We start from the raw sequence: 57,114 nt of genomic DNA on the forward strand, positions 1-57,114 counted from the left end.
CGGGCTCGATCCGCCCACGCTCGCGGCCTGGCAGCTGCGCGAGGTCGACCTCGAAGCGAGCGTCACGGTGATCGACGGGGCCTCGCTCGTGCTGCGCGGGCGCTCGCAGCTCACCAGCGGTGCGGCGTCGACGCTGCACGACGCGATCACCGACTGGCTCGCCGCCGAAGACGCGCTCGACGACGACGGCGCCGGCCAGGTCGACGAGGACGTGGAGGCCGCGTACCGCACGCTCGCGGCTTCGGTGAAGAACCTCGACGTGCTGACCGCCACGCTCGACGGCCTGCGCTCGCAGCTGCTCGGCCTGCCGGTCAGCGACGGCCTGCGCCGGCCTGCCGCGGCACAAGGGGTGAGCCAGCCGGCGCCCATCGCGGCGCCGCACACGGTGCTCGCCGGCGGTGTGACGCTCACGCGGGCGCGCCTGCTCGACGCCTTCGGCCGCACGCTCGACGTGGCGGTGGCGGACACCATCACGCCCACCCGCGAAACGCTGGAGGGCCACCCCGGCCTGCTGCAGCTGCGGCCACGCCTGCTGCGGCCCTCGCGCTGGCTGCTGCGGCTCGTGGACGCGGCGACACCGGTGGGCAGCGAGGGCACCGAGGCGCGGGTCGACCAGGTCGAGCCTTCGCTGCAGGTCAACCCGGTGGCCGGCTTCGTGATGCCCGACCACCTCGACGAAAGCCTGGAGGTGTTCGGCATCGACGGCGCGCCGATCGGCGAGCTGCTGCACGAGCCCGTGAGCGGCGGCGTGATGTGGGAGATCGCCGCCGGCCGCGAAGGCCCGGCGGATGCGGGCCCTCACCACGGCCTGCTGCCGGCGCAAAAGCCGTTGGCCGACCTGGCCGCCGCGCTGGTGGCGGCCGATGCGGCGGCGCGTGCCGGCGCGCCCCAGTCCAGCGAGGAAGCGCCGGCCGAGAGTGCACTGTCTGCGTTGCTGCGGGCGATCGACACCACCTTGTGGACGGTCGACAGCTTCGCCTCGCTCGGCAGCGAACACGTGGCCGGGCTCGTCGGCCGGCCGGTGGCGGTGGTGCGCGCGCAGCTGCGGCTCGAACTTCGACCGCCCACCGACATCGACCTCTCGGACCCCGCCCGCGCTGCCGAATGGGCGCAGGCCGAGCGTGATGCCGCCCGCCATGCGTTCCCGGTGCGCATCGGCGAGCTGACGCGCAGCGACGACGGCGTGCTCGGTTTCTTCGTCGACGACGACTACTCGCGCTTCCGCCTGGTCGACAAGGTGATCGCGGCCACCGCCGCCGAAGCCGGGCGCAGCCAGGGCCGGCTCGGCGTGTTCGAGCAGGCGCAGGCGCTGCCACCCGCGAGCCCGATCGCGCACCCGTACATCGCGGGCACCGACGACGCCGACACGCTCGCGCTGCACATCGGCCAGACGGTGACGCTGACGATCCTCATGTCGCCGGCCGGCAAGATGACGCTGAGCTCGGGGCTGCTGCCGCGCAAGCAGCTCGCGCTGGCGCGCGACTGGATCGGCACGGGGCTGCAGGCGATCGCGCCTTCGTTGCGCACGGGGCCGGTGCTGGTGGAAGTCGACCTCGCGAAGGAGGGCCAGGTGCGGCTGCCCAAGGTCTCGGTGTTCGGCAAGGACCAGAACTTCCTGTGGCGCGACACGCCCGCGAGCTGGCGCACCGATGCCATCCTCGCCGCGACCCAAAGCGCGCTGCTGCCGGACGAGCCGGCAGAGTTCCGCGAGGGCTGGATCCGCGTGGCGCCGGCCCGACCCGAAGACGAGGCACAGCCATGAGCCTCTACGACTGGCCGCCGGCACGATCCGGCGACGATGACGACGACGAACCCGGCGCGCGCGTCGCATTCTTCCGGCGCCAGCGCACCGAGCTCGACGGCGAGGTGGCGCGCCGCAGCACCGCGCGGCCAGCCCCGGGCGGGCTGCGCGCACCGGCGAACACCCGCACGAACCTGTGGCAATCGCTGGGGCCCGACACGGTGATCGACGGCCAAGTGATCGGCGCCTCGCGCGTCACCGGGCGCATCAACATGCTCGCGGTGCACCCTGACGGCGAGCGTGTCTATGCAGCCAGCGGCAATGGCGGCGTGTGGCATTCGGCCGATGGCGGCCGGCACTGGAAATCGCTGGGCGGCTTTGCCGCGACGCCGGCGCCTGCGAGCGTCAACCGGCCGGCGCAGCGCAATGCCTGCGGTTCGATCGCGGTCGACTGGAACGCCGCCGGCGGCGAAGTGGTCTACGTCGGCACCGGCGAGACCTCGCACACCGCCGATGCGCAGCCAGGGCACTCGCTCGGCGGCATCGGCATCCTGCGGGCCGTGAGGCCGGCGGCATCGGCCGCCGACGACCCGTGGACACGTGAGGCCGACAACCTGCTCGGCAACGGCATCTACCGCATCGCGTTGCAGCCGGGTGGCAGCGGCGCCATCGCGGCCACCACCGTCGGTCTGTTCGAGCGCCCGGCTGGAGCGGTTGCCGACACCGACTGGACCAAGGTCGCCGCCTCCCCGTTCGACTCCCTCGCCGTGCGCTGCACCGACGTGCTCTGGACCCGCGGCAGCGGCGCCCGGCCCGAGCGGCAGTGGGTGTGGGTGCAATCGGGCGACAAGGCGGGCCTGTGGGTACGCGCCGGGGCCGGGGCGTTCGAGCGCATCGTCGAGGCCAAGCCCACGTCTTCGGCCACGGCCACCGAAGCGCCGCGCGAACGAGCCGTGCTCGCGATGTCCGATCCGGCCCTGTCGCCCGACCAGCTCTACCTGTTCGTCGACCACGGCAAGCGCGACGGCACCGGCCTGCCGCGGCTCTTCCGCATCTCGTGCGCGACCGCCGCGACGCCGACCGCGACGCAGGTGACCGCCGTGCCCGACGTGCTCGGCAGCCAGGGCTTCTACGACATCGGTCTCGCCGTGCACCCGACGCTGAAGGACCGCGTCGTGATCGCGGGCTCGACCTTCGCGGCGCTCGCGCCGGACGGCCGGCTCCTCGTCAACAGCGGCCGCGCGAAGGACGGCGGCATCGTGTTCGCCGACGTGGCCCCTGGCCTCGGTGGCGCGCTGCTGTTCGGCCTGCCAGCGTCGCCATCGAAGATGATCGGCGCGGGTGTGCACGCCGATGTGCACGACGTCGTGTTCAGCAAGGCCGGCGCGCGGCTGTGGGCCGCCTGCGACGGCGGTGTCTACCGCAGCGACACGCCCACCGACCTCGCCGGCTTTGCCGCGATGAACGACGGCATCTCGGTGATCGAGTCGAACTACCTCACCCACCACCCCGTGTGCGACGGCCTCGTCGTCACCGGCCTGCAGGACAACGGCATCATCCGCCGCCGCTCCGGCGCCGTGTGGTTCCACGAGGGCGACGGCGACGGCGGCGGCGTGGCCTTCGATCCGACGCAGCCGCAGCGCTACGTGCGCCAGTTCACGCGCGCCGGCTGGGGCTCGTCCGACGGCAACTTCTCGCTGAAGGCGCCGGCCGCGGAGAACACAGCGGACCACTGCTCGTTCTACTCCACGCCCGCCGCGATCACCAAGTCGCGCCCCGGTGCGCCGGCGGGCCGGCAGACGATCACGCAAGTGATCGTCGGCACCTCGCGGCTTTGGTACACGGAAGACTTCGGCACCACCTGGGTCACGCTGCACAGCGCCACGCCGCCGCCCGCCGGCAACCTGACGCAGGACAAGTTCGGCGACAAGATCACCGTCTGCCGCTGGCAGACCGGCGAGGTCGCCTGGGCGCTCGGCGAAGGCCGCGTGCGCCGCTACGCACGCACCGCAGGCACCGACACGGCAGCAGGCCCCGGCACCTGGACCTCGGACACCATCCTGCAGAAGGGCGAGAAGAACAAGAAGGACACCACCTCGGCCGATGGCCCGGTGCGCGACGCCGCGGTGTGGACCGACATCGCCGTGAACCTCGATGCGCCCGGCATCGCGCGCGGCACACGTGGCGCGCTCTACCTCGGCACGAGCGGCAAGCACGACAAGGAAGACGTCGACACGCTGTACTGGTTCAACGGCACCGACAAGTGGTTCTCGACCCACTTGCGCCGCGACGGTGTGCCCGCGCCCGTGACCTCGATCGTCTGCGACCCGGCGTTTCCGGACGAGGTCTACGTCGGCACGACGATCGGCGTGTGGAAGGGCACGCGCAACCTCGCCACGCCGACGGCGCCGACATGGGCGTGGTCGTCGCGCGTCAACGGGTTGCCCGAGGCGGCGGTGGAAGACATCCAGATCCACACGCGTGGCGGCCTGCGTCTGTTGCGCGCCGCGATCGCGGCGCGCGGGGTGTGGGAGTTGCGCCTCGACACCGCAGACGTGACCGACCTTGCCTACCTGCGCGCGCATGAACACGACCTGCGCCACACACTGCCGTCGTCGCCGCTGTCGGACGACGGCGTCAACGCGCGCTCATGGCACGCGAGCCCCGACGTGCACGTGCGGCGCGCCCCGCTGAGCTGCCCGACGCCGGCCACGCTGCCGTGGACGCGCGGCGGCGGTGGCATCGAGGCCGAGAAATTGCGCCGCTACCAGAGCGCGCTGCGCGAGCGCCTCGGCGACCCGCGCATCCGCCCCACCGGGCTCTTCGACGACTGGTTCAACGAGGTGATGCGCAGCCTGGGTGCGCCACGTGTCGGCAACACCGTGCGGCTGGACGAGACCTTCTGGAAAGCGAGCATGCAGATGCCCTGGGCGGTGGCCGAGCCCTGGGGTGGCGCCGCGCCGACGCATGCAGACCTGCTCGAGTTCAGCGCCGCGCTGCCCGACCGGCCGGTGCTGACCCAAGCCTCGTGCGCGCTGCCGCGCGATCTGAGCAAGGTCGACGTGCTGGTGCAGGCGCGGTGCCTCGCGCCACTCGACGGCGCGAACGTGCGTGTCGCGCTGCTGCAGTGGACCGACCCACCGCCCGCGCGGCCGCCGGTGCGCTGGGACGACATCACCACCTGGCCGGGCGGCAATGTGCCGTGGCGCGCGGCCGTCAACGAGGTTCTCAACAGCGCGGGTGGCACGACGGCGCAAGCCTTCGGCGCGGGCTGGAAGCTCGTCGGCACCCGGCAGGGGCTGGACGGGCAGACGATCGATGCGACGCACCCCGGCATCGCGACCTTCGACCTCGACCTGTCCCTCGTGCCGGACGACCGGCTCGTGCTGCTCGTCGCGGTGATCCGCCACGGAGCCGACGTGGCGGTGCCCAGCGACACGCTCGAGAACCTGGTGCTCGGCCAGCCGAACATCGCGGTGCGCTCGCTGCGTGTCAACGGCCCGAGCGTGCAGGTCACGGCCGCGCGCAGCCCGTTCGCGACGGTGCCCTACGCACTCGAGCTGCGCAAGAGCGCCGCCCAGAACACCCGGCTCACCGCGGCGCTCACGGCGGCGCGTGCACCGCTCGACGCCGCGCAGGCCGACATGCTCGACAAGGCCGCGATCATCGTCGCCAGGATCACGCCGAACGGGCCGATGGACTACGCCGGCGTCAACGAAGACAAGATGTACTTCTCGGCGAGCCTGCTGAAGTCGGTGATGCTGTATGCGAGCTTCGAGCTGGTGGCGCAGGTCAACGCGCTCGCGCCGACGATCAGCGCACCGACCGCCCGCAAGTTCTTCGACGCCGTGGAGCGCGAGTTCAGCACCACCATCGAACGCTCGGTGCGCCGCATCAAGCCCGGCGTATGGCGCAGCACATCGTTCCCGCAGGCGCTCACCGCGCAAAGCGCCGGTGCCAACCAGTGGCGCGTGGTGATGAGCGAGGTGCACGACCGCGAGCTGCGCGAGATCTTCATCAACCAGCGGCAGAACATCACGCCGCGCAACACGATGCAGCGCCTGGGTTACTCGTTCGTCAACCGCGCGCTCGAGACCGCGGGCTTCCTGGACACCGACACCGACACCGGCCTCTGGATGGCCACCGACTACGGCGCCTGGTCCGACTTCAACGTGCCCGTGGTGACGATGAGCAAGGGCCGCAACCCGAAACCCGGCTCGTCGTCAGCGGCCATGACGGCCATCGCGATGGCGAGCCTGTGGGCACACATCCAGCGTGGCCAGCTGATCGATGCCACCGCGAGCCAGGCCATGGCAGGGGTCATCCAGCGCGGCGGCGCCTGGTTCTCCACGCTCGCCGCGGGCGTGCGGGCGACGTTCTCGTTCACCGACGTGGGCGCGAAGGTGGGCCACTCGGCGAGCGGATCGGCCAACGTGGGCTCGGTGCAGTCGGAGGCCGCCTTCCTGCAGCGCACCAGCGACAACGCGATGTTCATCGCGGTGTGGCAGAACGTGCCCGACGCGCTGGGCAGCCTGCCGATCTACCGTGCACTCGACCCCGTGATCCGTGACTGGCCCTGAAGGGCCGTGAAAGGAGGACGCCATGCGTCACATCTGCAAGATCTGTTCGCCCTTTGTTCCGGGCCTGACCAGCGAGGCGCACGCGGACGGCGACGAAGCGGCCTCTGCCGAACGCATCGACAACCTGCGCGTGCTGCCGATACGTGGCCACGGCCGCGCTCGTGCCGCGGTGGAGCGCATGAAGCTGTGGGAGAACGGCCGCACGCTCAACGTGAAGTTCCTCGACGGCAACGCCGCGGTGCAGGCCAAGGTGGCCACGATCGCCAAGGAGTGGGAACAGATCGCGAACCTCAGGCTCGAGTTCGTGACCTCGGGCAACGCGCAGATCCGCATCAGCTTTGCGGAAGAGGGCTTCTCGTGGTCCACGGTGGGCACCGACGCGCTGACCGTCGGCTCGGCGAAGGCGACGATGAACTACGGCTGGCTCGAAGCCGACACGCCGCTGCGCGAGTACCAGCGTGTGGTGCGCCACGAGTTCGGCCATGCGCTTGGCATGATCCACGAGCACCAGAACCCCGACGCGCTCGGCAAGATCCCCTGGGACAAGCCCAAGGTCTACGCCTACTACGCGCAACAGGGCTGGGACCACGACGACGTGGACTCGAACATCTTCGCGGTCTACGACGAGGACACCACCAACCACACCACCTTCGACCCGACCTCGATCATGGAGTACGCGGTGCCGGACGAACTGACCATCGGATCCTTCTCGATCGGCTGGAACACGGAGTTCTCGGCAGCCGATGTCACGTTCATGAAGCGGCAGTACCCGAAGGCCGCGCTGGCGATGACCGAGATCACGGTGGGCTCGCAGGTGAGCGCGGACATCGCGGCGGCGGGTGAGGTGGACAACTATCACCTGCCCATCACGACGGCGGCCACCTACATCATGACGACCGAAGGCGGCACCGACACCGTGCTCGCGCTGCACGGGCCGAATGACCCTGGGGCACTGCTCGCCTGGGACGACGACCGGGGCATAGGCGCCAACGCGCGCATCGTGCGCAAGCTGCAGCCAGGCGAGTACTGGATGACGGTGCGGCACAAGACGCCGGGCGGCACGGGCCGCTATTCGGTCGGTGTGAAGAAGCGGGCGTAAGCAACCCAAGGAGGCATCAACGATGCAAGCACAACAACGCAGGCTGCTCTACCGAGCGCAGATCGTGATCGCCATCGTGAGCGCGGGTCTGTTCGTGCTGACCTTGATCGATCCGATGTGGATCGAGACGCTGCTCGACGAATCGCCGGATGACGGGGACGGGAGCCTGGAGCGGTGGATCTTGCTGGGGTGTACGTCTGCGGCGACGGTGCTGGCGGGGGTGCTGGCGTGGAGGGGGCGCAGGAGGTTGGGGGCGGACGGGTAGGGGGCTGGCGGGAGAGGTTGAAAAGGCGCAGGTCTATGCGGCTGAAGGACTGCAAGAGACTGCGTGCTGCCGGTCGAGGACAAGGGATGAACGACTGCCAGGCGGGAAAGCGGTCCTACGCCACTCTGCCGGCCCGATGACCGCAGCACTCTAAGACCGGTCGCTGGTACCTCGAAGAGCGCGCGACAGTCTCACTGACTCCTTCCGGGTGGGACGAACACCCGATTCCGACCCGTTGCCGACACTCATATCGTGCAGCTGGCTGCCGCAAAGCGGACTGGTCGACGGGGAGCACCCGTGGCCACGACGCGCTCCCTGGAAATGGCGCGACCCGTCATCTTGCGAAGCGTCTTCGATACTCGACGAGACTCACACCCAAGCAACGGTTAAACGCTCGCCGAAATCCGTCCACGTTTGCGAAGCCCACCGCATTCGCCAATCGCTTGGCGGGGAGGTCTGACTCCTCGGCGAGGCGGCGGGCTGCATCGATCCTCGCCTTCTCGACGAATGCCGCAGGCGTGGTTCCCGTCTCGCTGCGGAAGACTCGCGCGAAGGTTCTCTCGCTCATGCCGGCTCGCCCGGCCAGGGCGGCCACGGACAGGTCGCTTTTCAGATGGTCGAGCACATGGTCTTGAACCTCGCGCACGTCGGTGCGCGCGGACGTCTGTGCAGCCAGGTGGGCGCTGAACTGGCTCTGGCCGCCAGGGCGCTTGAGAAACATCACTAGCTCGCGTGCCACCCGCAATGCGAGTTCGCGACCATGATCCTCTTCCACCATCGCCAGCGCGAGGTCCATGCCGGCGGTCACCCCCGCGGAAGTGAAGAGCTTGCCGTCCTTGACGTAGATCGCGTCCGCTTCCACATGCGCATGCGGGTAGGCCGATGCGAGCCGACCGGCGGAGTTCCAGTGTGTCGCCACCCGCTTTTCGTCGAGGAGCCCAGCCGCCGCCAGCACGAAGGCCCCCGTGCACACCGAGCCATAGCGCCTCACGGTGCCCGACTTGCGCCGCAGCCACTCCTGCAGCTTCACGTCGCTAGCCATGTCCTCGATGCGGGGGCTGCCCGCGACGAGCAAGGTGTCGATGGCTCCCCGGTGCGCCGCCACCGTCGCGTCGACAGCCAGACGCAGCCCGCTGCTGCTCTGGAGCATGCCTCCTTCGGCGCTGATCACCTGCACTTGATAGGCATCGGGTTGGCCGAGCTGACGCGCGGCCTCCGTGAAAACGTCTGCCGGCCCTGCGACGTCCAGCAACTGGAAGCGAGGGAAGGCGAGTATCGCGATGCGCATGGCCGTTGAAACCCGGTGATTGGCAGAAAACGTCGTACCGTGCAGCGCGTAAAAATCTGATGCTGGCAGAAAATAACCATACATGCAAATTCAGCCAAAGGGAACATGTCATGCATACGCTGCCCATCAACCCTTCGGCGCCGGAGTTCCTCGCGAAGGGAAAGGCATCCATACGCAACCTGCCGGTCAGCCTCTTCGCAGCGGTCATGGGCCTTTGCGGGCTCGCGCTCTGCTGGCGGCTTGCACACCGCAGCTTGGCGGCTCCAGCCTTTGTCGGCGAGGCCATCGGCGCGCTCGCGCTGTTCGTCTTCGTGCTGATGTCAGTGGGCTACGTGGCCAAGCTGACGAAGCACCCACGCGCGGTACAGGCGGAGTTTCTGCATCCCATGGCCAGCAGCTTCTTCAACACCATCGCGATCTCGCTTCTATTGCTGTCGACCATCGTGGCGCCTTACAGCGCGCCCGCGGCGCACGCCCTGTGGGTAGTGGGCGCGCTGGCGGCTGTCGTGCTGAGCTTCCTCGCGATCTCGCGCCTGCTGAAGGGCCAGGTCGATGCGTCGCATGCCGTGCCTGCGTGGCTCATTTCCGGTGTGGCGCCGCTCAACATCCCTGCGACCGGCGGACACATGCCCATGGCCTGGGCGGCAGAAGTTAGCCTGGTCGGCGGGGCCATAGGCCTTGTACTGGCCTTCGTGCTCTTCGCGATGATCTTCTCCCGGCTGGTGCACCGCGAGCCGTTCCCGCTCGCGATGACGCCGTCGCTGATGATCCTGGTCGCGCCCTTCGGCGTGGGCTTTCTCGCGTACATCCACATCGTGGGCAGCGTTGACCGCTGCGCTGCGCTGCTCTTCTACTTTGGCCTGTTCATGTTCGCCGTGGTCGCACCGAAGGTGTTTCGCCCGAGCGTGAGGTTCTCTCCCGGCTGGTGGGCGATCGGCTTTCCGATGGCAGCGTTGGTCAACGCTGCGCTGAGATACGCCGACTTTCTTGCCAGCGGGCCGCTTCTGTTCCTTGCGGGCGCGCTACTGAGTGCATTGAGCCTGGCGTTGGCGATCCTCACGGTGCGAACGGTGAAGGTCGCGCTGAGCGGAGAACTGTTCACCTGAACATCTCTGGAAGGCCAGCAGCGCACTCTGCCGACCTGGTTTGTCGTGGCTCCTCGAAGCGGACCTTTGCCGCTGTCCGCTGATGGCCCGTTAAAAGTCCCTCGGCTCGACGCCACACAGCAGACACTCGGCTACCACTGCGCAATGCGATCAATAAAGTACAGAACAGAGAGGCGCACCACACATGAACGGGAATCAAGCGGCAGGAGGCCGAACATCGCCGGCCATCGTTCGGTAGCGCTGGGTGTCAGTCCTTGGTCAACAACAGTTGCCCGGCTTTTTGCAGCCGGCCCTTGAAGGCGCTTGCGATTTGACCCAGCAGCCCAGGAAGTTCGACCTCGATGGCCACCGACGTCTCCAGCACACTGATTCGGCCGGGAACGGTCTGACCCATCGTAGCGAGGCTGAACGTCAGCCGGTCGCCCTCCCAGCGTTGCGTGCAGGTGCCCGTACCGCCAGGAAGCTGGCGGACGAGGTTCTCGAAGCCGCTCTCGATGCGGCGACGCGCTTCCGCACGGCCAAGTTGGTGGGGGATGTCGACCTTGAGTGGGTTGGCCATCCGTACAGGGTGACGCATCTCGAAAGACCCCTGCTACGGAGAGGCAGTAAATCAGGCGCGGCGCAGCCACCGTGTCGCTTGTGCAGCAATGAATCTAGACCAATGGGGCTGAGCCGAAATCGCCGAGAGCGCGCGTGCACAGAATGAACTGCCACTTGGGGCAGGCCGCGCCGAATCTGCGCGCGCCATGGAGGTCTCTTGCATCAGGGTCAGCGGYCACGCAGAGCCAAAAGTTATCTGTTGGCGATGTCTGGTTTGCGCCGCGGGCAGCGTTCAGTAAAGAAGGACCCGCGCGGGCAGTCGGCAGGCCAGCAGCGCGGCCGTCCCCCCGGTTCCGCCGTTGCCCGAAGTGGCGGCACCCAGTTTCCCCACCTAACGAAAGGAGCCCATGAACGCGACCCTTCAAGCCTTGAGCATCGTGGCCGTCCCGGGTCTCGCGCTCCTCCTGCCCACGCGTCTGATCATGCGGGCCAGGCAGAGCCGGTCCTGGCCCACGGTCGACGCCACCGTCGTCGACGCCCGAGTCGTCGGCACCAGCAAAGGCTTGCGACCGAAGATCCGGTACCGGTACCAAACCCCGGACGGTCCCCACGAGAGCGATCGCCTCGTCGTGGGATGGATGTGGGGCGTGTCGGGCGGAGGCCCGGAGCGCATCGTCGGGCAGTTCCCGAAGGGCGCGACGGTCCGCGTGGCCGTCGACCCTGCCGATCCGCGCTACAGCGTCTTGTTGCCCGGCCTCAGCGGCCACCAACTGCTGACCGCGATCGGCAGCGGGTTCTTCGCGACGGCGATGACCTTGCTGGCGGGCGTGACCCTGAGCGGCGACGCCCTACCCGTTCCGCCCGAGAAGTCGGCCTTTGTGGGGGAGTGGCAGGCCCCTTCGATGTACTTGTTGATCACTCAGGACGGTTCGGTCCGGTACCACCAGGTCAAAGGGGGCGCCTCCAGTTCGATGAACGGTCCGCTGAAGGGTTTCCACGGCAACGACTTCAAAGTCGGCATCGGCCCCCTGTCCAGCACCTTCGTCGTCTCCACCCCGCCCCATCGAGACGGCGTGCAGTGGAAGATGGTCGTCGACGGTGTTGAACTGCAAAAGACGGCGGATCAGGCGGGCCCGCTCCCGGTCAACCCAAGTTCGACGACCCGAAGCGCTGCCGGGGGCACTCCATCGGCGGGCGCAAGACCGTGATGCGCGCAGCACTGCTGTGGCCCGTCGCCCTGTTGCTCGGGTGCGAGGGGAGCGACCGGCCCGTGGCAGCGGAGTCCGCGCTGCCCGCACCGGCTCACGCCTCGTCCGCGTCCCGAGTCGGGGCCGCCGCACGCCAGGTCGCGTCAAGGCTGGGCTTGTCGGCGGGCGTCGACGGGGCCGAGCAGGTACAGGAGCGGATTGGCGACGGCAGCCTGGGCCCCTCGGACGTCGTCACTTACACCGTGCTCTCCGTGCCCGAAGCCGAGTTGCCGGCGTGGGCGCCGAAGGCGGCGAGGCTCGCGGGCCGACCGGTGTACCGTGCTCCGAAAGCGCTGCCCCACTGGATCAGCCCCCCGGATTTTGAGACGCTCGAGTTCTACGACGCATCGGACCTGTCGCCGCAGACCGGTTGGGTCGGGATCGCACGGGCCCGCGGCAAGGTCTATGTCATGGCAATGACGAATTGACCCCAAGCAATTCCCGATCGAAGGAAGCTCGCCATGAAAACCGAAATCCTCGTTATCACCGACCGCTCGGGCTCGATGGCCACCACCGCACAGGACGTGATCGGCGGCTACAACACCTTGATCCGCCCTGCATGGCGGTCAGGCGGGGTCGGCATGCCTTGAGTCAGTCTGGCCGACGCGCTCAGGGCGTCTGCGGCTGAGGGGGCGGCGAAAGAGCTGCCATGCGACTGCCGTAGTAACGGTTCGTTCGGTCCGTGCAATCCTGCACAGGCTGGCTGAATTGGTCTGACCGCATTGTGGCTACAGACCGGGTGGCGCTTATGGTGCCGCATCGCAACGATGCCACCGACCGACATGCCGACTACACCCGACCCCATCCTGGCTGCCGACGAACCGGCCAGCCCCGCCCGGCGTGCCTTGTCCTTGGGATTGAGCCTGTTTCCGTTGATGCCTCTGTTGCAGGCCTGTGGCGGCGAGGTAGGGCAGCAGGCGTCTGCGACTGACCCCGAGCGGGGCGCGCAAGCGGGTGCGCCGGGTGCCCAGCCCGCCTCAGTCACGGGCGTCTTCCAGCATCCCGGCCTGCTCGTCACGGAGCCCGACTTTGCGCGCATCCGCGCCCACATCGCCGCGGGCGAGCAGCCGTGGACACGGTGGTGGGACCAGCTTTGCGCCGACCGCTTCTCAACCCTGAACACCAAGCCTTACCCGCTGCCGGCCGTCTACCGGGCCGACAACAGCAAGAACGCGCTGTACGTCGACCTTGATCGGGCCTGGTTCCTGACGCTGCGCTGGAAGCTGTCCCAGGACACGCGCTACGCCGACAAGGCGGTGGAGTTCCTGGACGCCTGGGCGAACACGCTGAAGGAGGTCGGCACCGTACCCCCCGGATCGACCGCCCACGACGACCACACCTACATCCTGTTGGCCGGCATACAAGGCCACCAGTTTGCGCAGATCGGCGAGATCCTGCGCACCTACCCCGGCTGGGCGCCGGAGAGCGTGAAGCGCTTCCAGCAGATGATGCTGGATGTGTTTGGGACCATCTGTTCGGGGTTTCTCAGCAAGGTCTCCCTTGGCTCGCATGCCAACTGGGACCTGGCCTCGTTGTGCGGCGCCATGGCCATCGGCGTGTTCTGCGACCGGCCCGAGCTGTACAGGCAGGCCTGCGACTACTACGCGGGCAACAACCGCGGCAAGGTGGCGACGTTCGGCAACGGCTCCATCGTGCACAGCGTCTACTACATGCACCCGGGTCATTTCGGCCAATGGGAGGAGAGCGGCCGCGACCAGGGACATTCAACGCTCGGCATGTCACTCGGTGGCGACCTGCTGGAGATGGCCTGGAACCAGGGCGACGACCTCTACGGCATGTACAACAACCGCTTCCTGGCGGGGGCCGAGTACGTGGCGCGCTCCAACCTGCTGGACGAGAACGGCAACGTCTACCCCATGCCCTATGCGGCCGAGCAGAACCCGCCCGAACCCCACCCCTCCAGGTGGACGCAGGTGAATCAGTCGTTCCAGCACCGCCGCAATGCCTGGGAGCCGATCTACAACCACTACGTCAACCGCATGGGGCTGGCCGCGCCGAACGTCGCGCGCATGGTGGAGTGGTGCGAGCCGAACAACGGGGGCAGCAGCGACGACGTGGCGTACGCAACGCTCACGCACCGCAGGCCTGCCTATGCCGGGCCGATGAAAGCCCCGGCCGGCCTCACGGCCTATCTGCGTGACGGCCGCGCCTTGCTGTCGTGGTGGGGCAGCGTCGGGGCGGAGTCTTACGTCGTCAAACGTGGCGCGACGGCGAACGGCCCTTTCACCACACTGACCACGCTGAAAGCGAGTGAGCTGCTCACCCACACCGACGCGCCACCCAACGGCATCTGGTTCTACCAGATCATGGCCCTGGGCAGCAGCGGCGCCAGTGCGCACTCGAACACGGCGCGGGTGGCCGTTCCTGGAGAGGCCCGCTTCTCGATGCCGTTGAACGGCGCCAACGGCACGGCCGCCATCGGCGCGCTGCAGAGCCCGGCGGGCGACTGGACGACCATCGAAGGCAAGCTGCTGGACGCCGCCACCTGGGCCCCGGGGCGGAACAACGACAAGTCCGTCGCCTTCGACGGCAAGTCGTCGGGCCTGCAATTGCCGCCCGGCATCTTCAGCAACCTGGACGACTTCACCCTGTCCGTGTGGGCCTATGCCAATTCGCTGCGCACGGACACTTCCCTGTTCTTCGCCGGGCACGACGGTTATTCCTACATGCGCCTCGTGCCCAAGGGCCGCGGGGGGCTGTATTTCGGCATCAGCGGCGGGGGGTTCAACGACGAGCAGAACCTGGCCGTGCCGTGGGTCATGCCGATCCGGCGCTGGGTCCATCTGGCGGTCACGCTGCAGGGCAGCACCGGGCGGCTTTATGTCGACGGCGCGGAGGTGGCGCGGTCCGACGGCATCCTGCTGTCGCCACGGCAGGTGGGCGATCAGATCGCCTTCCTGGGTCGCGACAGCGGGCATGGGCCGTTCGATGGCCGCATCCAGGACTTCCGGGTCGACGTGGGCGCGCGGAGCGCCGCGGAGGTCGCGGCTCTGGCGAAGTAGCGGTCGGCAGGGGCGCTGGGCGCGCTGTGCGCGTGCTCAGCGCCAAATGGCGCCAGCTACCGTATCGGCAGCTTCCTACTGCAGCCTCTCGCAGTACGTCATGCCCTCGCGACGGCCATCTCCGCCAGCCGGGTCGTGTACCGTGGCGATCGTCTCTCCTGCTTGGAGGCATGGCGTGCCGCGTGTCCCTGCTGAACCGTGCTCGCCACCGCCACGGCACCCAACCCGAAGCGCTGGTTCAACGCATCCACCGCCGTCATCAGGCGCTCCGTCGCCTCTCTGGTGTCGTCGACCGACGGCTCGCTCGCTGTCGTGAACAGGTCGAGCTCTCCCTGCGACTGCGCCTGCGAGTTCAGGTCCGCCAGCATCACACCCGCCTTGACGTAGTTGAAGCCTGGGCGGTACATGCCTTCCAGCCCGCGCACAGCGGCCGCGATGAGGACCCGCGTGTCCGATGTTGGCCGAACGGGCAGGGTGATGCTCGGGCTGTGTTGGGCATCTTTCCTGCGGAATGGGCTCGTCGTGATGAACACGCGCACGGCGCCCGCCACGCTCTGCTGCGCACGCAGCTTCTCGGCTACGCGCGACGCGAACCCGCTGACGATCTCGGCGAGCGCGGCCAGCTCGGTTGCCGGTTCACCGAACGAGCGCGAGCACATGATCTGCTGGTTGGGCGCTGGCGCATCGTCGACGTCGAGGCAAGAGGTGCCGCGCAGTTCGAGCACGGTCTTCTCCAACACCACGCTGAACTGCCGGCGCAGCGAGCTCACGTCCGCATGGACCAGGTCAAGGACGGTGCGGATGCCACCCTCTGTCAGCCGGGCGGTGGTCTTGGGCCCGACGCCCCAGACGCTGCCGACCTCGGTCCTGCGCATGATGTCGTCGAGTTCGGCTCGGCTCATCTGCCCGAAGTGGCAGACCTGGGCGAGCGAGGACGGGTAGCTGCCCGGCTTGCGGTCTGCAGTCTTGGCCACGTAATTGGCCAGCTTGGCCAGCGTCTTTGTCGGTCCGATCCCCACGCTCGTCGGCAGGCCGGTCCACTGCAGCACGGTGCGGCGCAGATCGCGCCCGATGGCGACCAAGTCTCCCCGCACACCCTCGAAGTCGAGGAAGCACTCGTCAATGCTGTAGATCTCCTGGCGAGGCGCGTACTGGGCCGCAAGGGTCATCATCCGGCTGGACATGTCGCCGTAGAGCTCGAAGTTGGCGGACAGCGCGATGAGGCCGGCAGAGCGCTCGAGATGGCGCACCTCGAACCAGGGCTGCGCCATCTTGACGCCCAGGTCCTTGGCTTCGTTGCTGCGTGCGATGCAGGCGCCATCATTGCTCGACAGCACGACGACAGGCCGGCCGATGAGCGAAGGCTGGAACACGCGCTCGCAGCTGACGTACATGTTGTTGACGTCGACGAGTGCAAACACGGCGGACCTCAGGCAGGCAGCGACTTCATCACGGTCGTGACGACGCCCCAGAGTTCGAACTCCTGGTCTTCGCGAGGGTGGACATCGGCCACGGCCGGATCGGTGGCACACAGCCTGAACGCGGTGCCCTGCCGGACCAAGCGACGGCAGAGGAACTCGTGATCCACGACGGCGATCACGACATGGCCAGACGCTGGTGCGATCGCGCGGTCGACCAGGACGATATCGCCTTCGTCGATGCCAGCTTCGCGCATCGCATGGCCGGTGATACGCATCATGAAAGTGGCCTGCTGGTTCCTGATGAAGATGTCGTTCAGGTCCAGCCGCGTGATTCCGGACTCGCTCGCGGGAGACCCGAAGCTGACGGCGACACTGGTGCGAGGAGGCTGGGCAGAAGCAGCGCGGTCTCTCCCGAGGCGGGCTGCATGAACCTCGGATGGATCGTCCATACGGTTACTCCAGCGGCGGCACGGTGAACTCCAGAGGGTCGACCCGTTGGCCGTTCACGTAAGCATTGCCTTGCCTGACCTCAATCAGCATGGCGCCAAACCGGCTCTCCCACACGTAACGCTGCACCCCTTCAGTGGCCAGCGGCAGCTGAGGCTCCTGGAAGACATCAACCCCGAGGAGAACCTCAGGCAGCAGGGGGGCGTTCATCGCAGGACTCTTGAAGTGGGGCGGGCTCTATACTGTATATCCATACAGCACCAATTGCCAGGCAGATCGACGGCTCGCACCTGCACGACGCAGATCGTGGGATGGCGTCCGGATGCCGGGCGGATCACCATGGGCTTTCGATTCAGCTCAGGAACCTTCCATGGCCTCAGTTTCAGTCGCGCGGAGCACCGTACGCATGCTGCTGGAGTCCTCGCCGGCGTACCGTGCTCTTCCTCCCGACAAGCGGCGCGACATCGGCCACGACACAGTGCGTGTGGCGTCCTACATGGCAGACCCCCATGGCCTGCTGTCGAAGAAATCACGCGTGACCACCGCGCGTGCGCCAACGAAGGGCGCACGAGCGCGCGGCCCGGCCGCGGCGCATCTGGCGGTGCTGGGCGATCCGCGCGTGCTCGACGCATCTGCAGCTGCTGCGGCGCTTCTTCAGCAAGTCGACTTCCCCGAGTTCGTCGCAGGCTTGATCCAAGGTACTTTCAACTCCATCCTCAATGCGTCGATCGAGCAGATGAAGGCCTATGGCAAGTTGATCGAGCAGGTGGCTAAAACCGTCGACCGCTTCAAGGAAAACAGCATCAGCGATGCTCAGGCCAGGGATTGGCTCACGCAACGGTTTGCCGCACAACTCGAGCTCGATCCGCGCGGCCGGCTTCGCTGGTGCGTCGCCCCTGACGCGGGAGCCAAGGGCCTTGCTTCGGCGCTGTTGATGTCCAGCCCGAGTGTCGATACGCGAGATCTCGTGGCGGCAGCCAGGCGACGCCTGGCCATCGATCGCCAGCAGTTGCTGTCGACAATGGTGATGATGGGCATCAACCGGGTGGTCGTCACAGACGGGAAGATCGTGGCTCGTGTCGGCGACAGCTAGGAATGGACTAAAGCGAGCGCCGAGCGTCTACACCGAGTTGAACTGAATAGGCGTTTCCGATTCGCGGCGGTCCCGTTTTGTACAGCGGTTGCCGCTCCTCGGGGCTTCTACCTGAACTCACGCTCGCCAGCCTGCCTCTGGAATGTCAGGCGTCGCTCGACGCCTCATCGACGAAGAATGGTCGAGCTCAGCCACAGTCAAACCGGTCCCTGATCAGCCTGCCCAGAACCGTTGGTATGGGCAACAGAAGACGTTTTAGGATCGTCTGTCGACGAAGATGAAAGCGCAGCGACCACGGTCCCAAGTGCTCCGAGTACCAGAGAGGTAATCAGTGGGTGGGCCAACGCAGTCTGGGTCACGTTCACGCCAGCGGCGGACACGCCCTGAACGGAGTGTTTTGCGCCGTTGACTGCCCCATTCATGAGCTTAGATGCCTGGGCGCCCAGATCGCCCGCGGCCCGAGTCACAGCATCTTTCGATGGGATTGAATCCGCGAGCCTTGCATGCAATTCGCTCAGCTGCGCCTGTATGGCCGCGTACTTGTCAGACGCGTGGCTGCCGATGCCGTGCCAGGACGTCGGTTTCTCGCGTTGCCGAGTGGCTCCCGCGATCAATGCCATAACGCCAGCACCCACGGCGGCCGACACCGCGACGGCAACGAGCGGATGTTCGGATATGAACTCGCTCAATGTGAATGTCTTCCCGGCCTGCGAGGAAGTCGGCAAGCCCAGGGGTTCAAGCTCTTCATTCATGGAAGCTCCTGCGGGTGGGGATTGAAATGCTGTTTCCGCGATCTTCGTGAACGTTGGCCGCGGTCAAGGCTTGCGCGCTGGTCGAGTCGTCTTGGGCGGAGATTGATGCGCTGCCATTGATGGTCCTCGGGCGTGGGCCGTGTCGACGTAGATCACCAATCATCACGAGGGGCGGGAAATCCAATTGCAGGTTCTCGCGCCCGTCCTGTGTAGGAGGAGGGCGCGACCGGTGATTTGCGTGAGGAAACGTTATTGCCCATCGAGCGAAGCACGCCTGCCGCGAGACGCGAATGCAGATCCGGGCGAGTCAACGCCTTGCCTTGCTACTTTGCGCGCCAGGTCAGCGTGCGCGCTCAGCAAGTATTGAGGCCAGGGTCCTTGCGTCGTTCGCGACCGAGCGGTTCGGAAGGCGGTTGAGCCATAGACCAAGCGGCGCTTCAGATGCTTCGTGGATCCGGACGAGTTGCCACTGTTGGTCTACGAACCCTGACGAGTTCACGCGCACTTGCCTCCAGCGATGATCGACCATATACTGAACTAAATGGTTCAGTGTTTATCCCATCTCGACGCCTCCTTCGCCGCGCTGTCTGACCCGACTCGGCGCGGCGTGATCGAGCAGCTCTTGCGACAAGACTCCTCGATCACCGAGCTCGCCCAGCGCTTCCAAATGACACTGACGGGCATGAAGAAGCACGTCGGCGTGCTGGAGCAGGCGGGGCTGGTCACCACTGAGAAGGTAGGGCGCGTGCGAACCTGCCGGCTCGGGGAGGGCGCGTTGGACGAGGAGTGGGCCTGGCTGGAACGCTACCGACGCATGTGGACGGCGCGCTTCGATGCGCTGGACCAGGTCGTCGAGGAACTGAAACGCAAGGAGAGAGACGATGGTCGAAAGAAGTGAGCGCGCGGGCGCGAAGCATCCCACCTCCGTGGAGCGCAAGTCCGACCGTGAAGTGGTCGTCAGGCGCATCTTCGACGCGCCCGCACGCCTGGTGTTCGAGGCTTGGACGCGGCCTGAGCTGTTCAAGCAGTGGTGGGTGCCGCAGTGGATCGGCTTGGTGCTGTTGTCCCTGGAACAGGACGTACGCGTGGGCGGCGGCTACCGCTTGGTGTTCGACCTCGGCGACTCGAAGACGATGGCTTTCTTCGGCAAGTACATCGAAGTAACGCCGCCGTCTCGCCTATCTTGGACGAACGAGGAAAGCGACGACGGCGCCGTGACCACCGTCACGTTCGAGGAGAAGGACGGCAAGACGCACCTGACGTTCTCCGAGCTCTACCCGACAAAGGAAGCGCTCGACCGCAACATCGGAAGCACGGAGGGTCTGCCCGAGCAGTTCACGCAACTGGACGCGTTGCTCCCGACGCTCATCTGACGGCGGGGAGCGCTCCGCGGTCGAGGTGGACTTACTGAATATCGCTCGATCCCGAGGTCAGAAAGGCGAGCGAGGCAGCCGGACCGATTGTTGCGAAGATGGACAACTCGGTCTTGGTGCCAACCTCTTTCTCGCCTGCGAAATGGTCTCTTCCGCATTGGACGACACAGTTGGCTGGGACGCGGTATCAACGCCCCATGCTGCTTCAGTCGGGCCTACCACGCTGACGACCGGCTGCGCACCATCAACGCGTTGGCTCATGCTTCGGGGCACGCGAGGTGGTCCAAGCCGCCCAAGAGCGCGCGCGGTGCCTTCCGACAGGTTGTTAGGGGTTTCCATGGAATCAAGCCCCTTCGCTCCATTACACCTCTCGTCGGACGGGTCGCGACCACTTCGTACATCTGGAAAAAAGAGCCCCCGTCGCCTGACAAGCAGACGACAGGGGCAAGTGCCGCTTCAGCCTTTCAGCCAAGCACCTCGGTCACGATGCCGGCGCCGACGGTCTTTCCGCCTTCGCGCATCGCGAACCGCATGCCGTTCTCGATGGCCACAGGCTTGTTCAGCTCGAAGCTGATCTGCGCCTGCGCGCCTGGCTCGACCACACCGGTTTCGGTGTCGACGCGAACGACACCGGTCACATCGGTCGGGCCGAAGAAGAACTGCGGCTGGTAGCCGGAGCCGAACGGGGTGTGGCGACCACCTTCGTCCTTGCTGAGGACGAAGATCTGTGCACGCCCCGTCCGGTACGGCTTCAGCGCACCGGGCTTCACGACCACCTGGCCTCGCACGACATCGTCGCGCTTGACCCCACGCAGCAGCAGGCCGACGTTCATGCCAGCCCGAGCCTCGGCGACGTCCTTGTGGAAGGACTGCACGCCGGTCACAACCACCTGCTCGTCGTCGGCCGAGCTGAGCCCGACGATCTCCAGGCTGTCGCCCACGCGGATCACGCCACGCTCGACACGGCCGCTGACCACGGTGCCGCGGCCTGCGATGGTGTGCACGCCTTCGACCGGCATCATGAACGGGGCGTCGTAGTCGCGCACCGGGTCAGGGATGCGCGAGTCCAACGCGTTCACGAGCTCGACGATGCATTGCACGTCCGCACCGCCCAGGTCACCGCGTTCGGCGGCGGCCAGGGCCTTCAGCGCGCTGCCGAAAACGAAGCAGGCGTCGTGGTAGCCGTGCAAAGCCAGCAGCGTGCCGATCTCCATTTCGATCAGCTGCTCGATCTCCGCACGGTCACCCTCGGCAACGAGGTCCATCTTGTTCACGAACACCACCATGTGGCCCACGTTCACCTGGCGCGCCAGCAGCACGTGCTCAATGGTCTGCCGTGCCGCGCCTTCGGTGCCGTCCACCAGCAGGATCGCGCCGTCCATCTGCGACGCGCCGGTGATCATGTTCTTGATGTAGTCGGCATGCCCAGGGCAGTCGATGTGCGCGTAGTGACGACTGTCCGACTCGTACTCGACGTGCGAGGTGTTGATCGTGATGCCGCGCTCGCGCTCTTCCTTCGCGTTATCGATCTGTCCATAGGACAGGGCACGGCCGCCAATGCGCGCGGCCTGCACGAAGGTGAGGGCGGCCGTCAGCGTCGTCTTGCCGTGATCGACGTGGCCGATGGTTCCGACGTTCACATGAATCTTGTTGGTCATGGGTTTCTCCAGTTTGCGTAAAAAGCCGATTCGTTTCGCTGGCCAGGCGAAGCGGTCGGCGGGGTTGTCGGCGCGCGCGCCAGACTTGGGGTGCCCGCCATGCGGGCGAAAAAAAACCTGCGAGGTGTGGACCACCCGACAGGCTTTCTTGCCTGAAGGATGGACCTCCAGGCGCACAGGTGCCCAGAGGGTCTACACGAACCACTCCACCGAGTTGATGCACCGCACTGCGCTGGCAGCGCGTGCGGTGCAAAGACGTTCTCGTTCGTGGCTCATGTGCAGATCTCCAACGCGGCAAGCAGAAAACAAAAAACCCGGTGGCTTGGGGCCTACCGGGTCTTTGCAAACTCAGGAGGCGAAGCCCCCGGACATGAAAGGCTCTATGAAGACAATTCGGCGCGATAGGCGCGCAGCGACGCCGCCGCTGTGCGGGTCATCAACGCGTCTTGCGAGGTAAGGAACTGCTTCATAGATTTCTCGTGCGGGCCGCTGGCCGTAGCGCGATGGTGAGTATTCGGGGACGGAGACTAGCACCGACATAACGATTCGGCAACAGGGCGTTGCGACTCCCGCCAGGAGATCTTCGTCCGCAATGCTTGCGTAAGCGAAAGATTGACGTGGTCGGAGCGGGCAAAGGCGAAGCTGGTAGAGGCCTCACTCGTAGCGCAATCTAACGGCCGGGTTTGAAGCGCCATGCAACTCCGAATATTTCAGAAGGAAAGGCAGCAAAAAAGGCACACCTATCATGGCTTGCATGTCACACGGAGGGCACATGACCGCACTGAACCTCGACCCCGAACTAAGAGCCTTGGATCGCAGCATTGAGAAGGCTCGTATCGGCGTGTATGTTTGCTTGGGCGCGTCGATCGTCGCTTACGTCGTTTGGTTCTGTCTCTGGAAGAGCAAAGTGGTCGGAGAAGCGCCTACGAGCGGCGGCTCCATGGGTGACTTCTTTGGTGGAGTGCTCAACCCGATCATCTCTTTCGCGGCGTTTTACTGGTTGACCAAGGCGGTTCGACTGCAGAAGCAGGAGTTGGCGGAGACGAAGTCTGAACTGGCCAAGTCGAGCACGGCACAAGTTCAAGCCGTTCGAATCTCCGCGTTGACTGCGTTAGTCGAGGCTCATACGACAGAGATCAGCTACCGGCGAGATCACCTCGCTTTCTTGATGCGGCAGAAGTACGAAAGGCCTGCAGGAACTTGGTACAGCATGCGAGGAAAGGTCCTCGGGCCGGACGCGTTCGAGCGGATGCTTCTAAATCTAAACACCGGGATTACCGTGCGTAAGAGCGAGCGTGACAAGTTCGCGCTGGAGCTTCGCGAGATCCTGGGTAGCGTCCGTCCAGCGGAGGTCGTTGCATATCAGAGAGAGGTGCAGACCGCACCGGACGACGAGAGCTGAGGGACGATGGCTAGTCCTTGTCAAAGATTCGAACTCCAGAATCGGCCGAGTTTCAGCACAGCAGCCCGGGCAGGCATAGATCGATCTTGAAAGTCTGCGATCAAGCTGGCAATTCGCATGCGCCGCAAGTCTCTGCTGCCGCAGCTTTATGATCCGTATCGTCCAAATATGGTCTCGGCAGCACTATGCTCAATCCGAATGAACCTGAATTTTGGCGGCAGCCGCCGGTCATGGATCTCAACTCCGGCGCGGTGCCTATCACGGTCGGACAGACCAACAAGGCTTGGCGGGGCTTGGTCCAAACCAGCGGCAGCACCGAGCTGTCAGTTCCGGTCGTCCTCAAGTGGATTCCCACTGGCCCGAAGCTTTCAATTGAGCTGGCCTGTGCTATTACGTCGTCAATCTTGAAGTTGCCAGTTCCGCCAGGAATGCTGGTCCTTGCCGACCCGGACCAGTTGCCCGGCCTGCCAGCAGCAGGGCGTCGGATGGCTGAGGCCAGAAAGCGCGTCGTCTGCTTCGGCAGCCGACTGCAGTGGCCAGACGATACCTTTGAGCGGCTGAATCCCGGCGACACCGCCGCAGCGGAGCACACTTGGGGCATTGTCTGCAACACGAAGGTGGGAAGCAGAGGTGCGGCCTGGGATGAACTCATTGCCAATCCGGACCGACATCCCGGAAACCTTGTCTACGACGGGTCGCGACACTGGCTGATCGACCATGACTTGGCATTGCAACCGTTAGCATCCGTAATGCGCAGATTCGCCCAACGAATGGTTCGTATGCAGGTTGCAGAGCACAGGGCGTCGGTCAATCAACTCGCTGATCAGATGAAAAAGCGCCGGCCGGAGGACCATGGAATACAGGGTCAGCCTGACAAGTTCCTGCGGGACCGTTCAAAGCTGCAGGCCGCGATGAACTTTGTTCGGGGATGGGTGACCGGTGACGCGGAGCTGGACCCAATATTCGTCGACACCGAGATCGTTCTGAGGTCTATCGATGCTCGGCTGCCAGCCCTCGCGCTTATGTTGCGAGATCGTTTGGGTATGAGGGAAGGAAGGTCGCTATGGCGGATGGAAGACCACTCCTAGCCGAGTTAGTGTCGTTCAAGCCCCCGACCCTGACCGCGCGCTATGCGCCAGTCATGTGGGAACCAGTTGCGGGAACCGGGGAAAAGATCGTTGCACTTATCTGCGTGGAGCCGCATGGACCAAATCAGCTGCACATTGACCGCGCCACGTATCCCGTGCTGTCGCAGGAACGACTGCGCCAGCTGTTAGGGAGGCAGCGTGCGGCATCTGCTACCGGAGTACTTGAGGCTTGCGCTGGCTTCATGACGGAGCGGCAGCGACATGGCTCTCCGATCGTCGAGCTTCGACCTCTCTTTCAAAGCTTCACGGTCGGCCCCGTTATGGTGGCACGAGCAAACTCTGTAGCGCAGCTTCTGGACGCAGCAGTTCGAAGCGTCTCCGCCTTTGGAAGTGCTGAGCAAATAGCGGGGGCGACACGCTCGGAGGCCCTGAGACACACCATTCGAACGGCAGAGTTCTTGAGAGCAATCAAGACGACGCTGTCGAGCAACGACAGCAGATTCGAGAATAGCTTTGACGTGCCGCTAACCTTGGCCGGCGTTGAGGACATCACGATAGATTTCGCGGCGGGGCCACTTCTGGTGCAAATGACCAGCCTTGCCGCGRCGAAACGGCAAGCAGACCGAACCAAACAGGAAGTTCAAAGCAAAATATTTGAACTCGACTTGGCTCGACGTGAGATGTCTGCGGCAGGCGTTCAACCCGCTCTCTTGATCAACATGGATGCGATGAGCGCATCACAGTCTTCCGAGCCCTACGAGTGGGCAACGCGGACGCACGAACGAGTGAAGCGTGTCGCAGAAGCTTCCGGTGTAAGAATGTTCGAAGCACCCTCGATCTTGTCCGCAGTCGAGTGGCTCTGCGACGTCGCTTCAGCAGCGGCGTCACACCGACAGCGTCAGTACTGATTTCCAACACACCGCCTTGCCAGCCCGCGTAGGCGCGTCAATGGTGATTTCCAATCCAATGCAGTTCTGGCTGGGACAGAAGACGATCAGGTGCTCACTCAGCTGCTTTCCCGGGTGAGAATTCGTCTGTTCTATAAGCGAGTTTGCGAGATGAGCGTTGAATCGGCCGCAAGAAGGCGCAACGAAAAAGCGACGGCACCGCCCGAAGGCAATGCACGTCGCTCAGCTGATCAAATCAGCGACAGGTTAGATGTAGCGGATCGATGATCCACCGGACGACGCAACCAGGTTGATTGCGTGGATGCAATCTTGCTGGTTGTAGTAGCCCTCGCCAGAATTGGCGATCTTCTTGTTGTTGCTCGCTTCCAAATACCAACGCCATTGGTTGGCTGCATCGCGATACACGTAGTACACCATGTTCGCGCTCCTCAACGGCCAGACTTGTGTTTGGTCGCATCGACCAGCACATAGCCTTGGTTGGGTTTTGGAGTTGGAGGCAGCGGGTGACCCCGCACACCAGTGACTTCGTTTCCGGTGACTGGATTCTTGTACTGGCCAGAGATTGGGGCAGGAGTGCCCGGAGTCAGTCTTTTACCCATGATTTGGGATTTCCTATAAAAGCGGCGCACGCCCACGGGTCTTCCCCGAGCCTAATTGACGCTACCGTCAACTTGCGTGAAACTACTTTTCCGATGGGCTGCGCGACGGCTTGTCGGAGGTAGATGGGTTGGGTATCAGTCGTCTGTTGCTTTCCTCAGCTATCTGCTAGTCCAAGTTCACTAGCTGAACTGCCTTCCACGGGCCAGTTGCACCAGAGAGGTTGGGGGCCCCGCCACAGGGCTTTCTTCCTCTCGCCTAACATCAGATCGTTGGCAGACTCCATTAGCGAGTGCCAACCATTCCACAGATTATGCCGATCCGCTCTTGCGCCGCAAGGGGCCGCCGTTGGATATCTTGTGCACACGCCGGTGTTTTCCCGTCACCTCAGGCACCTTCCTCTTAAAAAGGCTCATCACCGTTTTCTTGTGCACAGGTTGTGCAATAGTTGCCCACAAAGTTATCAACAGAAATTGTGGATAAGCTTGTGGGAAACCGCTCAAGAAGCCTGGATACATGAACAGGCCATTTTTGTGCGATGCGGAAAGACAGATACAAAGCGTTACTTATTTGTCGAAAATGCTGGTTGGGTGATCACCACGATTTCAGTCTAACTCGGTGCCGTTTTCGTAACAGAACAGCCGGATTTCTATCCGACTGGGTAGCGCAAGACAGCACGCTCGCCGAACGATGCGCATCGACAGACCTTGGGCTGGGGCCGCTCCGTTGGTGGATCGCAGTGACGAATCGCAAAAATGCGTCTTCACTTGGTGACTGCGGTCGTGCAGTCTCCAAAACTCTGGTGCCAGCCGACGCGATGTCACTCGTCGCTCGCCTGGGCGTTTCGCCGCCCATCGGAAACGTCATCGAGAAGACAAGGCAACTACGGCACTCGAGCGAGGGCTGGGACGTAAGCCCACGGAGACCGAGCCATGTAGTCGCATAGCCTTCCGAACGGGCCGAGCGCGTACCAGCTGACGAGCATCTTGAGTGGGGAGGCTTAGAGCCCGAGTTCAAACTTGAGCTTCGCTGGGTCAGACGCTGGCCGGCCGAAGGACATTGCTGCTGCCGGGCAATGATCGTGCAGGCGATGCAAGAGCAGCATCCGAGCGTTGCGCAGGCCTTGCCCAATTGCGTCGGCGTCCTTCGCGCTCACCACTTCCACGACCCTGGTCTTGGAGTTCATGTTCTTGCCAATTGACCTCGTGCGGTCCTTTGGATCCGCAGGGTCTGCCTCCCAGAGCCCATGCACGAAAGTGTTCCGCTGGCGAACCAGCTCGATAGTCTTGTCGACTATTGCTTCGAGGTCCGCCCACCCCACTGGTTGAGCCGCTTCCGTTCTGTCTTTGAGGTACTCGCGAAGGACGGCGAGCTTAGGACCAAGGTTGTGAGGGACCTTCGCGACTGGCGCAAGATGGCCTAAGTAGTCGACTACCTCATCATCGAGAATTGCGCTATGCACCGCGATCTTGCCGATTGCGGCGTACTCTCTTGGACCTAACGGAACCATCGACTTCCCCAAGACTGTCGATGAATAGTAGTTCCATTGATGACAGGCTGGATGCCAACTGTTCGGCCTCCGTTGTCAGGCAGTGTGCCGCAATCCACGTCAGCTGCGAGTTATGAGCCCTCAGTGGCTCAGCTCTTCGGCCGCCGTAGTGGATTAAGAGCTTGGTTCCTATCCAAACGGCGATCGAGCAACTTAACAAAATCGATCAGACCCACGCCAAGCGCGTCGGTCCAACGCTTCAATTCCACAACGTCGAGGCGACGCACTCCGCGCTCGCATTTACTGACGAACGTCTGATCCTCTCCGATCCGCGCTGCCAGTTCACTCTGGCTCAGGCCGACTCGGTCGCGAGCCGCTCGCAACTCTTCAATGAAGAGCGAGTAGGCGGCGGAATGGAGTGGCTTGGACATCGGCAACGTGTGTTGGTTGCCGAGCTTCCAAGCGAACTTGTACTATGCGAAAATCGCTTTCCCTGTTTAAGAATCGACTCATCGGTCGATGGGTACTTGGGTCGACGAACGTCTGGTCTGGAGCAAGTCATGGACGAAGGCCTCTTTGAAAGCGATGCTGCATGGCAATCCGTTCCGCTGTGCCGGCGGTATTGCCTAGTGCGCTTCGAAAACCTTTCCGTCCAGACGGCGAAAGACGTCGCCTCATTCGGCACAGTCCTATGGGCATTCGGTTTTCCCTCCGGTGCCGAGTACGAAGTGCTAGGCGCTTGGCCCGTGAGAGAGCCAACCGCAACGTGGTGGACGGACGTGTTTGCCGACCTCCAGCTGCGAGGCGTGGAACGGATCGAGTCTGTCGTCGGTGTTGAGCCCCCAATGGGCGCTGCGGCCTTGCTGCGGGAGGACTCAAGGGCGGAATCTCTCGGAACGGCTCAGCCTTCGGCCTGCTTACGTGCTAACGCTTCCCTGCGATGGCGTGCTGCCGATCCGCGTTGCCACACTCCATTGAGGGAGTCGCTGCGCCAACGAATCGTTCCGTCGAGCGAGAGCGCCGCACAGCGACTGCAGTCTCTCGCATCTAAGGCGATAGCCCGGCACGGTGCCTTCAGCAACTTGGAGGAAGCCTGCTCGTTCGTCATTGGCGAATTGAGGCGCGCCGAACGAAGGATCGTTGCGTTTCGCACCGACGTCAAAGCACCAGTGGACTCTCGTTCTCAGCATCACACCCAGCGTCGATCGGCTGCAACACCGAGTCGCATAAGCCTGAGCTGATCACAGCGCATGGCCACCAACTGGCAAACCGCGTTTCTCCGCGTCAGGGCTGCTCTGATGCGACGCGGCCGCTCCACACACGATGCAGATGATCTGGTACAGGAGGCTTGGGTGCGGCTTGCGTGCTACGAACGCTCGCAGCCGGTGGACCGGCCGGAGGCGTTTCTGATGCGCACGGCGCTCAACCTCTCGATCGACAAGCACCGAGTGCAGTCGAACCACGGTGAAGAGGTGGTTCCCGACGAGGTGGTGTTGGTCGACACGAGCCCCGATGCCGAGGCCGTGCTGCTCGCCCGGGAAAGAATGGCTCGGCTTGGCGTCGGCCTGGGGCGCTTGAGCGACCAGACGCGCGAAATCTTTCTCGCCCATCGTGTCGATGGCTTGAGCTACCGGGAGATCGCGGAGCGTCACCAGTTGGCCATCAGCACGGTGGAGAAGCACGTGGCCAAGGCGACGCTGCAGCTCACCACCTGGATGGAAGGCTGGTAGCCCGATCTGTTTGCCTTCTGCGCCTTTGCTTCGAGGGGGCCTTCGCTTCAGCCGCGCGATTCCAGCAGGCCGTGCTCGGCGGCCCGGCGGGCGGATGCCTTTCGGTTGGGGCAGTCGAGCCGGTAGTTCAATCGCTGGAACCGGGTGTCCACGGCAGAGGGGCTTAGGCCGGTGCGGGCAGAGATCGCCTTGGTGCCCAGGCCTTGCCACTCCAGGTGCAGCAACGTGATGTCGATTTGTTGCAGTCGCGCGGCCTCTTTGAGGCTCACGCTCAGGTGGCGTGTCACCCAGTCGTGGAGCTCGGCCGCCAGCGATCGGGCCAGCGCCCGGACGATGCGGGCATCCTCGCCTTCGAACGCCGCGTGGCGCCGACTGCCCAGGCACAGCATCTCGACCCGGTGCAGGTCGGGGCCGGCCGGCGTGGGCACGATCAGGCACGAGGCGAAGCCGTGCTGTTGCGCGAGCGCAAGGGCCTCTTGATCGGCCAGTCCGTCGACATGGACCGCGCGGTCGGTTCCCGGGCTGCTGTGGGTGCGGGCGAATCGGAACCAGGGATGGTCGGGGAGGGGACCGCGCTGCTGTTGTCGATGGGCGAACGCGGGATCGCACGCGAACAGGCTGAAGCTGAAGGGCTCGCGTTCGGCTTCGGTTTCCGGGATGGCAACGCTGTAGAGACTTGCGGCAGCCCCGATCGCCTCCGTGGCGCTCACCAGCGCGTCCAGAAGTTGCGGTGGCCCCTCGGCGCCCTGGAGCTGAAGGATGAGCTCGAGCGCACGAGCCGGGTAGAGCGCGTCTGGTCCGACGTCGCTTCGACCGATCGACACGGCCTCATCGATCGAAGAGATCATCGAGCTGCGCCTTGATCTGCGTGAACAGCAGCGGATCCCGGAACCTCATCGGATCGTCCGCCGTGCAGGCGTCGAACTGGTCACGGGTCCTGAAGAGCGTCCACCACTCGGCGTCCGTCGGGTGCCGCGTCGTGTGGCCTGCGGCGACGCCCGAGCGGACCTTGACGAGGCGGATCTGGCCGCGATGCGGCCGCTCCCGCGGGTGGGCGGTTGGTCGTATCGACCGCAGATTGGCGAATGGGCTTCGTTTCGACATGACGGCTCCCGTTGGGTCCATGCGTCCAAGATCGTCTTCTTTGGTCGAGATGCTCAGTTCTTGCGCCTTGCGTTTCAACACGCCGATCGGATAGGAGAGAAAGCGTTCGGTCTTTTCTGGTCTGGTGCGCGTCCTGTTCGGTGGATCGCCGCGTGTGGGTTCTGCGATCCGTTGGTCCTGGGTTCCAGGGTGGTGGCGGTCGCTGGGATGCGAGAAGCGGAGGACCAATTTTCCGGAGGCGCCTGCGCGCGAGCGTTCGGCCCAGAAACTTTGAACAACGTCGCTTTCGTTCGGTGTCGTTCGCGGTTCTTCTCGCAGAATGTGCGCATGGCGGGCCGTGGTCCGCGCGCGCTGTTCACGGCACGCGGACGGGCATAGGATCACGGCCGATGTCGAACACCTCTGGGTCCTTGTTTTTGCGATGGTCAAGAACTGGCAAATCGTTTTCTCTCGCATCCGGGCTGCGCTCATGCGCCGTGGCCGGACGGAGCACGATGCCGAGGATCTGGTGCAGGAGGCCTGGCTGCGGCTTGCGAGCTACGAGCTTCGGGAGACGGTCATCGAGCCCGAAGCGTTCCTGATGCGCGCGGCACTGAACCTGTCGACCGACGCCCATCGTGCCCGCATGCACCACGGTGAAGCAGTGGTGCTCGAAGACGATGTCCTGATCGATGCCTCGCCCGGCGTCGAAGACGTGCTGCTGGCGCGCGAGCGCGCGGCGCGACTGACCGTGTGCCTCGATGAACTTCCCCAGAGGACGCGGGAGATTCTGCTGGCGCATCGGCACGAAGGCCTGCGCTACCAGGACATCGCGGCTCGGCACGGCGTGAGCGTCAGTGCGGTGGAGAAGCACATTGCCAAGGCGATGCTGGTGATCACGAGCGGGATGGAAGGGTGGTACCCATGAACCCGCGTCAGGGCGGCCTAGCAGGTGGCGGTGACGAGGGTTCGCCGCGCGTGACGCGTGACATTGCTGCAGAAGCGGCGGTCTGGATCGCGCGGCTGCACGGCCCCGACCGGTCGCCGCAGATGGAGCGCGAGTGCCGCGAGTGGCAGGCTCGCTCCGCCGCACATCGCCTGGCGTTCGAGCGTTGCACGGACACCTGGGAGGACGTGGCAGGCGTGACGTTGGGCCAGGCGTATGCAGCGACCGGTGCTCAGCGCGCGCAACGAGAGCAGCGGGAGCAGGGTGGGGTACATCGCCGCCTCTCTCGCTGGGTGCTGCCGTTGGGTGTGGCCGCGTGTGTGTCGCTGGGCGCGGTCGCGCTGGTGCTCTGGCGCGACATGGGGGTCTACACGACTGGGGTGGGTGAGCAGCGCGTCATGGTGCTGGACGACGGCAGCCGCCTGTCGCTCAACACGCGCTCCCGGGTCCGGGTGGACATGGACTCGCGCCGGCGGACCGTGGATGTCGACGAGGGCGAGGCCCTGTTCGAAGTGGCCAAGGATCCGTCGCGGCCGTTCGTCGTGCGGGTGGCGGGCAGTGAAGTCGTGGCCCACGGCACCGTCTTCTCGGTGCGCTGGATGCCGGACCGCGCGGAGGCGGGCAGGGCACTGGACGTGACGCTGATCGAGGGCCAGGTAACCGTGCAGGCGGAGCCCGGCAAGGCAGGCGGGCTGGCACCCGCGGCGCCGGTGGAGATGCAGCCGGGAGACCGCGTCCGTCTGGCGCCCGGGCCCGATGCGCGCGCGGTGCAACGGGTGGACCGCCCGCGGCTCGAGGGCGTGACGGCCTGGAAGCGCAATGAGGCCGTCTTCGACGACGTGGTGCTGAGCGATGCCGTCGCAGAGATGAACCGTTATGACCGAACGCCGGTCGTCCTGGTCGGCCCTGCCTCGCTGGGTCTGCTGCGCGTGAGCGGCACCTTCCACCTCGGCGACACCACGAGCTTTGCGTATTCCGTGGCCCACTTGCACGGCCTGGTGGTCCGTGCACGTGCTGGACGATTGGAGTTGTCCAACCCTCCATAGGAATACCCCTGGCGGAATACTGCTCGACAGCAGCGTCATCTCGTTGTCCCCAACCCGACAAAGAGAATCACAGATGCCGCGCAACGCTTCTCCCAGACCCTCTTGCGCCCGCCGCATGCGCATCGGCGCGCTGGTCGCGCTTCTTCTTGGCTCCGGCCTCGGCTGGAGCATCGCCTTCGCCTCGGAGGCCACGGCTGCGGCGCAGTTCCGCATCGATCAGCCTTCTCGCAACGTGGCCGAGGTCCTGCGGGCGATCGCGGCCCAGACCGGTGTGTCGGTGCTGTTCGATGCGGCCGTGGTCACCGGTCGGACGTCGCGCGCCGTGTCGGGGCAGTTCACCGCCGCCGAGGCCATCGTTCGTGCGCTGGACGGTACCGGCCTGACCGTCCGCGTGATGGCCGATGGGTCGATCGTGGTGCGGCCTCCCGGTCCGCCGCGTTTCGCGCCCATGAGCGGTGCTGCGGCTTCGGCTGCCGATGGCGAAGGGACCGAAGCGCCGCTTCAGGTGTCGCAGGTGCCTCCGGCTGAGGTGCCGCCGGATTCTGCGTCCGTGTCTGCGTCGGGTCCGCGGGCGATCGATTCCGGATCGCGTCTCGAGCGGGTCGAGGTCACCGGCACCCGCCTGAAGCGCATCGAGTCGGAAGGGCCGGCGCCGGTCAACGTCTACTCGCGCGAGGAGATCGATCGCAGCGGGCAGCCCACGCTGGAGCGTTTCCTCAGCAGCCTCAACGAAGCCTCCGTCAGCCCGGGCGAGGGCGGGTACAGCGCGACCACGGGGCAGGGCTCGGTGCAGCTGCGCGGCCTGCCGCTCGGGTCGACGCTCGTCCTCATCAATGGCCGCCGCATCCAGGCGGTGGGGTCGTCGTCGTCCGATTTCTTCAACCTCGACCTGATTCCGATGGCGGCCGTCGAGCGGGTCGAGATCGTGCCGGTCGGCTCGTCCGCCGTGTACGGTGGCGATGCCCTGGCCGGTGTGGTCAACGTGATCCTGAAGAAGTCGCTCGATGGCGTCACGCTGGATGCCCGGGTCGGTGCTGGCCGGGGGCTGAGCGACGGCAGCGTCTCGCTGGCCACGGGCCGCCGCAGCGAGCGGGGATCGTTCCTGCTGCTGGGCGCCTACAGCACGGCCACGCCGCTGACGATGGGCGAGCGGGACTTCTTCAAGGACGGTGACTACCGGCGTTTCGGGGGCGTCGATGCGCGGATGACGTCCTGTGTGCCGGGAACGGTGAGCAGCGTCAGCGGCGGCAACCTGCCCGGCCTGAACTCGCCCACCGCCGGCATTCCCCGAACCGTGCCCGGCCAGGGGCTGACGGTGGCGGACTTCGCCGCGACAGCGGGGCTTCCCAACCTCTGCAACCCGCTGGCCAGCGGGAACGGCACGTCGCTGGTGTACGGCAAGGAAGACGTTGCGTTGCATGGCACGGGCGAGCTGCTGCTCGGCGATGCCTGGGCTGTGTTCGGCGAGCTGAGCTTCAACCGCGACCGGCTGTATGCGAAGGAGGATGGGATGCAGTTGAACGGTGCGACCGTGGCGGCCGGCAATCCCTACAACCCGTTCGGCGAGGACGTGCAGGTCACAGGGCGCCTGGGGACGGAGAACGGCGCCACAGGCATGACGCGCACCACCCGCTTCGCGCGCGGCATGGCCGGGCTGCGTGGGGAACTCGGGGCAGGCTGGGACTTGGAGGCCGCCTTGTCGGTCACGCGTGACGATGGCCAACGGCACCTGCTCAACGACACGGTGAATGCGGCGGCGCTGGCTGCCGCGCTCGCGTCGTCGACCACGGCCGGTGCCTTGAATCCGTTTGCCACCGGCGCCGCGGCGAGCCCCGACGTCCTCGGATCGATCTGGTCGGACACGCTGCGCACGAACCATGGTCGCAAGGACCAGGGCAGTCTCTTCGTGCGCGGGCCGGCGGCGAAGCTTCCGGCCGGGTCGATAGACGTCATCGTGGGCCTGGAGGCCTCACGCGATCGCTACCGCACCGACTCGCCCGGGCAGTACGAGTTCGACAGCAAGCGGTCGTCGCATGCGCTGTACGGCGAGCTGCGTGCGCCGCTGATGCGCGCGACCCCGTCAGGCGAGAAGGCCTGGGACCTGGCGGCGCTGACGCTCGCGGGGCGCCGCGACGTGTACAGCGACTTCGGCGGGGCCAACACCTACCAGGCGGGCCTTGAGCTTCGTCCGTCGCGCTCCTTTCTGTTGCGTGCCTCGGCCGCGACGTCCTTCAAGCCGCCGACCTTGCTGGAGACGAGCGTGGAGGACACGAGCTACACGTCGGACCAGTTCGGTCTCGTCGACCCGGCACGCGGCGGTGCGCCCATCGTGGGGGCCGAGGTGCTGCGCGCGACGAACCCGAACCTGCAGCCCGAGAAGGGCCGGGCCTATGCCTTCGGTGCGATCTGGGAGCCCGACTCGATGGCCGGCACACGGGTCGGCTTCACCGCCTGGCGCGTCAGGATCAAGGGGCTGATCTCGGCGCTGTGGCCGCAGGTGACGCTCGACCACGAAGCGTTGTTTCCGGGGTTCGTGACGCGTGACGCGTCGGGCGCTGTCACGCAGGTTCTGTACTCCGAGGTCAATTTCGGCCGTGTCGACACCTCGGGGACGGACCTGGAGGCATCGCATGCCTTCAAGGCGACCGGCGGCAAGTGGGCCATCTCAGGCGGCGTGACGCGCACCAACGCATACGACGTCATGCTTTCCCCTGACGCGCCGGTCGAGAACCGCCTGGGCCGGCGTGCACCGGACTTCTGGTCCCCGAAATGGAAGGGCCGGCTGTCCGCCGTGTTCGACCAGGGCAGCTGGAACCTCGGTCTCACGAGCCGCTACCTCGGTGCTTACGCGGACGCGCTGCCGAGCGAGCGGCGGCTCGGTGACTACTGGGTCCATGACCTGGCCGGAACCCTGGACCTGAAGCGGGCCGGTTGGGGCTTCGATTCGGTGGCCGGCGCCAAGCTCTCGCTGGCCATCACCAACCTCGCCGACCGCATGCCCGAGTACGTCGACGGCTCGCCGTACTACGACGTCACGCAGGGCGACTGGCGTGGGCGCTACGCGACCTTGCGCTTCTCGGTGAACTGGTAGCGCGCGACCTCGCGCGGGCCGCACGTGCCCGCTTCCCCGGCGGTTGATTCCTTCGGACCGTCTCTTCCATTTCTTCCCTTCCATTTCTTCTCCGGCGTTGCCGGATCACAGGGCTCTTCCATGCTGTCATCTCTGCTGGCGCCATGCGTGCGCGCGATCTTCTTTCGCCTCGCCGTCCGGCTCACCGCTTTGGCGCTCCTCCTGGCGCCTTTTTTATCGGCCTGGCCGTTGGTCGCGGAGGGCGCGTCCCCCGGCTTGCCTGTCAGTCCTCCTCCGCCCGGCCCACCCATCGGTCCATCCGTGAAGGAGGTGATCGAGTTCACCCGCATCGTGCAGCCGCTCAATCACGACAACGACGCCTTTCAGACGCAGATCTCGCCGGACGGCCGCCGCGCCTTCCTCGTGACGCGCAAGGCCGATGTGCGGACCGACCTGAACCGCTTCGAGATCCTGCTGCTCGACGTGGCGCCCGAGCACCTGGCGTCCGCGCAGCCCCCCGAACCGGTCCGGCTACTCGCGATCGAGGGGGCGCAGGACAACGACGACAACGAGCACCAGATCCGCGAAGCGAGATGGGTCGGCAACGACACGATCGCGTTTCGGGGACGGGTGAAGGACCGTCCGTACCAGGCCTATCGGCTTGACGTCGCGTCGCGGCGTCTGGTGCAGCTCACGCAGGAGCCGCTGGGCGTCCTGAACTTCGATGTCAGCCGCGACCTGCGCCGCGTGGTGTACCTGGCGCCTGTTCTCAATCCACCGATGCCCGCAGGTGCGCGCAGCCTGGTGGTCGGTACGACCTCGTTCTGGAGTGTGCACTTCGGACAGGACGACACACGTCGCCAGCAGCGGCGGTATCGCTACCGTTTCGTGGAGGTCGGCCAACTTGCGCGCACGCTGGGCGAGCCCTTCCTGGAGAGCAGCAACGGCATCCCTGCGACCAGCATCTCGCCGGACGGCCGCTGGGCGGTGCTGCCGCGCTATGAGCCCAATCGCCAACTCGCGTGGGGCGATCAGTACCCGCTGGTGGCGCAGTACACGTCTCTCTATGGGCCGGCGCGCAAGCTCGACCCGCTCGCCTACTTCTCCGGCCCCAGCTCCTACGTGCCGCGACGCTTCGTGGCGTACCGGCTTGCCGATGGCAAGGCCCGGCCTGTGGAACAGGCGGTGATCGATGCGCCGGACGATTCGAGGCCGGGCGGCCAGACGCGTGCTGATCGGCTCTGGTCGGCGTTGGGCCACTCCGTCCTCATTGCAGGAACCCACCTGCCTCTGGCCGCAGCCGGTGCTGTCGCTGAAGGCGCAGCCAAGGGCGACATCCGCGAGGGCACGGCCCAGCGAGACGCCGCGCCGCTGGCATCCCACGTGGTCGAGTACTGGCCCGACTCGGGACGCTGGCAGGACATCGCCGTCCTCGAGCAGACGGCTCAGGGCATCTATCCGGCGGTACGTGAGCGGGACGCCTTCGTCGTGCTCGACGGGACGAAGCAACGCCGTTTCCAGCGCACAGCAGACGGACGCTGGCAGGAGGCAAAGGCCGATGTGGCGAGCGCTGCAGGCGGTCCGTCGACACCGGCCGCGACGCGGGTCCTGCACGTTGACGAGTCGCTGAATCAGCCGCCCGATGTGTTCGCGACCGTTTCGGGCGGGCAGGTGGTGCGCCTGACCCACCTCAATCCGCAGTACTCGGCGGCGAGCTGGGGCGCGATGCGCCCGTACGCCTGGAAGGACGTGAAGGACAGGCTGTGGGAGGGTGGGTTGATGGTGCCCGCCAATTACGACTCCAAGGCCAGGTACCCGCTGGTGATCCAGACCTACGGGTTTGATCCGGCGAGGTTCTATCGCGACGGCTCGAACGACTACGAGGGGTTCACCAGCGGCTTTGCCGGGCGCGCGTTCCTGCGCGAAGGTGTGCTGGTCCTGGCGTTCCCCTGGCGTGCTTCCTCGGGTGCACCCGATGGCCAGCACGAGGCGATCATTGCCACATCCGAGGGTGTGCGGGGCGCCATCGATGCGCTCGTCGCGGAAGGGATCGTGGACCGCGATCGGATCGGCATCATGGGTTGGAGCGCGACGGGCGAGCGCGTGCTGAACACGTTGACCTTCTCGGATGCGCCGATCCGCGCCGCGACGATGATGGACGGCGACGCGAACACGCTGTTCTCGGTGACGATCACCTATGCCGTGAGGGACAGCATCCAGCTGCGCAAGGAGGAAGCGAACCAGGGTGGTCCGTACGGTGCTTCGTGGGCGAGCTGGATCAGGAACGATCCGTCGCTGCACACCGAATGCATACGGGCTGCGCTGCGCATGGAGACCTACGGGCCGGAAGTCCACAACAACTGGGACATCTACGCGCTGCTGCGTCGCCAGTACAAGCCCGCCGAGTTCATCTTCTTCCCGCACGGCGCACACGCACTGGCCCGGCCCAAGGACCGCATGATCTCCTTGCAGGGCAACGTGGACTGGTACCGCTTCTGGCTCAAGGACGAAAAGCGTTCGGACGTCCTGATTCCGGGTGAGACCGCAGCAAGCTTGAGCGAGCAGTACCGTCGCTGGGACCAGATGGCCGAGCTCAAGCGAGCCGACGACGCGAAACCGGCCTGCGTGCGCGCCACCCGTGGCGGCTAGGGGCGGGTGCCGGAATCGCTTCGCCATGGTCCTGCGCGTTGGTGCCTGCCTGCTGTGTTTGCCACAGCCGCGCGTACGCGCCTCCCTGCCTGAGCAGCGTGGCGTGGTTGCCTTGCTCGACGACTCGACCGTGCTCGAGCACGACGATGGCATCGGCGTGGCGGATGGTGGACAGGCGGTGGGCGATGGTGATCGTCGTGCAGCCCTGCGACACCGCGCGCAGGTTCTGCAGGATGGCGCGCTCGGTCGTGCTGTCGAGCATCGAGGTCGCTTCGTCGAAGATATAGATCCTCGGCCGCTTGAGCACCGCGCGCGCGATGGCGATGCGCTGGCGCTCACCGCCGGAGACCTTCAGTCCGCGTTCGCCGACCACCGTGTCGTAGCCGTCGCGTAGCCGGTGGATCAGGTCATGCAACCCGGCGAGGCGGACCGCCTGCTCGATGTCCTGCTGGAGTGCGCCCGGCTTCCCGATGCCGATGTTGAACGCGATCGTGTCGTTGAAGAGCACCGTGTCCTGGGGCACCACGGCGATCATGGCGCGCAATTCGTCGGCCGGAAGGGCGTCGATGGAGACGCCGTCGATCAGGATGCGACCGGCTTGGGGCCGGTAGAGGCGCAAGAGCAGCCGCACCAGCGAGGACTTGCCGCAGCCGCTCGCACCGACGATCGCGGTGGCGCGGCCCGGCGCAATGTCCAGGGTGAAGGCATTCAGCACGGGTTTCTGTTCGTCGTATGAGAACCGGACGTTGAAGAAGCTGATCGACGCCGGCCCGCTGTTCTGGGCGTTGTTCCTCTCGGCGTTTGTGGTCTGCGTGCTCCTGCTCGTGGCGCTCCGGATGTCGACGTCTTCGATGGCGTGGCCCGAAGGCATCGCCTGCTCGCGCGTCGGATCATCGGCAATGAGGTCGGCGTTGGGGGCGGTGGGGTGGTGCGCGCGGAGCGCCTCGGGCGCCTCGTCGAGGACGTCGAGCAGGGGCCGGATGAAGGCCAGCGCTTGCGACAGGTCGCGTGCGGCGCCGCCCAGCATCTCCAGCGGGCGCACGACCTGGAGCAGGTAGACGCTCGCCAGCACCAGACCGCCGACGCTGAGCATGCCCTGGTTCACCGCGTGCAGCGCGACGGCGAGGCAGGCGGCCATGGCCCCTGCAAACGTGGCGGTCAACGCGAGGCCCATTCGTGTGCGTGCGCGATTCAGGTGGCGCCAACGATCCTCCAGTCGCGTGGCGATCGCGCCGTAGCGCTCACCCGCGGCCCGCTCGGCGCTGAAGCACTTGATCGCCTCGCAGTTGATCAGGCTGTCCGTCAGCATGCCGTGTGCGTCGAGGCTGGCTTCGCAGACCGCGTCCGCCCCGTCGCTGAGCCGGAAGGTGCAGAAGCTGAGGACCGCGAGGTACGCAATGGCGGTTCCCGCAAAGCTTGTCAGCAGCACGGGAGGCGCCACCGTCGCGAGCACGAGGGTCACCGTGACCAGTTCGACCGCGACGGGCAACACGCTATGGACAAGGTGGAAGACGATCAGCTGGTAACCCGTGATCGCCTGATGAAGGCCGTCGGCGACGCTGCCACTTTGTCGGCCGAGGTGAAACGAGAGTGGCAATGCCAGGAGGTGCTCGACATAACGCCGCTTCAGGCGTGCATAGACGCGCTGCTCGGCTGCGCCTACCAGCGGGGGGCGCAACTCACCGAGCAGCCGGGCGCCGCACAGCGCGCCCAGGTAGGCGATCGCCCAGGCCATTGACCCGTTCAGAAAGGGCCACCAAGCCGATGCCTGCCAGCGGCCTGGCGCACTGGATGCGCCATCGACCATTCCCTTCAGGGCCAGGGGCGCGACGCCGGCGAGCAGGCCGCCTGCGACCACCAGGACCGCGGTGATCGACAGTCGCCACGCCACGTAGCGGCCCGCGCCTCGACACAGGACGCGGAGCGCAGCACCCAGGTCGCGAGCCCAGTCCATGCGCGACATCCGCCTGCGGCGTGCTGCTGACGCGCTAGCGGCGCCTGCCATGGTGCGTCGTCGGCGGCGTGTCGGTCCAGCGGCTCAACCACGCCTCGATGGCGATCAGGGTGTGGATCTGGCTGGGATGGCTGACCAGGGCCGTCGGCCTGCCAGACAGGATCTCCTCGACATTGCTGCGATCGATCAGCTGGCGGCGCACCAGTTCGCCTTCGAGCAGCAGGCCGCGGGCGAAGTCGATGTTGTTCCGCAGGACGGCGACGGCGTGCTCCTCCATGCCGCCTTTGGAGCGACGGCAGGCGATGCGCGCCGGCAGGTCCGACGCAAACGCCCGTCTTGCCAACGCGCGGCCGTTCCCGCCTTCGGTCAGCTGGTACGTCGGCAGTCGAAGGCACAGTTCGACCAGCGGCTGCGACAGCAGCGGATGGACGAACTCGGGGGCCGCGTCCTGTTCGAAAGGGTCGTAGTAACCGAGCGGGTGCATCAAGGCCCGCGTCTGCATGTGCTTGCCGATGGGCAGACCGGTCGGACGGCTCAGGGCCGGATGAACGTAGCGCTCGCGCGCGAGATCCATGCGCAGGAGACCCTCGCTGAGCAGGACCGAGCGCGGGGCCTGATCTCGCTTCAGCAGGGCAGGGTGGATGCGGTCCGCCAAGGCGAGGGCGATGGCGCGCCAGACCGAGACCTTGCCGAGGCGTGCGGCGTCCAAGGCCGCGTTCGCAAACCCTCGGTCGATGCCGCGCCCCCTCAGGTAGTCTGCGATCGGCCACCAGGCGCCGAACTCGAAGAAGAGCTGGTCGCCCCCCGCGCCGGTGAACATGGCTGTGGCTGAATGCGCCGTGGCCAGCCTCGCATCAGACCGGGCGTTCATCGAGCCGACGTAGTGGACTGGGGCCGGCATGCGCGGGATCGACAGCGTCTGCGCAATCTCGAAGCCTGGCTCTCGTTCTCGCTCGATGAGGTCGCGTCCGGCGCGTGCGGCCGAGAGGCGCGCGTAGAAGCGCTCGTCGCTGTCCGAGCCGGGCGAGTGGTAGTTGACGCAGAGCACGTCGTTCGGCGATTCAGTGGCGGCCAGGCAACTCGCCAGGATCGACGAGTCGACGCCGCCTGACAGGCGCAGCAGGAGGGTGTCGTAGCAGGATGCCCACGCATGGGTGCAGGCGCGAACGAGGTGTCGCAGTGTTTGCGCCGCTTCTTCGGCGCCGTAGGTCGCCGGGGCGCGGGCGATGTCGACGGCGTCCACAGCTGCGTCGCCTTGCCCGTCTCGAGATCGATGCATTGACCGGGCAGGACCTGCGAGATGCCGCGCAGGGCGGTCTCTTGACCGCCAAGTTCTCCGAGCAGCAGGTAGGCGGCCAGTGCCGCATCCTCGATGCGCGGGAGCGCAATGTGCGACAGCAGGTCGAGTGCATCCTCGAGCCACGAGAAGACGATGGACACGCCCTCGTGCACCGTCACGAAACATGGCAGCGTGCCGCTCGGGTCTCGCAGCAGGCGGGTCTGTCCCGAGGGCGTGCGCAGGAAAGCGACGTATCGCCCCCAGAAGTCGTGCACGAGGGTCGCGCCTGCGTCACGCACGGCGTTGTCGCCATCCGGTCCCACCAGCGAGACCGCTTTCGGCGCGGGAGAACCGAGTTCGCTGCGCCGGAACAGCTTGCCGAGCACGACGCCTTGCCCGGCCGGCAGCGGGTACGCTGCGTTGGCGCCTTCGCGCCCACCGGTGATGTAGACCTGCAAGCCCGGGCGGCTGTGCGCAGGCTCCCAGTCACGGCTTGCTTTGAGTTCGAGGCCGAGGCGCAGCGCAGTCGACGCGTGCGTCGCGTGTGCGTCGTCCCAGGCCAGGGCGATGTACCGGAACACGTTGGCGCCCTCGGGTCAAACGACGAGGATCGGGGTGTAGCGTCGGACGTGGTCGGGCTGATCGTTGAGCACAATCGCGCCGCTTTGTACCCACGAGTGCGCACCGAAGGGACGGATCTTGACGCCGATGACCCACCGCGCCAGGACGCTTTCCGCGGCGAGGTAGTTCGTCAACGCGAGGGAGTCCCGCAGGCACTTCTCCTCCGCGGTGAAGCCAAAGGGGCGCAGCCTCTCGTAGGCTAAAGCGGCACGGCAGGCCGCCTCGGGCACGCGCGCGTTCGGTGTCTGTCGTTCGATGCGGGCGCTCCGTGAGGCCACGGTGGTGGCAATCGACTCCAGTGAGCGACACCGCAGCCAGAGTGCCGCGACGGCGGCCGATCGCAGGAAGCGCGCGACGTGGCAGAGGTCCGTGCTCGAATGCGTGTCATCTTGTTCGGGGTCGATCGACGCTGTCGCAGCGTCGAGTCGGGGCACCTCGCCCGGGGTCGCGTCGCGCGAGAAGGTCCGTTCACGCGTGAGCAAGCCCTGGTGGGCGAGGCGCTCGATCAGTGCGGAGCTGGCGCACGACGCAGGCAAGGTGAAGGGGGTGGCGTCGGCATCGGTGCATTCGCCGGCGAGAGGCCAACCTTCGACGTGATGTGCCAATGCGCTCGCACCCTCGGCGCCGATGCTGAGGTACCGATTGCGCCGCAGATCCAGAAGAACGATCTGGTCGTCGACCTTGGACGCGCATACGTGTGAGGCCAGCCTCATGGGTAGTTGACTTGATGCATCGACTTCCCGCATGGGTGTGTCCTGATGTTGGGTTGGGTGGAAAGGGCGCGCGAGGCCGGGAACGCCAGGCGGTTCGCGACGCGAGGAACTTCAAGTGGGTGCTGCAGGCGTTTGCGATGCCGCCACTTGGCGGTGGGACGCGCGCCGGTCGAACCGACGCGCGTCGTCGGGCGGCGCTCCGCTACTGCCTGCGAGCCATCAGGATGGGGTTGTCCTCGAGATGGGCCAGGGCCGGGGGGCCCATGGTCAGCGCCTTGGCATCACCCAAGTCGACGACTTCCGGTTCGAGCTTCTGCTCCGCTTGCGATTTCTCGTTCACGTTGATTTCCTTGAGGTTGGAGGGAGGGACCGCTGCCTCGGGCCTTGTGGGCCGTGGCACGCATCGGGTGCGCCACGCGCGCCGGTCGGGCCGGCGCGCGTGGCCAACCGACGCTCGGTTACGGCTGCTTCTTCGCGAAGATGGTGGGGTTGTCTTCGAGATGGACTTGGGCCGCCACGCCCATCGTCAGGTCCTTGGCGTCACCCAGGTCGACGATTTCCAGGTCGAGCTTCTGCTCGGATTGCGACTTCTCGTTCATGTTGAACTCCTTGAGGTTGAAGGGACGGTGCCTCGGCCTTGTGGGCTTCGGCGTCCTCAAGGTAGGCGTGTCGGATCACGCGGTCCATGCCCGAGCCTTGCCGACGTGCGAGCGTTCGGTGCGTCTGCAGGGTGCTTTGCAGGCGACACGCCGCCGCTCCCGTCACCGTCCAAGGAAATCTCAACGACCTTCTGCTTGTTCGGCCTTGAACAGCTGGATCAACGACGCTGCACACGGTTCGGCCGAACGTTGTCGGCGTCGTTGCCGCTCTTCGCCGCTTTATCACCCCAATGGGGGGTGAGGCAGCGACAAGCGAGATCGTCAATGTGAGATGTGCTGCGCCCGGTCCACTGACGAAGATCCTGCCCTGGTGTCGACGTGGACGCTCTGCTGGCAGGCCGCTGTCGGGCGTGACTTCCTCGTCGATCCCTCGCTGCACGGGCGCATCCGGCATCGCCTGATCGGTGCGCATGAACGTGTGGGACGCGTGCTGATCGACTACCTGGTCCTGCCGGGAGAGATCCACACCGTCACGCAGATTCCTGCAGGCGACTCGGTCGGAAACGTGGCGCGTGCCTTCGGCAACGTGTTGTCTCGATGGGTCCGCGAAATGCAGCCTGTGCGCAGCCCGGTGCTGGCCGGCCCCTACCGGGCGCAGCCGCTGTCCTCGATCGACAGCCTGCGGGAGGAAGCCCGCATGCTGGGCTGGCGGCCGGTGTACCTCGGCCTGTGCTCGACGCCGACGCATTGCCCGCACGGCGCGTTGCGCACGGTGCTCGGCCTCACGCCCGCAAACGGGTTCGATGCGCGACCGCTGCTGCAGCATTTCGGGCCCACCGTGACGGAGGCGCGGGCGTCGCTCGGTCGCTCGATGCGCCGCCGACCCAGCGACGAAGAATGGCGGGCGTGGGAGTTGGCGCGCGGGCTGCAGATGGCGATCGGCAGCGTCGGGCCGCGGCCGACCATGGCGAGGGCCGTGCATGGCCCCGCCGCGGCACTGGTGGCTGCGGGCAGGACGTATGACGTGGACGGCGCGTTGGCACTGCTCGCGGGCTGGGTGGCGGCCAGAATCCAGACCTCGGCCGTTCCGGACCTGCACGGGGGATCGAGCGCCATGGACGCGCGCGGCCGGGCATTGGTTGCTTGCTTGGCCGTGGACCATCACCTGTGCTCGGCGTCGTCCGTGGCGAGGTACTTCCGCAAGGCGAAGGCGACGCTCAGCGAACAGATGGCGGCTTGTCGACCGCGAGCGGCTGACCGACGCATCCTCGAGACGCCGGTGCGCAGGATCCTGGAGGAGGCGGCTGCGCTTCGTGCCCTGGGAGAGTCAAAGCGATCTCCCTAGGCACGACGTCACCTGCGCGGGGTATTCAACATCATGCCGCCGATGCCGAGGGGCACCAGTCCGTTGGCAGTCCGAAGTGGGGCCAAGTCCGGTGCACGGGTGCGTTGAAGCCGGGCCGACGCCGTTCATGCCCATACGCCGCGCGCTCTCTCCACCGGTCTTGCAACTCGACTAACTTTTGTCGTCGAGGCGCTGCGCTGCTTCGCCATGCACGGTTGAGGCGGTACTGAGCGCACGTGCACCCATGGCATCGGCTTCGCTCTCGAGCGCATGGTCGTCGTTGATGCCCACGCCCTGCATCTGCGTCGTGGGCTGCACCCGGCCTTGGCGTTGCTGCACCACGTGCCACGCCTCGTGCGGCAGGTGTTGCTCCTGGCCCGGCGCGAGGTGGATGTCGTTGCCCTGGGCATAGGCCAAGGCGTTCAGCTGGGCCGGCTTGTCGGAGTTCGAATGCACGCGGACCGACGACATGTCCATGCCCGAGAGCGATTCGATGCCCGTCTTCAAGCCGTCGGGCATGCCGGTCCGGTTGGGCTCGGCCTTGGCTTGCGCGGTGGCAAAGCGGCCTTGCAAGGGTTCTTCTTCCTCTGGACCTTGGCGCTGCGCGACGGCGAATTTGCCCTGCATTGGCAACTCTTCCTCGTCGGGCCCGACGCGCTGCACGGCCTTCATCTGTAGCTCTTCTTCAGGCCCCTGTCGCTGAGCCGCTGCACCGAAGGCTGCCTCGACCTGCTGCCGCTGCGCGACCATGCGCTCGCTGGCTTGCAGCTGCGCGGCGGCATGGCCGCTTGAGCTGCGCCGGCGGATCTGCTCGGCGCCCGGAGTCGACGATGCCGAACGCTGTGAGACACGGGTTTTCATGGGCGAAGCTCCAGAGAGTGGCCAGCGGGTGCCATGCTCCGCGCACGCAGGCTGTCTGACCATCGGTGATTTGCGGAGTTACACATCGCTCAAACGGGATACGCAGTGACCACCGTCTTGCCGCTGCTCGTGACGACCACGAAGATGCGGTTGGTGGCATGGCCGGCGATGGTGGTCCCCGTCGCTGCGCCCGAGTCGTACGTGATCTCGAAGCGGCCGCGAGGCCTGTCATCGGCCACGTTGAGGTGTGGGCCGGTGAGCGCGCCGGCCCCCAACGCGGCGGTGATGCGGCCGCGGATCACACCCCAATCGTCAGTGTTGAATTTGCCCGCACCGGCGGCGGCCGACGACAGGCGGTGCCGATCCATGATGTGGGCCTGGAAGAACAGCGCGGCCTCCCGCGGTCTGGGCACCTCGGGCCCGACTTCGTTCCAGCCCTCCGCCAAGGCGGTTTCAAAGGGCAGGTCGGTGGCATCGCGGGCGCGCTGTTCTGCGTCGATCAGGCGGGCCGGGATGCCCTCCCAGCCGGTGTAGTCAGCGGCCGTGTCGAGCGTGGCCATCATGGCGTCGACCTCGTCCTTGAGGCCACGCAGCGTGGTCACCGCACCTCGCTGGCCGAGGTCCATCCATTTGCCATCGCCCAGTTGGGTGAGGATGAATTCGCGGGTGCCGAAGGTGTCGGCGCGCATCTGGTGCAGAGCCGCCTTCATGCGGGCTTGCTCGTGCGCGAACGACGCGGCCACGAAGGTGTCGCTGTCCTGCCCCACGAGCGCGGCTTCAGCAGTCTTCACCGCGGACCAGCGGGTCTCGGTGGGTTTGAGATTCAGCGTGCCGCTCACCAGCAGTCTCAGTTCGGCGATCTTGCGGGCGAGGGGGTTGGCCGGATCGGGCGCCAGGTTCAGTTGCTGCAGGAAAGTGTTCAGCCGGGTCTGGTGCGGCAACAGGATGCGGACTGCCGCATTGACGCTGCTCTTGACCTTGTCGAACTCCGGCACCCGCAGCGCAGGCCTGTGGTCGAAGTAGCCGCTGGTGAGAAGGGCGGCGGCGTAGAGATTCACGCGCTGGACAACGCCACTCGGCGCGCCGGACTGCACGGGCAGCGCCGGGCCGAAGGCTGCGTGCAAGGCTTGGCGCTGGGCCGCGATGCGCGGGTTTTCGGCCTGATCCTGGACAGGCTTTTCGGCCGGCTCGCGCTGGGCGGCGGCCTGGCGCTCGCGTCGTGGGGGCGCTGCCTGCCTGCGGGTTTTCATCATGTCAGGCGGCCGTGCGCATCACCACGGTCACGGCGTTGGCCACATCGCCGCGCACGAGACTCACGCTGGAGGACAGCTTGCGGCAAAACGCAACGATCTCGTCGACCGGGTGGCCCACCAGCAACGGGTGTTCAGGGAAATGCCTTTCGTCCAGCACGCTGAACACCACTGTCTGCGCTGCGCTCACGAACATCTTGGCGATGGCGCCGTACACATGCTGCGGGTTGCTGCTGCGGTAGCTGAGCGAGCCGCAGGCCACCACGTGGTCGACGCGCGGGAAGATCATCGTGTTGAAGTCGCCCAACTCGAAGCCGGCATGGGTGTCGCCGGCATACCGGCTGCGCGCCTGCGCCACGAACTCGGGCACCTGCTCGATGCCCAGATAGCTGATGCCCTGGTAGCGCGCGTCCAGAAACGCCTTCAGGTCGCCGGCGCCGCAACCCAGGTCGAGCACGCTGCTGTCGTCGAAATCGGCCGCTTCAGCGATCACCTCGAAGCGGCTCGCCTGGCTGGCTTCGCTGACCCAGCCCAGCGCCCGCACGCTGTCGGCGCCGAACTCGGCGATGCGGTGGCGGTGGAAGTGAATCACCGTGGCGCGGTCGATGAGGTTCATGAGGCTGCTTTCGTGAAACGCACTGGCCAGCATCGCAGGCCGCGCGGGCGAAATCCATCGGTGAATTGCGGAGATTGCGTCTCGGAACAGCTCAAGGCTGGCCGGTTGATGCACCCTCTGCCTTGGCAATCAAGCGGCTCACCCTGGATACCGACAAACCCAGTTCGGCGGCCAGTGCCGTCATGGTCAACCCGCCTTCGGTGTGGGCGCGGTACAGCGCGTCTTCGCGGCTGACGCACAGGCTCAGCCAGTGCGCCAGCGGCCGAGCCGACAGGCGATGGGTGCGTGGTGTGTCGCGAGCGGCCTTGCGAGGCGGCTCGGCCAGCGCCTGCATGCGGTCGACGAAGGCCTCGTCGCCCAGGTAGATCTGCTGGCGCAGCCCCTCTTCCCACAGCGCGACATCCTGACCCTCGGCCACCAGCGCTGCATAGTGCCGGGCCGCGCGGCGATGGTCGGCGGCCGTGGCGGCGGGGCGCTGCAGCAGGTAGCCATGCAGGCCATCGGTATCCAGCCAGGGCGGCGTGGTTGCGTCGCCCACGTGCGCCCGGTAGCTGGACCAGGGCCATTCGCCTGGCCCGGCCACCATGCCGGCGCGCACGGGGTTGAGTTCTACGTAGCGGCACACCTCCAGCAGGTACGCGTCCCGGTCCACCAGGATGGCCTTGAAGCGGCCCTGGAACAGGTGGCCCACCTTGCCGTGCCTTCGGTTGAAGACCTGGGTGTAGACGCCGTTGAGGTGCCGCATGAGTTGCGACAAGTTGGCCTGGCGGGTGTGCAGCACGAAGTGGTAATGGTTGCCCATCAGGCAGTAGGCCAGCACCTGCGCGTCGAAGCGCTGCATGCGTTGGGCCAGCACGGTCAGCAAGGCCGCGCGGTCGGTGTCGTCCACGAAGATGGGCTCGCGCCGGTCACCGCGAGAGGTGACGTGGTAGACGGCGCCGGGGAATTCGATGCGGAGGGGGCGGGACATGGTGGGGGAGTAGGCGGAGAGGGGAGGCAAAAGGCAAGACCTGACCCCGAATCAGGGCCCGAGAGCCTCCTGAACATCGGTAATTTGCGGAGTTACATGCTGCTCGATGCCATCGGTGGATTGCTGAGGCCGCGGCTGCCCGAATCCGCAAATTACCGATGGTTGGCGAGTGCCGTGCTCCCTACGATCACAGCCAATCGCATGTCACACGCCGAGCAGCCCGCAACCAAGCAAGCCGATGGACACCACTGCGCCACGCACGGTGACACGGCGGGTGGGAGCACGCCGCTGAGCGAGCAGCTGAGCCAGTCTGCGCGCATGGTGGCCCAGCGCGAGCAGCTCAGCACTGCATTCGGCCAGGCACAGATTGCAGCGGGCCCCGTGATCCAGGCGAAGTGGAAGAACCTCAACGACACGGTCGTGGTGTGGGACCGGCCGCTCGGTGGCCTGCGCTGGTACTTCGACACCGAAACCGAGCTCATGAGTTTCGAGGTGGTGACGCAGCCCGAAGACGAAGACCTGATCGCGCACATCAACCGTCTGAGGGACGAGGAACACAGCTACCACGACTGGCTGGACATCTGGGCCCAGCTGGGATGGATCGAGCAAGGCGGCGAAAACGACCTGTCGTTCTTCAACGAGGAAGCAGGCCAGGTGGAATGGTGGCAGGAGCCCGATTTCCCTCTGCGCTGGGAGTGGTGGGATGAAAAAGCCTTGTACCGCGCCGAACTGGAGCCGCGCCCGCTGCCGGGCTACCGCCAGCAGTGGCCGAATTCATGCGGCATCGAAGGCATGCGCATGGTGGTCGAAGGCTTGACCGGCGTGCCGGTGGACAGGGCTGATCTCATCGACTACTTGACCGAGCGGATCTCGGTCTTGTCAGAGATCAAGCGCAGCGGCATTCCGTTTCACAACTTGCCCATGGTCTTCGACGAATACTTCGGCATGCGTGTCGCAAAAGAGATCGCCAAGGACACCGAGGCACTGGCCCGCTTCCTGACAGGCAGGCAGACCGTGATGCTGGAGGTGGCTGAACACGTGATCGTGGTCGATTCAGTCACCGGCGAACCAGGGCAGCGGGTCTTCGCTATCCGTGACCCGGCGCACGGTGACATCGAGCAGGTTGGGCAAGACGACGCCCGTCTCCATGGCACGGGGCGCATCCTCGTCATTCCCCGTGGCTAGCCGTACATGTCATCAGGCCTCGGCGCGGGCGCTTCTTTCGTGTTGACAGGTCCTAGGCGAACCACAGCGGTTGTGCCTGAGTCCCGGCAACCGTCGGCCTCGCAGGATTTGCACGCGCCCAACCCAATGCCGCTTGCGCAACTGGATGGCAGCCCCCGCTGCGTGGCGCAGCGCGAGCAGCTGTCGGCCGCCTTCGGTGAGGCGATGCTGGCTGCAGGGCACGAGATCAGCGTGCAGCGAGTAGTGCAACTCGGGCGGGTGCGGCGCAAGGAGTTCAAGAACGAGCGCCAGAAGCTGGCCCTCGAGAAGCGAATGGAGCCTGAGCCTGACCCGCGCGACGTCGAGCGCGATGAAGCTGCGGAATACGAAACCACCTTCGACCGGCACCTGCGTCACGGCATCAAGCTCATCCTCGGCTCCGAAGCCGGGGGCATTGGCGGCGGGGTTCGCTTCGGCAGCTTCTGGCAGGCGTTTGACAAGAGCCACTGGAAACTCGTCACAACGCCCGCGCCCGTTCAAGAAAGCGACAGCGACGATGAAGAAGAGCCAGATCGCAAGCTGGTGCTGAAAGGCGGCACGAAACCCTCAGCTGCCATTGATTTCTTGTTCGACAACCTGAACGCCTGGGCACTGGACTGCGCCGACGCCATTCAGGTGGCGCGCTGGTACGCCATGCGCATGGCGATGGGAGCTGATGAGTTCGACGAGAGCGTGAGCGGAATGCAGTTCGAATTGAAATCCCACGAGTCCACCGGGCTCGAGAGCGTTGGCACCTACAGCCGCGTTGATGAAGATGATTTTTTCAGCCCCGATGGCGTGCTCAAGTTCAAGCGCGACGGGCAGGCCGAGTCGCGCGAGGTCAAGGGGGCGTCGGTGGATGCCATCGTGCTCAGCGCGCCTGTGGGCACGCGCGTGATGCTGACGGTTGACGACGACGACGCGGCCGGCACCGACTACGAGAACGAGAACCTGGTGAAGATCGGCAAGGGTCTCTTTGCGGGCCACCCGATCGGCATTGGCAACTTGGCGCGCTTGACCGAACTGCTGGCCATGACCGTGCTGGAACTGGACGAAGAAGACGAAGACGAGTTCACCGACACAGACTGGCAAGACATCAGCGACATGAGCGAGAGCATCTACATCAGCGAAATAGAGGTGATCAAGAAGCGGTGATGCGGGGCCGGGGAGAGGCGGGCGCCGCCCCCCTGAGACTCAAACCTACACGTCGCCGACCTCTCGGGCGTATTGCTGGTAGCGCTCTTCGTGTGCTCGCTCCTCGGGGGACAAGCCCATCAACTCAGCCGCGGCTTCAATGCGCAAGATCTCCGCCTCGGCTGCGTCTTCCTTGCCCGATCTGTTCAATGACTCGATGTACTCCGAGTCGTCGTGCGATTTGCCGTAGCCATGCTCCTTGATGGCCGCGTTGTCTCGCGAAAGGGTCGGAGCTTTGACGCCCCAGCGTGGCGCGTCATTGCCGATGAACCTCGCTTCATCGCCGCTGAAGTCGAGCGTCACGTTGGTGTGAAGGGCGGCGAGCATCTTTGCCCCGCTCTTGGCAAGAACGGACTGCAGGTTGATGAACAGCTCCTGGCTCTCGCTTGGGCTTCTGGCCAGCATGATCTTGCTCTGGGTGTCGGCACCACCGTCGAAGTCTGACCATTCAAGCTCTTCGCCGACGGCCTCCTTGAGGGTGTAGAGGATCTTGTTGACTTCGGCCTGGACGAGATCTTGTTGGCCTGCCAGGTGGCTGCTGACGTGCGCAAGAAAGTACGCGGTCGTCCCCTTGTTGACGCACTCGATCATGACGGCCACGCACCCGTTCAGGCCGCTGGTGCCGAGCAGCTCGATGGGGCCTCCCTTCAGGAATGCGGCACCTTCGTCGATCGCAACGTCATAGGTCTTCGTGTTTTCGTAGGGCTCCGTGTTCTTTTCCAGTTCACCCTCAGTGGTTGCGGCGCGGCCCTCGGCGATCTCCAGCTGCTCTGGTGACGCATCAAGCGCTTCGTCGACGAGCGCCAGGCCGTTCTCCAGGTCATAGATCTTGTCGGTTTCTCTCACCAGCGGGTTCACATCGGCCATGCTGATCCCCTTCAACTTGGCGTAGGCGTAGGCCTCGCCGCCCCACAGATCTTTGGCGTTGTGATAGTCGACACCCTTGAATCGAACGACTCTTTGAACCACGTCGTGCTGCGCTCGTTGGGTCAGCATGCGCGGGCTGTTGTTCAGGCTGTCGGCCAAAGAGGCCGGCCCACCGGTCAGGCGCGTGCCTTCAGTTTCAGTGCGCGAGCTTGAACTGGCCGTGTTCGTGGCTGCAGGGCGGCGCTGTTCGGTCACCGGCTCGGCTGCTGCGGTCTGTTTGCGTTTCATGGGTGAGTTCTCCTGTTGCGCTGTGGCTAGCGCCTCATGGGGGCGCAATGCGGGGTCGAAGGCTGTAGTACATGCCGGTCGCCACCGTGACGGCCAGCAAGGCGATCAAGGGGCCGTTGCCACGGCGCACCTGGGCCAGTTGCGGGTCGCAGCTCAGCAGCAAGAGGCCCACGGCCATGGTGAGCACGCCGCCCAGCCACAGGAACACGATGTAGAGGCGGCCGATGCGCCGCACTTCGCACACCCAGTGGTACAGGCCGAGGGCCACGGCGCCGGTGACGAGCAGGCCCATGAAGAGCAGCCGCAGGGCGCTGCGGTTGGGGCAGATCCACTTGCACAGGCCGTCGACCGGTCCGGCGTGCCGGGGCGAGAAGTTCTCGGCCAGGCGCTTGTAGATGTCGGGCCCGGTCGCAGTGTCTTGCAGCGGCATGGGCCACAGGCCCATGCCTCCGAACTGCCACTTGAAGTACGCGATGTCGTCGTCCAGCTGCTGTGCGTTGATGCCCGCCCCGGCGAGGCCGATGTTGCCGGCCGCGTGGAACAAGACGGGCGCGATGGCGTTGAGAACCGCCACGCGGCTGTGGCCGTGGAGCACGTCGTTCTTGTCGGCGGCGGCGCGCAGGTCTTTCTTGGCCTGGCTCGTGGGTTCCGCCAGCAGGGCGAGTATCGACACGGTGATGTCGGTCGTGCCCAGGTAGTCGCTGTCTGCGGCGCCGGCGAGTGCGTTCGCTTCGGTCAGTTTCTGGGCACGCTGGATGTAGCCCCAGAGCTGCTTGAAGTTGTAGGCGCCGTCCTGGCCGATCTCGGTTGCCGGCACCGCGATGTTCAGCGCATAGGGGCGCTTGGTCTTCTGCATTTCGGCGATGAGGCTGTGCACGAAGGTGGCGTAGAAGGCTTCGAACTTCTTCTTGCCGCCCGGGTCGGTGGGGGCGTTGTCGAAGAAGAGGGTCACGCCGTCGAACAGGTGCACCGGCTCGTTCCATCCCGGCAGCAGGTAGCGTTTGGTGGTGGTGGCGGCGTCGGTCATGCGCGTGTCGACGAGCGAGACGATGTCTTTCACGGCGCGCTGGATCATCTCGGTCTGGTAGGGCTGGCTGAGCAGGTCGGCCCACTCGCCGCGGTGCACGACCAGGTCGACGTAGGTGTCGAAGCGCCGCGCCGTTCTCGTGAAACCATCGGTGTCCGGGTTGAGCGGCATGGACGTCACCAGCGCGCCGGTGTTGCTGAGTTGCGCACCGAGGTAGCCGATGCGGTTGAAGAGGCTGAAGTCGATCTTCTGCGGCGGGCCGTCCTGCGCTTGCCAGAATGGGTAGATGCCGTAACCCCAGTCTTCGGTGGTCGGCGGGGCGCAGCCGCAGCCGTTGCCACTCCAGCGCGGCGGCTTGGCGTTGCCGTCGAGCGGGTGCTGCCACTCGGCCAGCGCGATCAGATCGCGCTTGGCAATCTCCGGCAACAACTCGGAATACAGCGTGGGCGAGATCCCGGGCAGGGCCGTGGCAGAGGATGGGTTGGAGGCGCTGGCCGCGGCGGCGGGTGTGACCGCCGGTGGGCACTTCAGATCGGCCGGCGCCACGGTCCGCTTGGCCTTCCCGACCGCTTCGGTCACGACACTGCGGAAGTAGGCGCAATGGGCCGCTTCGAGTGCCTCGGCGAAGAGCCCGGCCGTCGGGAAGTCCACGTGAACCAGCGGCGCGAGCATGGCCTGCATCTTGTCGGCGTGGGCCGTCGGCATGGCGGCCGGCCTGGCCCGGAAGCGCCGGCGCGGTGCACCTGGGGCCGATGCCCCGGCCTCGGATGCCGATGCTGCCGTGTTGGCCGGCTTGGCTTTGGGGAACATGTCATCGAGTTCTTCTTGCAGCAGCATGTAGCTGGTGWTGTGGGCCGGGCCGGGTGGGCTCCGCACGGCTGCAGCGGCGGGCGGGGCCGCAGGCGGGGCGGCGGACGCCGCGCTGGCGGCGGGGCGGGGCGCAGGTGTCTGCTCCACGCGCAGGGCATAGGCCTGCCGCACTGACAGCGGCGGTGTCGACGAATCGGTGATCTGCACGGTGAAGGTGTGCAGGCGCACCGGGCCGACGGGCCGTCCGGCCAGCGAGCCGTCCGCGCTGAAGTCCAGGCCCTCGGGCTTGCTGCCTTCGACGATCTGGACGAGGTAGGGCGCCACGCCGCCGGCCACCATGCGCCGGGGCTTGTAGACCGCACCCAGCCGGGCGGTGGGCAAGGCGATCGGCGTGAGCGATAGCTGCTGCCCGGGTTGGCAGGAGGCGACCTGATCGCTGGGCCGCATGCAGGCGGCAGCTACATCGGCGCTGGCCGCAGAGGCTGCGATCGGCACCGCTGTAGCACGCGATGTGGGCACGGGCGCGACGCTGGGCGGCAGCAGCGGATCGAGGACGACTTTCACCGCCGAGGCTGCCAGATCGGCTGGTCTGGGCGCGGTTTCAATGGCTCGACGCACTGCCGAGGCGGCGTCGGTGGCCGGCCGCGCCGCGTCGCCAAGCATCGAGCGCAAGGCCGACGCGGCATTGCTCGCCGGCTGTGCCGCACGCTCCGCGGCCCCTGGGCAGAGGCAGGCGCCGAGCAATGCCGACAGCAGCAGTGCTCTTGCCGCCAGGGCTGCGATCGGGCCGGGCTTCATGCCGTGCGCCCCTCTTTGCGAAGTTCTTTGACGATGCCCCGTTGCAGGTCGACTGCCTGGATCAGCGCGCGGCCGCGCTGCAGGGCGTTGATGGCACCGAAGCGCACCACGTTGGCAATGGCACCACCGGCCAGCTCATGGACTTCAGCCAGCTGCACGAGATTCACGTCGTCGGCCAGGCGGCCGGTGTGCCGGACCATGCCTTCCCACAGGCGCAGCCGTTGATCGGCGTCGGGCATCGGGAAGTGCACCATCGACTGGAAACGGCGCGCGAATGCGTCGTCGATGTTGGCCTTGAGGTTGGTGGCGAGGATCACCGTGCCGGGGAAATCTTCCACGCGCTGCAGCAGGTAAGACACCTCCTGGTTGGCATGCCGGTCGTTCGAGCTCGACGTGGCGGTGCGTTTGCCGAAGAGGGCATCGGCCTCGTCGAAGAACAGGATCCAGTTGCGCGTTTGCGCCTGGTCGAACACCTGGGCCAGGTTCTTCTCCGTCTCGCCGATGTACTTCGAGACGACCATCGACAGGTCGATGCGGTACACGTCGGCCTGCGCGGCCTGGCCGATCAGCGTCGCGGTGAGCGTCTTGCCGGTGCCCGGCGGGCCGAAGAAGAGCGCGCGGTAGCCGGGCTTGATGGCCTTGTCGAGCTGCCAGTCCCGCAGCAGCGTGTCCGAGTGGCGTATCCAGGTCGTGATGGCGTCGATCTCTTCCAGCACTTCGTGACCCAGCACCAGATCGTTCCAGCCGAGTGCGGTGGTGATGAGCTTGGCCGGGAAGGAACTGCTGAAGTCGGGCTTGTGGCGCTCGCCGGTGGTGAGCCACGACAGGTACTCGCTGCCCACCACCAGGGCCGCGCTCAGGAAGGGTTCGCCCGGTGCCTCGTGTTCCACCCGCAGGATGCCGCGTTTGCGCAGGTAGTGCGCGTCGTCGAACAGCTGCATCACGGCAAAGCGCTGCGCCAGGTCTTCGCCCGCCACGATGAAGGCGGCGGTTTCGCAGGTGGGCAGGAAGCCGCCGTGGGCGCGACCCTTCCAGCCACCGAACTCGGTGAAGCCCCGGTCGAAGTTCTTGTTGCGCACGAACAAGGTATCGAGCAGGGCCGGCCGCAGGTGCGGCAGCAGGGCCAGCACGAGCACGATGCGCTCGGAAAAGCCCATGCGGTTCTCCAGTACCAGCCGGGCATAGGGCGAGCTGTCGCCGGCCAGCTCCGGCGCGCCGATCTCGCGCACGTCGGCATGCTCGCACGGCTGCTTGAAGTGCAGGCAGATGCGCGCCTGCAGCACCGCATCGAACCACTCGAGCTCGCGCTCCAGCGTGCCGGCATCCACCCCTGCCGGCGCTGCGCCGGGAAACGCGATGAGTTCAGCGCCACTCGACATGAAGCGGCCTTTCCATCCACGGGAGTTTTTGCAGGCTGTAGCCCCACGGCAGCTGGTCGAGCAGCATGTCGAAGCTGCGCGGCTCGACCTGCAGCTGCCAGCCGTCTTCGTCACTGAAGCTCAAGCGCCCTTCGCGCTGGAGAAACGATTCGCGCAGCCCGGCGATGCTGGTGTGGCCGAGGATCTTCCAGTGCGAGATCACGGCCTGCAGCAGGCCGTCGATGGCCTCGGCCTCCTGCGGCGTGATGGCGAATTCGCGCAGGACCGGGGCGCCGATGGGCAGGCCGCACAGGACCTTGTTGAGCACCAGCAGCGGCTCGGGCGTGCCGGCGTGGCCGGTGGCCAGGTACTGCAGCAGGTGCACTGCGCGCTCGGCAGCAGCGGGCGAGAAGAAGGCCTGGTCGTCGGCCAGGCCCAGCATGCCGAACAAGCGCTGCAGGTAGGCGCCGGCCAGCACCATCCCGGCGTTGTTGATGTAGATGACATCGACGGGGGGCTCGCGTGCTGCATCTGCCGGCGCCGATGCAGGCGAATGCGGTGGCGTGTGAGGAGGTCCCTTTGCCGCCGCAGCGAGTGCCATGGCAACACGGGGTGCCGTGGACGGCACCACCTCGCGGCCCACGTGCCGGGCGAGCCGAGCCAGCCAGCGCTGCGGCTCGGGCAGGCGCAGCGCCTCTGCCAGGTGCTGCGCCAGGCGAAGCGAGAACGTGATGGGTTCGAAGCGGCGGCCTTCTTCGACCAGCTCGCGCAGTGCGAACTGCCAGTTCAGGCGCGTGAGTGCCTCCGCGTTCACAGGCATGTCGATGTGCAGGCAGGCGCCGTGCAGCAGCACGACGTGTTGCTGCACGGCCGGGTGATCGGCGGGGCGCAACCAGGCCACGAGCCGGTTCAGTTGCGTGGCACGCAACAGCTCGAGGAGGCGCTGTGCCGCCCGCGGCGACTCGAGCACGCGCAGCCAGGTGCGGCGCTGATCCGGGCGCTGGGCCTCGAGCGCCCGGTCGAGTTGCTGCGCGATGGCGGCGGCGACGGCAATGTCCAGGGGCCGGTCGTGCAGCAGGTGGTCGGTGAGGTCGAGTCCGTCGTCCTCGCGAGTGGCTGGGTGCCGATCCGCTTCGGCGCCGCGGCCAGGGTGCGGTGTGCCTTCAACGGCTGCCAGACGCTCGTGCAGTCCGCGCACATACGCATCGGCATTGAAGAAGGTGCCCGGGGTCAGGCGCAACAGGTGGGCAAGCAGGTCTTCCCAGAGAGCGAGTTCGGGCTTTGCTTCGTCGGCACCCGCCAGTGCAGCAAAGGCAGGGTTGCGGACGGCGGCGATCACCGCGGCGCGGTCGGGTGCGGGCAACCACAGGCCGATCAATTGGGTACGCGGCAACGTGCCCCAGTCGCGCGCCATGCGGCGCAGCTGCGCGGGGTGGCGGCCCGCGCGCCGCAGCACGGCTTGCAGCCAGGTGGCGTCGGCGTGCAGCGCTTCGAACCAGTCGTCTTCCGCGCCATCGAGCAGGCCTAGCGCCAGCGCAGCGTCGAGGCGCGAACGGCGCAGCGCGGTGTGGGCCGATTCGGGCGGCTCTGTGGGCAGACGCAAGCGCAGCCAGGCTAGCATCAGCGCGTGAGGCGGGGCGGTGGCGGGGTCGCGTTGCCCGCTGTCGCCCCAGGCCTCGGCCAGCTCGTGCAGCAGGGTGGCAGCCGGCCGGTTCTCGCG

The 57,114-nt window shown here is 66.1% G+C and carries 49 protein-coding genes (2 of these 49 cut by a window edge); 23 read left to right on the plus strand and 26 right to left on the minus strand.

What is annotated here, in order from left to right:
- The 4 genes in view from AC1DYS_RS10670 to AC1DYS_RS10685 are tightly spaced (at most 22 nt apart) and all read left to right on the plus strand, a layout consistent with a single transcriptional unit that may run on beyond the window.
- On the plus strand, positions 1-1,762 hold the end of the coding sequence (locus tag AC1DYS_RS10670; RefSeq protein WP_477898763.1) for a hypothetical protein. 2,231 nt of this gene lie to the left of the window's left edge; 1,762 of the gene's 3,993 nt are visible here — the last part of the coding sequence; its start codon lies beyond the left edge, outside the window; it ends in the stop codon at positions 1,760-1,762.
- On the plus strand, positions 1,759-6,321 hold the full coding sequence (locus AC1DYS_RS10675; RefSeq protein ID WP_477898765.1) for a WD40/YVTN/BNR-like repeat-containing protein: 4,563 nt from the start codon (positions 1,759-1,761) through the stop codon (positions 6,319-6,321). The genes AC1DYS_RS10670 and AC1DYS_RS10675 overlap by 4 nt, the downstream gene beginning before the upstream one ends.
- 22 nt (positions 6,322-6,343) lie before the next feature.
- The gene (locus AC1DYS_RS10680) at positions 6,344-7,420 is read left to right on the plus strand and encodes a M12 family metallopeptidase (RefSeq protein WP_477898767.1); all 1,077 of its coding nucleotides are present in this window, start codon (positions 6,344-6,346) and stop codon (positions 7,418-7,420) included.
- A 22-nt stretch (positions 7,421-7,442) separates the two neighbouring features.
- Positions 7,443-7,685, plus strand: a complete 243-nt coding sequence (locus AC1DYS_RS10685) for a hypothetical protein (RefSeq protein ID WP_477898769.1) — start codon at positions 7,443-7,445, stop codon at positions 7,683-7,685.
- A 334-nt stretch (positions 7,686-8,019) separates the two neighbouring features.
- On the opposite strand, the gene AC1DYS_RS10690 is transcribed toward AC1DYS_RS10685, so the two are convergent.
- Entirely contained in the window at positions 8,020-8,973 is a 954-nt protein-coding gene (locus AC1DYS_RS10690; RefSeq protein ID WP_477899614.1) for a GlxA family transcriptional regulator, read from the minus strand.
- A 110-nt stretch (positions 8,974-9,083) separates the two neighbouring features.
- Here AC1DYS_RS10690 and AC1DYS_RS10695 point away from each other — a divergent pair, with 110 nt between their 5' ends.
- The gene (locus tag AC1DYS_RS10695) at positions 9,084-10,079 is read left to right on the plus strand and encodes an SLAC1 anion channel family protein (protein ID WP_477898771.1); all 996 of its coding nucleotides are present in this window, start codon (positions 9,084-9,086) and stop codon (positions 10,077-10,079) included.
- Between the two features lie 247 nt (positions 10,080-10,326).
- Here AC1DYS_RS10695 and AC1DYS_RS10700 read toward each other — a convergent pair whose 3' ends face one another.
- A complete protein-coding gene (locus tag AC1DYS_RS10700; RefSeq protein WP_477898773.1) occupies positions 10,327-10,638 on the minus strand; it encodes a polyhydroxyalkanoic acid system family protein in 312 nt (103 codons plus the stop codon).
- Between the two features lie 388 nt (positions 10,639-11,026).
- On the opposite strand from AC1DYS_RS10700, the gene AC1DYS_RS10705 reads away from it, so the two are divergent.
- The 4 genes from AC1DYS_RS10705 (at position 11,027) to AC1DYS_RS10720 (ending at position 14,889) form a co-directional block, all read left to right on the plus strand.
- Entirely contained in the window at positions 11,027-11,827 is an 801-nt protein-coding gene (locus AC1DYS_RS10705; protein WP_477898775.1) for a DUF3592 domain-containing protein, read from the plus strand.
- Positions 11,827-12,294: a hypothetical protein gene (locus AC1DYS_RS10710; RefSeq protein WP_477898777.1), complete on the plus strand. Its 468-nt coding sequence runs from the start codon at positions 11,827-11,829 to the stop codon at positions 12,292-12,294. Before AC1DYS_RS10705 ends, AC1DYS_RS10710 begins: the two co-directional genes overlap by 1 nt.
- Positions 12,295-12,327: 33 nt before the next feature.
- Positions 12,328-12,456, plus strand: a complete 129-nt coding sequence (locus tag AC1DYS_RS10715) for a hypothetical protein (protein WP_477898779.1) — start codon at positions 12,328-12,330, stop codon at positions 12,454-12,456.
- 192 nt (positions 12,457-12,648) lie between these two features.
- Positions 12,649-14,889: a LamG-like jellyroll fold domain-containing protein gene (locus AC1DYS_RS10720; protein ID WP_477898781.1), complete on the plus strand. Its 2,241-nt coding sequence runs from the start codon at positions 12,649-12,651 to the stop codon at positions 14,887-14,889.
- Positions 14,890-14,987: 98 nt separating this feature from the next.
- Here AC1DYS_RS10720 and AC1DYS_RS10725 read toward each other — a convergent pair whose 3' ends face one another.
- The 3 genes from AC1DYS_RS10725 to AC1DYS_RS10735 are packed head-to-tail and all read right to left on the minus strand — an operon-like array spanning position 14,988 to position 16,967.
- Complete coding sequence (locus AC1DYS_RS10725; RefSeq protein ID WP_477898783.1) at positions 14,988-16,310, minus strand: Y-family DNA polymerase; 1,323 nt, start codon at positions 16,308-16,310, stop codon at positions 14,988-14,990.
- Positions 16,311-16,318: 8 nt separating this feature from the next.
- Positions 16,319-16,759: a LexA family protein gene (locus AC1DYS_RS10730; RefSeq protein ID WP_477898785.1), complete on the minus strand. Its 441-nt coding sequence runs from the start codon at positions 16,757-16,759 to the stop codon at positions 16,319-16,321.
- Between the two features lie 4 nt (positions 16,760-16,763).
- Entirely contained in the window at positions 16,764-16,967 is a 204-nt protein-coding gene (locus AC1DYS_RS10735; protein WP_477898787.1) for a hypothetical protein, read from the minus strand.
- Positions 16,968-17,292: 325 nt separating this feature from the next.
- On the opposite strand from AC1DYS_RS10735, the gene AC1DYS_RS10740 reads away from it, so the two are divergent.
- Positions 17,293-17,850, plus strand: coding sequence for a hypothetical protein (locus tag AC1DYS_RS10740; RefSeq protein ID WP_477898789.1), 558 nt, complete (start codon positions 17,293-17,295; stop codon positions 17,848-17,850).
- A 197-nt stretch (positions 17,851-18,047) separates the two neighbouring features.
- On the opposite strand, the gene AC1DYS_RS10745 is transcribed toward AC1DYS_RS10740, so the two are convergent.
- Entirely contained in the window at positions 18,048-18,602 is a 555-nt protein-coding gene (locus AC1DYS_RS10745; RefSeq protein ID WP_477898791.1) for a hypothetical protein, read from the minus strand.
- Positions 18,603-19,143: 541 nt separating this feature from the next.
- On the opposite strand from AC1DYS_RS10745, the gene AC1DYS_RS10750 reads away from it, so the two are divergent.
- Positions 19,144-19,500 carry an ArsR/SmtB family transcription factor gene (locus tag AC1DYS_RS10750; RefSeq protein ID WP_477898793.1) on the plus strand — a complete coding sequence of 119 codons (357 nt, stop codon included), beginning with the start codon at positions 19,144-19,146 and terminating at the stop codon, positions 19,498-19,500.
- Complete coding sequence (locus AC1DYS_RS10755) at positions 19,484-19,975, plus strand: SRPBCC domain-containing protein (protein ID WP_477898795.1); 492 nt, start codon at positions 19,484-19,486, stop codon at positions 19,973-19,975. The genes AC1DYS_RS10750 and AC1DYS_RS10755 overlap by 17 nt, the downstream gene beginning before the upstream one ends.
- 464 nt (positions 19,976-20,439) lie before the next feature.
- Here the strand turns inward: AC1DYS_RS10755 and tuf are convergent, their stop codons facing one another.
- The gene (tuf, locus tag AC1DYS_RS10760; RefSeq protein WP_477898797.1) at positions 20,440-21,633 is read right to left on the minus strand and encodes an elongation factor Tu; all 1,194 of its coding nucleotides are present in this window, start codon (positions 21,631-21,633) and stop codon (positions 20,440-20,442) included.
- A gap of 772 nt (positions 21,634-22,405) precedes the next feature.
- Here tuf and AC1DYS_RS10765 point away from each other — a divergent pair.
- The 3 genes from AC1DYS_RS10765 to AC1DYS_RS10775 all read left to right on the plus strand — a co-directional run bounded on the left by AC1DYS_RS10765 (position 22,406) and on the right by AC1DYS_RS10775 (position 25,031).
- Positions 22,406-23,035 carry a hypothetical protein gene (locus tag AC1DYS_RS10765; protein WP_477898799.1) on the plus strand — a complete coding sequence of 210 codons (630 nt, stop codon included), beginning with the start codon at positions 22,406-22,408 and terminating at the stop codon, positions 23,033-23,035.
- A 230-nt stretch (positions 23,036-23,265) separates the two neighbouring features.
- Positions 23,266-24,123, plus strand: coding sequence for a hypothetical protein (locus AC1DYS_RS10770; RefSeq protein WP_477898801.1), 858 nt, complete (start codon positions 23,266-23,268; stop codon positions 24,121-24,123).
- A gap of 8 nt (positions 24,124-24,131) precedes the next feature.
- Positions 24,132-25,031, plus strand: coding sequence for a hypothetical protein (locus AC1DYS_RS10775; RefSeq protein ID WP_477898803.1), 900 nt, complete (start codon positions 24,132-24,134; stop codon positions 25,029-25,031).
- Between the two features lie 246 nt (positions 25,032-25,277).
- Here AC1DYS_RS10775 and AC1DYS_RS10780 read toward each other — a convergent pair whose 3' ends face one another.
- From AC1DYS_RS10780 to AC1DYS_RS10790, 3 genes are all read right to left on the minus strand, one after another.
- A complete protein-coding gene (locus tag AC1DYS_RS10780) occupies positions 25,278-25,448 on the minus strand; it encodes a YegP family protein (RefSeq protein WP_477898805.1) in 171 nt (56 codons plus the stop codon).
- A 1,180-nt stretch (positions 25,449-26,628) separates the two neighbouring features.
- A complete protein-coding gene (locus AC1DYS_RS10785) occupies positions 26,629-26,814 on the minus strand; it encodes a hypothetical protein (protein WP_477898807.1) in 186 nt (61 codons plus the stop codon).
- Between the two features lie 452 nt (positions 26,815-27,266).
- Entirely contained in the window at positions 27,267-27,548 is a 282-nt protein-coding gene (locus tag AC1DYS_RS10790; RefSeq protein ID WP_477898809.1) for a helix-turn-helix domain-containing protein, read from the minus strand.
- A gap of 819 nt (positions 27,549-28,367) precedes the next feature.
- Here AC1DYS_RS10790 and AC1DYS_RS10795 point away from each other — a divergent pair.
- The gene (locus AC1DYS_RS10795) at positions 28,368-28,847 is read left to right on the plus strand and encodes an RNA polymerase sigma factor (RefSeq protein ID WP_477898811.1); all 480 of its coding nucleotides are present in this window, start codon (positions 28,368-28,370) and stop codon (positions 28,845-28,847) included.
- A gap of 47 nt (positions 28,848-28,894) precedes the next feature.
- Here the strand turns inward: AC1DYS_RS10795 and AC1DYS_RS10800 are convergent, their stop codons facing one another.
- The gene (locus AC1DYS_RS10800) at positions 28,895-29,695 is read right to left on the minus strand and encodes a hypothetical protein (protein ID WP_477898813.1); all 801 of its coding nucleotides are present in this window, start codon (positions 29,693-29,695) and stop codon (positions 28,895-28,897) included.
- Positions 29,676-30,179 carry a hypothetical protein gene (locus AC1DYS_RS10805; RefSeq protein WP_477898814.1) on the minus strand — a complete coding sequence of 168 codons (504 nt, stop codon included), beginning with the start codon at positions 30,177-30,179 and terminating at the stop codon, positions 29,676-29,678. The genes AC1DYS_RS10800 and AC1DYS_RS10805 overlap by 20 nt, the downstream gene beginning before the upstream one ends.
- Before the next feature lie 109 nt (positions 30,180-30,288).
- Between AC1DYS_RS10805 and AC1DYS_RS10810 the strand changes: the two genes are divergently transcribed.
- The 3 genes from AC1DYS_RS10810 (at position 30,289) to AC1DYS_RS10820 (ending at position 35,013) form a co-directional block, all read left to right on the plus strand.
- Positions 30,289-30,858: an RNA polymerase sigma factor gene (locus AC1DYS_RS10810; protein ID WP_477898815.1), complete on the plus strand. Its 570-nt coding sequence runs from the start codon at positions 30,289-30,291 to the stop codon at positions 30,856-30,858.
- A complete protein-coding gene (locus tag AC1DYS_RS10815; protein ID WP_477898816.1) occupies positions 30,855-31,922 on the plus strand; it encodes a FecR family protein in 1,068 nt (355 codons plus the stop codon). Before AC1DYS_RS10810 ends, AC1DYS_RS10815 begins: the two co-directional genes overlap by 4 nt.
- Positions 31,923-32,037: 115 nt before the next feature.
- Positions 32,038-35,013 carry a TonB-dependent receptor domain-containing protein gene (locus AC1DYS_RS10820; protein ID WP_477898818.1) on the plus strand — a complete coding sequence of 992 codons (2,976 nt, stop codon included), beginning with the start codon at positions 32,038-32,040 and terminating at the stop codon, positions 35,011-35,013.
- On the opposite strand, the gene AC1DYS_RS10825 is transcribed toward AC1DYS_RS10820, so the two are convergent.
- Positions 34,980-35,336, minus strand: a complete 357-nt coding sequence (locus tag AC1DYS_RS10825; protein ID WP_477898820.1) for a hypothetical protein — start codon at positions 35,334-35,336, stop codon at positions 34,980-34,982. The two genes, AC1DYS_RS10820 and AC1DYS_RS10825, sit on opposite strands and share 34 nt — an antisense overlap.
- On the opposite strand from AC1DYS_RS10825, the gene AC1DYS_RS10830 reads away from it, so the two are divergent.
- Positions 35,323-37,641, plus strand: a complete 2,319-nt coding sequence (locus AC1DYS_RS10830) for an alpha/beta hydrolase family protein (RefSeq protein WP_477898821.1) — start codon at positions 35,323-35,325, stop codon at positions 37,639-37,641. The genes AC1DYS_RS10825 and AC1DYS_RS10830 overlap by 14 nt on opposite strands.
- Here AC1DYS_RS10830 and AC1DYS_RS10835 read toward each other — a convergent pair.
- From AC1DYS_RS10835 to AC1DYS_RS10855, 5 genes are all read right to left on the minus strand, one after another.
- Positions 37,586-39,595 carry an ATP-binding cassette domain-containing protein gene (locus tag AC1DYS_RS10835; protein ID WP_477898823.1) on the minus strand — a complete coding sequence of 670 codons (2,010 nt, stop codon included), beginning with the start codon at positions 39,593-39,595 and terminating at the stop codon, positions 37,586-37,588. The two genes, AC1DYS_RS10830 and AC1DYS_RS10835, sit on opposite strands and share 56 nt — an antisense overlap.
- Before the next feature lie 34 nt (positions 39,596-39,629).
- Positions 39,630-40,838: an asparagine synthase-related protein gene (locus AC1DYS_RS10840; protein WP_477898825.1), complete on the minus strand. Its 1,209-nt coding sequence runs from the start codon at positions 40,836-40,838 to the stop codon at positions 39,630-39,632.
- Positions 40,839-41,470: 632 nt separating this feature from the next.
- Positions 41,471-42,241, minus strand: a complete 771-nt coding sequence (locus AC1DYS_RS10845; RefSeq protein WP_477898827.1) for a lasso peptide biosynthesis B2 protein — start codon at positions 42,239-42,241, stop codon at positions 41,471-41,473.
- A gap of 169 nt (positions 42,242-42,410) precedes the next feature.
- Complete coding sequence (locus AC1DYS_RS10850) at positions 42,411-42,548, minus strand: rubrivinodin family lasso peptide (RefSeq protein WP_477898829.1); 138 nt, start codon at positions 42,546-42,548, stop codon at positions 42,411-42,413.
- Between the two features lie 118 nt (positions 42,549-42,666).
- Positions 42,667-42,807 (minus strand): rubrivinodin family lasso peptide, encoded by a 141-nt coding sequence (locus AC1DYS_RS10855; protein ID WP_477898831.1) that lies wholly within the window; start codon positions 42,805-42,807, stop codon positions 42,667-42,669.
- A gap of 370 nt (positions 42,808-43,177) precedes the next feature.
- On the opposite strand from AC1DYS_RS10855, the gene AC1DYS_RS10860 reads away from it, so the two are divergent.
- Positions 43,178-44,152, plus strand: a complete 975-nt coding sequence (locus AC1DYS_RS10860; protein ID WP_477898833.1) for a hypothetical protein — start codon at positions 43,178-43,180, stop codon at positions 44,150-44,152.
- A gap of 171 nt (positions 44,153-44,323) precedes the next feature.
- Here AC1DYS_RS10860 and AC1DYS_RS10865 read toward each other — a convergent pair whose 3' ends face one another.
- The 4 genes from AC1DYS_RS10865 to AC1DYS_RS10880 all read right to left on the minus strand — a co-directional run bounded on the left by AC1DYS_RS10865 (position 44,324) and on the right by AC1DYS_RS10880 (position 47,849).
- Entirely contained in the window at positions 44,324-45,013 is a 690-nt protein-coding gene (locus AC1DYS_RS10865) for an eCIS core domain-containing protein (RefSeq protein WP_477898835.1), read from the minus strand.
- An 89-nt stretch (positions 45,014-45,102) separates the two neighbouring features.
- The gene (locus AC1DYS_RS10870; RefSeq protein WP_477898837.1) at positions 45,103-46,266 is read right to left on the minus strand and encodes a hypothetical protein; all 1,164 of its coding nucleotides are present in this window, start codon (positions 46,264-46,266) and stop codon (positions 45,103-45,105) included.
- 1 nt (position 46,267) lies between these two features.
- On the minus strand, positions 46,268-46,879 hold the full coding sequence (locus tag AC1DYS_RS10875) for a class I SAM-dependent methyltransferase (RefSeq protein ID WP_477898839.1): 612 nt from the start codon (positions 46,877-46,879) through the stop codon (positions 46,268-46,270).
- A 91-nt stretch (positions 46,880-46,970) separates the two neighbouring features.
- Positions 46,971-47,849: an REP-associated tyrosine transposase gene (locus AC1DYS_RS10880; RefSeq protein WP_477898841.1), complete on the minus strand. Its 879-nt coding sequence runs from the start codon at positions 47,847-47,849 to the stop codon at positions 46,971-46,973.
- A 201-nt stretch (positions 47,850-48,050) separates the two neighbouring features.
- Between AC1DYS_RS10880 and AC1DYS_RS10885 the strand changes: the two genes are divergently transcribed.
- Both AC1DYS_RS10885 and AC1DYS_RS10890 read left to right on the plus strand, forming a co-directional pair.
- Entirely contained in the window at positions 48,051-49,034 is a 984-nt protein-coding gene (locus AC1DYS_RS10885; protein WP_477898843.1) for a hypothetical protein, read from the plus strand.
- A 126-nt stretch (positions 49,035-49,160) separates the two neighbouring features.
- Positions 49,161-50,207, plus strand: coding sequence for a hypothetical protein (locus AC1DYS_RS10890; protein ID WP_477898845.1), 1,047 nt, complete (start codon positions 49,161-49,163; stop codon positions 50,205-50,207).
- Positions 50,208-50,252: 45 nt separating this feature from the next.
- On the opposite strand, the gene AC1DYS_RS10895 is transcribed toward AC1DYS_RS10890, so the two are convergent.
- The 4 genes in view from AC1DYS_RS10895 to AC1DYS_RS10910 are tightly spaced (at most 34 nt apart) and all read right to left on the minus strand, a layout consistent with a single transcriptional unit that may run on beyond the window.
- Positions 50,253-51,401 carry a hypothetical protein gene (locus tag AC1DYS_RS10895; RefSeq protein WP_477898847.1) on the minus strand — a complete coding sequence of 383 codons (1,149 nt, stop codon included), beginning with the start codon at positions 51,399-51,401 and terminating at the stop codon, positions 50,253-50,255.
- 34 nt (positions 51,402-51,435) lie between these two features.
- Positions 51,436-54,036: a hypothetical protein gene (locus AC1DYS_RS10900; RefSeq protein WP_477898849.1), complete on the minus strand. Its 2,601-nt coding sequence runs from the start codon at positions 54,034-54,036 to the stop codon at positions 51,436-51,438.
- The gene (locus AC1DYS_RS10905; protein ID WP_477898851.1) at positions 54,033-55,415 is read right to left on the minus strand and encodes an ATP-binding protein; all 1,383 of its coding nucleotides are present in this window, start codon (positions 55,413-55,415) and stop codon (positions 54,033-54,035) included. Before AC1DYS_RS10905 ends, AC1DYS_RS10900 begins: the two co-directional genes overlap by 4 nt.
- A protein-coding gene (locus AC1DYS_RS10910) for a contractile injection system tape measure protein (RefSeq protein WP_477898853.1) crosses the window boundary here: on the minus strand, positions 55,399-57,114 show its 3' portion. 1,392 nt of this gene lie beyond the right edge of the window; the window shows 1,716 of its 3,108 coding nt (coding positions 1,393-3,108); its start codon lies off the right edge, out of view; the stop codon is at positions 55,399-55,401. The genes AC1DYS_RS10905 and AC1DYS_RS10910 overlap by 17 nt, the downstream gene beginning before the upstream one ends.

This window comes from Rhizobacter sp. P2_G4 (assembly GCF_056403575.1).

Coding starts and splice junctions, on each gene's coding strand:
- AC1DYS_RS10675 (WP_477898765.1), top strand. CDS start 1,759: ATGAGCCTCTACGACTGGCCGCCGGCACGATCCGGCGACGATGACGAC.
- AC1DYS_RS10680 (WP_477898767.1), top strand. CDS start 6,344: ATGCGTCACATCTGCAAGATCTGTTCGCCCTTTGTTCCGGGCCTGACC.
- AC1DYS_RS10685 (WP_477898769.1), top strand. CDS start 7,443: ATGCAAGCACAACAACGCAGGCTGCTCTACCGAGCGCAGATCGTGATC.
- AC1DYS_RS10690 (WP_477899614.1), bottom strand. CDS start 8,973: ATGCGCATCGCGATACTCGCCTTCCCTCGCTTCCAGTTGCTGGACGTC.
- AC1DYS_RS10695 (WP_477898771.1), top strand. CDS start 9,084: ATGCATACGCTGCCCATCAACCCTTCGGCGCCGGAGTTCCTCGCGAAG.
- AC1DYS_RS10700 (WP_477898773.1), bottom strand. CDS start 10,638: ATGGCCAACCCACTCAAGGTCGACATCCCCCACCAACTTGGCCGTGCG.
- AC1DYS_RS10705 (WP_477898775.1), top strand. CDS start 11,027: ATGAACGCGACCCTTCAAGCCTTGAGCATCGTGGCCGTCCCGGGTCTC.
- AC1DYS_RS10710 (WP_477898777.1), top strand. CDS start 11,827: ATGCGCGCAGCACTGCTGTGGCCCGTCGCCCTGTTGCTCGGGTGCGAG.
- AC1DYS_RS10715 (WP_477898779.1), top strand. CDS start 12,328: ATGAAAACCGAAATCCTCGTTATCACCGACCGCTCGGGCTCGATGGCC.
- AC1DYS_RS10720 (WP_477898781.1), top strand. CDS start 12,649: ATGCCGACTACACCCGACCCCATCCTGGCTGCCGACGAACCGGCCAGC.
- AC1DYS_RS10730 (WP_477898785.1), bottom strand. CDS start 16,759: ATGGACGATCCATCCGAGGTTCATGCAGCCCGCCTCGGGAGAGACCGC.
- AC1DYS_RS10735 (WP_477898787.1), bottom strand. CDS start 16,967: ATGAACGCCCCCCTGCTGCCTGAGGTTCTCCTCGGGGTTGATGTCTTC.
- AC1DYS_RS10745 (WP_477898791.1), bottom strand. CDS start 18,602: ATGAATGAAGAGCTTGAACCCCTGGGCTTGCCGACTTCCTCGCAGGCC.
- AC1DYS_RS10750 (WP_477898793.1), top strand. CDS start 19,144: ATGGTTCAGTGTTTATCCCATCTCGACGCCTCCTTCGCCGCGCTGTCT.
- AC1DYS_RS10755 (WP_477898795.1), top strand. CDS start 19,484: ATGGTCGAAAGAAGTGAGCGCGCGGGCGCGAAGCATCCCACCTCCGTG.
- tuf (WP_477898797.1), bottom strand. CDS start 21,633: ATGACCAACAAGATTCATGTGAACGTCGGAACCATCGGCCACGTCGAT.
- AC1DYS_RS10765 (WP_477898799.1), top strand. CDS start 22,406: ATGACCGCACTGAACCTCGACCCCGAACTAAGAGCCTTGGATCGCAGC.
- AC1DYS_RS10770 (WP_477898801.1), top strand. CDS start 23,266: ATGGATCTCAACTCCGGCGCGGTGCCTATCACGGTCGGACAGACCAAC.
- AC1DYS_RS10780 (WP_477898805.1), bottom strand. CDS start 25,448: ATGGTGTACTACGTGTATCGCGATGCAGCCAACCAATGGCGTTGGTAT.
- AC1DYS_RS10785 (WP_477898807.1), bottom strand. CDS start 26,814: ATGAACTCCAAGACCAGGGTCGTGGAAGTGGTGAGCGCGAAGGACGCC.
- AC1DYS_RS10790 (WP_477898809.1), bottom strand. CDS start 27,548: ATGTCCAAGCCACTCCATTCCGCCGCCTACTCGCTCTTCATTGAAGAG.
- AC1DYS_RS10795 (WP_477898811.1), top strand. CDS start 28,368: ATGGCCACCAACTGGCAAACCGCGTTTCTCCGCGTCAGGGCTGCTCTG.
- AC1DYS_RS10800 (WP_477898813.1), bottom strand. CDS start 29,695: ATGATCTCTTCGATCGATGAGGCCGTGTCGATCGGTCGAAGCGACGTC.
- AC1DYS_RS10815 (WP_477898816.1), top strand. CDS start 30,855: ATGAACCCGCGTCAGGGCGGCCTAGCAGGTGGCGGTGACGAGGGTTCG.
- AC1DYS_RS10820 (WP_477898818.1), top strand. CDS start 32,038: ATGCGCATCGGCGCGCTGGTCGCGCTTCTTCTTGGCTCCGGCCTCGGC.
- AC1DYS_RS10835 (WP_477898823.1), bottom strand. CDS start 39,595: ATGGACTGGGCTCGCGACCTGGGTGCTGCGCTCCGCGTCCTGTGTCGA.
- AC1DYS_RS10845 (WP_477898827.1), bottom strand. CDS start 42,241: ATGCGGGAAGTCGATGCATCAAGTCAACTACCCATGAGGCTGGCCTCA.
- AC1DYS_RS10855 (WP_477898831.1), bottom strand. CDS start 42,807: ATGAACGAGAAGTCGCAATCCGAGCAGAAGCTCGACCTGGAAATCGTC.
- AC1DYS_RS10865 (WP_477898835.1), bottom strand. CDS start 45,013: ATGAAAACCCGTGTCTCACAGCGTTCGGCATCGTCGACTCCGGGCGCC.
- AC1DYS_RS10870 (WP_477898837.1), bottom strand. CDS start 46,266: ATGATGAAAACCCGCAGGCAGGCAGCGCCCCCACGACGCGAGCGCCAG.
- AC1DYS_RS10875 (WP_477898839.1), bottom strand. CDS start 46,879: ATGAACCTCATCGACCGCGCCACGGTGATTCACTTCCACCGCCACCGC.
- AC1DYS_RS10880 (WP_477898841.1), bottom strand. CDS start 47,849: ATGTCCCGCCCCCTCCGCATCGAATTCCCCGGCGCCGTCTACCACGTC.
- AC1DYS_RS10885 (WP_477898843.1), top strand. CDS start 48,051: ATGTCACACGCCGAGCAGCCCGCAACCAAGCAAGCCGATGGACACCAC.
- AC1DYS_RS10890 (WP_477898845.1), top strand. CDS start 49,161: ATGCCGCTTGCGCAACTGGATGGCAGCCCCCGCTGCGTGGCGCAGCGC.
- AC1DYS_RS10895 (WP_477898847.1), bottom strand. CDS start 51,401: ATGAAACGCAAACAGACCGCAGCAGCCGAGCCGGTGACCGAACAGCGC.
- AC1DYS_RS10905 (WP_477898851.1), bottom strand. CDS start 55,415: ATGTCGAGTGGCGCTGAACTCATCGCGTTTCCCGGCGCAGCGCCGGCA.